63 protein-coding genes and 1 tRNA gene (1 of these 64 running past the window's edge) are annotated in these 53279 nt (G+C 63.6%); 33 read left to right on the top strand and 31 right to left on the bottom strand.

Annotation, left to right across the window (positions count from 1 at the left end):
- The 4 genes from ribH to P9230_RS17230 form a co-directional block, all read left to right on the top strand.
- On the top strand, window positions 1–229 hold the 3' end of the coding sequence (ribH, locus tag P9230_RS17245) for a 6,7-dimethyl-8-ribityllumazine synthase (RefSeq protein WP_278120108.1). 266 nt of this gene lie to the left of the window's left edge; only the last 229 of its 495 coding nucleotides appear in the window; the start codon falls outside the window, past its left edge; the stop codon is at window positions 227–229.
- A complete protein-coding gene (gene nusB, locus P9230_RS17240; protein ID WP_095824739.1) occupies window positions 226–720 on the top strand; it encodes a transcription antitermination factor NusB in 495 nt (164 codons plus the stop codon). The genes ribH and nusB overlap by 4 nt, the downstream gene beginning before the upstream one ends.
- Window positions 717–1937 carry an MFS transporter gene (locus P9230_RS17235; RefSeq protein ID WP_278120106.1) on the top strand — a complete coding sequence of 407 codons (1221 nt, stop codon included), beginning with the start codon at window positions 717–719 and terminating at the stop codon, window positions 1935–1937. The genes nusB and P9230_RS17235 overlap by 4 nt, the downstream gene beginning before the upstream one ends.
- A 235-nt stretch (window positions 1938–2172) precedes the next feature.
- Complete coding sequence (locus tag P9230_RS17230; protein ID WP_067330052.1) at window positions 2173–4314, top strand: sodium-translocating pyrophosphatase; 2142 nt, start codon at window positions 2173–2175, stop codon at window positions 4312–4314.
- A gap of 139 nt (window positions 4315–4453) precedes the next feature.
- Here P9230_RS17230 and P9230_RS17225 read toward each other — a convergent pair whose 3' ends face one another.
- Window positions 4454–4969, bottom strand: a complete 516-nt coding sequence (locus tag P9230_RS17225; RefSeq protein ID WP_067000750.1) for an outer membrane protein assembly factor BamE — start codon at window positions 4967–4969, stop codon at window positions 4454–4456.
- Window positions 4970–5086: 117 nt separating this feature from the next.
- On the opposite strand from P9230_RS17225, the gene P9230_RS17220 reads away from it, so the two are divergent.
- The 7 genes from P9230_RS17220 to P9230_RS17190 all read left to right on the top strand — a co-directional run bounded on the left by P9230_RS17220 (window position 5087) and on the right by P9230_RS17190 (window position 9870).
- Window positions 5087–5629 carry a ubiquinol-cytochrome C chaperone family protein gene (locus P9230_RS17220; RefSeq protein ID WP_278111129.1) on the top strand — a complete coding sequence of 181 codons (543 nt, stop codon included), beginning with the start codon at window positions 5087–5089 and terminating at the stop codon, window positions 5627–5629.
- Window positions 5630–5640: 11 nt separating this feature from the next.
- Window positions 5641–6189 (top strand): DUF177 domain-containing protein, encoded by a 549-nt coding sequence (locus P9230_RS17215; RefSeq protein WP_067000755.1) that lies wholly within the window; start codon window positions 5641–5643, stop codon window positions 6187–6189.
- Between the two features lie 130 nt (window positions 6190–6319).
- Window positions 6320–7390: a phosphate acyltransferase PlsX gene (plsX, locus tag P9230_RS17210; protein WP_278088064.1), complete on the top strand. Its 1071-nt coding sequence runs from the start codon at window positions 6320–6322 to the stop codon at window positions 7388–7390.
- Between the two features lie 9 nt (window positions 7391–7399).
- Window positions 7400–8371: a beta-ketoacyl-ACP synthase III gene (locus tag P9230_RS17205; protein ID WP_278120104.1), complete on the top strand. Its 972-nt coding sequence runs from the start codon at window positions 7400–7402 to the stop codon at window positions 8369–8371.
- Between the two features lie 102 nt (window positions 8372–8473).
- Window positions 8474–8797, top strand: a complete 324-nt coding sequence (locus tag P9230_RS17200; protein ID WP_067000778.1) for an integration host factor subunit alpha — start codon at window positions 8474–8476, stop codon at window positions 8795–8797.
- Between the two features lie 125 nt (window positions 8798–8922).
- Window positions 8923–9462, top strand: a complete 540-nt coding sequence (locus P9230_RS17195) for a MerR family transcriptional regulator (RefSeq protein ID WP_067000781.1) — start codon at window positions 8923–8925, stop codon at window positions 9460–9462.
- Window positions 9463–9567: 105 nt separating this feature from the next.
- Window positions 9568–9870 carry a hypothetical protein gene (locus P9230_RS17190; RefSeq protein ID WP_278120102.1) on the top strand — a complete coding sequence of 101 codons (303 nt, stop codon included), beginning with the start codon at window positions 9568–9570 and terminating at the stop codon, window positions 9868–9870.
- A 105-nt stretch (window positions 9871–9975) separates the two neighbouring features.
- Here the strand turns inward: P9230_RS17190 and P9230_RS17185 are convergent, their stop codons facing one another.
- The 3 genes from P9230_RS17185 to P9230_RS17175 form a co-directional block, all read right to left on the bottom strand.
- Window positions 9976–10236 (bottom strand): hypothetical protein, encoded by a 261-nt coding sequence (locus P9230_RS17185; RefSeq protein ID WP_067000787.1) that lies wholly within the window; start codon window positions 10234–10236, stop codon window positions 9976–9978.
- 403 nt (window positions 10237–10639) lie between these two features.
- Window positions 10640–10831: a hypothetical protein gene (locus P9230_RS17180; RefSeq protein WP_082954114.1), complete on the bottom strand. Its 192-nt coding sequence runs from the start codon at window positions 10829–10831 to the stop codon at window positions 10640–10642.
- Window positions 10832–11059: 228 nt separating this feature from the next.
- Entirely contained in the window at window positions 11060–11659 is a 600-nt protein-coding gene (locus P9230_RS17175) for a hypothetical protein (RefSeq protein ID WP_278120100.1), read from the bottom strand.
- 302 nt (window positions 11660–11961) lie between these two features.
- Between P9230_RS17175 and P9230_RS17170 the strand changes: the two genes are divergently transcribed.
- Both P9230_RS17170 and P9230_RS17165 read left to right on the top strand, forming a co-directional pair.
- Window positions 11962–12228: a helix-turn-helix transcriptional regulator gene (locus tag P9230_RS17170; RefSeq protein ID WP_095778649.1), complete on the top strand. Its 267-nt coding sequence runs from the start codon at window positions 11962–11964 to the stop codon at window positions 12226–12228.
- Window positions 12229–12404: 176 nt separating this feature from the next.
- Window positions 12405–12863: a YbaK/EbsC family protein gene (locus P9230_RS17165; RefSeq protein WP_127403914.1), complete on the top strand. Its 459-nt coding sequence runs from the start codon at window positions 12405–12407 to the stop codon at window positions 12861–12863.
- Window positions 12864–12909: 46 nt separating this feature from the next.
- On the opposite strand, the gene P9230_RS17160 is transcribed toward P9230_RS17165, so the two are convergent.
- The 5 genes from P9230_RS17160 to P9230_RS17140 form a co-directional block, all read right to left on the bottom strand.
- Window positions 12910–12986: transfer RNA gene (locus tag P9230_RS17160), tRNA-Pro, on the bottom strand.
- Between the two features lie 54 nt (window positions 12987–13040).
- A complete protein-coding gene (locus tag P9230_RS17155) occupies window positions 13041–14288 on the bottom strand; it encodes an O-antigen ligase family protein (RefSeq protein WP_278120487.1) in 1248 nt (415 codons plus the stop codon).
- 65 nt (window positions 14289–14353) lie between these two features.
- Window positions 14354–15886: an undecaprenyl-phosphate glucose phosphotransferase gene (locus P9230_RS17150; RefSeq protein ID WP_278120097.1), complete on the bottom strand. Its 1533-nt coding sequence runs from the start codon at window positions 15884–15886 to the stop codon at window positions 14354–14356.
- A gap of 138 nt (window positions 15887–16024) precedes the next feature.
- Window positions 16025–17155 (bottom strand): glycosyltransferase family 4 protein, encoded by a 1131-nt coding sequence (locus P9230_RS17145; RefSeq protein ID WP_127324678.1) that lies wholly within the window; start codon window positions 17153–17155, stop codon window positions 16025–16027.
- An 8-nt stretch (window positions 17156–17163) separates the two neighbouring features.
- Complete coding sequence (locus tag P9230_RS17140) at window positions 17164–17727, bottom strand: polysaccharide biosynthesis/export family protein (RefSeq protein ID WP_278120094.1); 564 nt, start codon at window positions 17725–17727, stop codon at window positions 17164–17166.
- 262 nt (window positions 17728–17989) lie between these two features.
- On the opposite strand from P9230_RS17140, the gene P9230_RS17135 reads away from it, so the two are divergent.
- Window positions 17990–20194, top strand: a complete 2205-nt coding sequence (locus P9230_RS17135) for an exopolysaccharide transport family protein (RefSeq protein WP_278120092.1) — start codon at window positions 17990–17992, stop codon at window positions 20192–20194.
- Window positions 20195–20248: 54 nt separating this feature from the next.
- Here P9230_RS17135 and P9230_RS17130 read toward each other — a convergent pair whose 3' ends face one another.
- Complete coding sequence (locus P9230_RS17130) at window positions 20249–21478, bottom strand: GNAT family N-acetyltransferase (protein ID WP_278120090.1); 1230 nt, start codon at window positions 21476–21478, stop codon at window positions 20249–20251.
- Between the two features lie 81 nt (window positions 21479–21559).
- Here P9230_RS17130 and P9230_RS17125 point away from each other — a divergent pair, with 81 nt between their 5' ends.
- Window positions 21560–22618: a polysaccharide deacetylase family protein gene (locus P9230_RS17125; protein WP_278120088.1), complete on the top strand. Its 1059-nt coding sequence runs from the start codon at window positions 21560–21562 to the stop codon at window positions 22616–22618.
- A 12-nt stretch (window positions 22619–22630) separates the two neighbouring features.
- On the opposite strand, the gene P9230_RS17120 is transcribed toward P9230_RS17125, so the two are convergent.
- Together P9230_RS17120 and P9230_RS17115 are read right to left on the bottom strand one after the other, a co-directional pair.
- The gene (locus P9230_RS17120; protein ID WP_278120086.1) at window positions 22631–23035 is read right to left on the bottom strand and encodes a hypothetical protein; all 405 of its coding nucleotides are present in this window, start codon (window positions 23033–23035) and stop codon (window positions 22631–22633) included.
- A gap of 92 nt (window positions 23036–23127) precedes the next feature.
- Window positions 23128–23343: a DUF2842 domain-containing protein gene (locus P9230_RS17115; RefSeq protein ID WP_067330098.1), complete on the bottom strand. Its 216-nt coding sequence runs from the start codon at window positions 23341–23343 to the stop codon at window positions 23128–23130.
- Window positions 23344–23495: 152 nt separating this feature from the next.
- Here P9230_RS17115 and P9230_RS17110 point away from each other — a divergent pair, with 152 nt between their 5' ends.
- Entirely contained in the window at window positions 23496–24587 is a 1092-nt protein-coding gene (locus P9230_RS17110) for a COX15/CtaA family protein (RefSeq protein ID WP_278054660.1), read from the top strand.
- 22 nt (window positions 24588–24609) lie between these two features.
- On the opposite strand, the gene argC is transcribed toward P9230_RS17110, so the two are convergent.
- The gene (gene argC / locus P9230_RS17105; protein WP_278120084.1) at window positions 24610–25542 is read right to left on the bottom strand and encodes an N-acetyl-gamma-glutamyl-phosphate reductase; all 933 of its coding nucleotides are present in this window, start codon (window positions 25540–25542) and stop codon (window positions 24610–24612) included.
- A gap of 29 nt (window positions 25543–25571) precedes the next feature.
- Window positions 25572–26573 carry an agmatinase gene (speB, locus tag P9230_RS17100; RefSeq protein WP_127215769.1) on the bottom strand — a complete coding sequence of 334 codons (1002 nt, stop codon included), beginning with the start codon at window positions 26571–26573 and terminating at the stop codon, window positions 25572–25574.
- Between the two features lie 139 nt (window positions 26574–26712).
- On the opposite strand from speB, the gene P9230_RS17095 reads away from it, so the two are divergent.
- Together P9230_RS17095 and P9230_RS17090 are read left to right on the top strand one after the other, a co-directional pair.
- Complete coding sequence (locus P9230_RS17095; RefSeq protein WP_164757334.1) at window positions 26713–26883, top strand: hypothetical protein; 171 nt, start codon at window positions 26713–26715, stop codon at window positions 26881–26883.
- Between the two features lie 83 nt (window positions 26884–26966).
- Window positions 26967–28025: a glycerophosphodiester phosphodiesterase family protein gene (locus P9230_RS17090; RefSeq protein ID WP_278120080.1), complete on the top strand. Its 1059-nt coding sequence runs from the start codon at window positions 26967–26969 to the stop codon at window positions 28023–28025.
- 199 nt (window positions 28026–28224) lie between these two features.
- On the opposite strand, the gene P9230_RS17085 is transcribed toward P9230_RS17090, so the two are convergent.
- On the bottom strand, window positions 28225–29097 hold the full coding sequence (locus P9230_RS17085) for an aldo/keto reductase family oxidoreductase (protein WP_278120078.1): 873 nt from the start codon (window positions 29095–29097) through the stop codon (window positions 28225–28227).
- Window positions 29098–29192: 95 nt separating this feature from the next.
- Between P9230_RS17085 and P9230_RS17080 the strand changes: the two genes are divergently transcribed.
- Window positions 29193–30101 carry a LysR family transcriptional regulator gene (locus P9230_RS17080; protein ID WP_127215766.1) on the top strand — a complete coding sequence of 303 codons (909 nt, stop codon included), beginning with the start codon at window positions 29193–29195 and terminating at the stop codon, window positions 30099–30101.
- Window positions 30102–30159: 58 nt separating this feature from the next.
- Here P9230_RS17080 and rpsI read toward each other — a convergent pair whose 3' ends face one another.
- The 3 genes from rpsI to P9230_RS17065 all read right to left on the bottom strand — a co-directional run bounded on the left by rpsI (window position 30160) and on the right by P9230_RS17065 (window position 31787).
- Window positions 30160–30636 carry a 30S ribosomal protein S9 gene (gene rpsI / locus P9230_RS17075; protein ID WP_066989448.1) on the bottom strand — a complete coding sequence of 159 codons (477 nt, stop codon included), beginning with the start codon at window positions 30634–30636 and terminating at the stop codon, window positions 30160–30162.
- Entirely contained in the window at window positions 30636–31100 is a 465-nt protein-coding gene (gene rplM / locus P9230_RS17070) for a 50S ribosomal protein L13 (RefSeq protein ID WP_066989450.1), read from the bottom strand. Before rplM ends, rpsI begins: the two co-directional genes overlap by 1 nt.
- Before the next feature lie 225 nt (window positions 31101–31325).
- A complete protein-coding gene (locus tag P9230_RS17065; protein WP_095778659.1) occupies window positions 31326–31787 on the bottom strand; it encodes a PaaI family thioesterase in 462 nt (153 codons plus the stop codon).
- A gap of 148 nt (window positions 31788–31935) precedes the next feature.
- On the opposite strand from P9230_RS17065, the gene P9230_RS17060 reads away from it, so the two are divergent.
- The 5 genes from P9230_RS17060 to P9230_RS17040 all read left to right on the top strand — a co-directional run bounded on the left by P9230_RS17060 (window position 31936) and on the right by P9230_RS17040 (window position 35886).
- On the top strand, window positions 31936–32757 hold the full coding sequence (locus tag P9230_RS17060; RefSeq protein WP_127243538.1) for an enoyl-CoA hydratase: 822 nt from the start codon (window positions 31936–31938) through the stop codon (window positions 32755–32757).
- A 45-nt stretch (window positions 32758–32802) separates the two neighbouring features.
- Complete coding sequence (locus P9230_RS17055; protein WP_127241923.1) at window positions 32803–33579, top strand: AAA family ATPase; 777 nt, start codon at window positions 32803–32805, stop codon at window positions 33577–33579.
- Complete coding sequence (locus P9230_RS17050) at window positions 33576–34097, top strand: CoA-binding protein (protein WP_066989458.1); 522 nt, start codon at window positions 33576–33578, stop codon at window positions 34095–34097. Before P9230_RS17055 ends, P9230_RS17050 begins: the two co-directional genes overlap by 4 nt.
- 158 nt (window positions 34098–34255) lie before the next feature.
- Complete coding sequence (locus tag P9230_RS17045) at window positions 34256–35536, top strand: O-acetylhomoserine aminocarboxypropyltransferase (protein ID WP_066989881.1); 1281 nt, start codon at window positions 34256–34258, stop codon at window positions 35534–35536.
- 5 nt (window positions 35537–35541) lie between these two features.
- Complete coding sequence (locus P9230_RS17040; protein ID WP_095824721.1) at window positions 35542–35886, top strand: cupin domain-containing protein; 345 nt, start codon at window positions 35542–35544, stop codon at window positions 35884–35886.
- A 109-nt stretch (window positions 35887–35995) separates the two neighbouring features.
- On the opposite strand, the gene P9230_RS17035 is transcribed toward P9230_RS17040, so the two are convergent.
- From P9230_RS17035 to P9230_RS17025, 3 genes are all read right to left on the bottom strand, one after another.
- The gene (locus P9230_RS17035; protein ID WP_278120071.1) at window positions 35996–36664 is read right to left on the bottom strand and encodes a transporter substrate-binding domain-containing protein; all 669 of its coding nucleotides are present in this window, start codon (window positions 36662–36664) and stop codon (window positions 35996–35998) included.
- Complete coding sequence (locus tag P9230_RS17030; RefSeq protein WP_278120069.1) at window positions 36633–37871, bottom strand: cytochrome P450; 1239 nt, start codon at window positions 37869–37871, stop codon at window positions 36633–36635. The genes P9230_RS17035 and P9230_RS17030 overlap by 32 nt, the downstream gene beginning before the upstream one ends.
- A gap of 132 nt (window positions 37872–38003) precedes the next feature.
- Window positions 38004–38726: a hypothetical protein gene (locus tag P9230_RS17025; protein ID WP_278120067.1), complete on the bottom strand. Its 723-nt coding sequence runs from the start codon at window positions 38724–38726 to the stop codon at window positions 38004–38006.
- Window positions 38727–38835: 109 nt separating this feature from the next.
- Here P9230_RS17025 and P9230_RS17020 point away from each other — a divergent pair, with 109 nt between their 5' ends.
- Together P9230_RS17020 and P9230_RS17015 are read left to right on the top strand one after the other, a co-directional pair.
- Window positions 38836–39180 carry a hypothetical protein gene (locus tag P9230_RS17020; protein WP_095778664.1) on the top strand — a complete coding sequence of 115 codons (345 nt, stop codon included), beginning with the start codon at window positions 38836–38838 and terminating at the stop codon, window positions 39178–39180.
- Window positions 39181–39197: 17 nt separating this feature from the next.
- Window positions 39198–39725, top strand: coding sequence for a gamma carbonic anhydrase family protein (locus tag P9230_RS17015; protein WP_095801300.1), 528 nt, complete (start codon window positions 39198–39200; stop codon window positions 39723–39725).
- A 32-nt stretch (window positions 39726–39757) separates the two neighbouring features.
- Here the strand turns inward: P9230_RS17015 and P9230_RS17010 are convergent, their stop codons facing one another.
- The 4 genes from P9230_RS17010 to P9230_RS16995 all read right to left on the bottom strand — a co-directional run bounded on the left by P9230_RS17010 (window position 39758) and on the right by P9230_RS16995 (window position 42856).
- Window positions 39758–40309, bottom strand: a complete 552-nt coding sequence (locus tag P9230_RS17010; RefSeq protein ID WP_095801301.1) for an ankyrin repeat domain-containing protein — start codon at window positions 40307–40309, stop codon at window positions 39758–39760.
- A gap of 249 nt (window positions 40310–40558) precedes the next feature.
- Window positions 40559–41164, bottom strand: coding sequence for a transglutaminase-like cysteine peptidase (locus P9230_RS17005; protein WP_278120063.1), 606 nt, complete (start codon window positions 41162–41164; stop codon window positions 40559–40561).
- A gap of 267 nt (window positions 41165–41431) precedes the next feature.
- Window positions 41432–42046, bottom strand: coding sequence for a PilZ domain-containing protein (locus P9230_RS17000; RefSeq protein WP_067321610.1), 615 nt, complete (start codon window positions 42044–42046; stop codon window positions 41432–41434).
- Window positions 42047–42217: 171 nt separating this feature from the next.
- A complete protein-coding gene (locus P9230_RS16995; RefSeq protein ID WP_066989886.1) occupies window positions 42218–42856 on the bottom strand; it encodes a PAS domain-containing protein in 639 nt (212 codons plus the stop codon).
- Between the two features lie 420 nt (window positions 42857–43276).
- Here P9230_RS16995 and P9230_RS16990 point away from each other — a divergent pair, with 420 nt between their 5' ends.
- The 4 genes from P9230_RS16990 (at window position 43277) to P9230_RS16975 (ending at window position 46718) form a co-directional block, all read left to right on the top strand.
- Window positions 43277–44014 carry a rhomboid family intramembrane serine protease gene (locus P9230_RS16990; protein WP_278111104.1) on the top strand — a complete coding sequence of 246 codons (738 nt, stop codon included), beginning with the start codon at window positions 43277–43279 and terminating at the stop codon, window positions 44012–44014.
- Window positions 44015–44118: 104 nt separating this feature from the next.
- Entirely contained in the window at window positions 44119–44550 is a 432-nt protein-coding gene (locus P9230_RS16985; RefSeq protein WP_066989480.1) for a CBS domain-containing protein, read from the top strand.
- 175 nt (window positions 44551–44725) lie between these two features.
- The gene (gatB, locus tag P9230_RS16980; RefSeq protein WP_278120060.1) at window positions 44726–46225 is read left to right on the top strand and encodes an Asp-tRNA(Asn)/Glu-tRNA(Gln) amidotransferase subunit GatB; all 1500 of its coding nucleotides are present in this window, start codon (window positions 44726–44728) and stop codon (window positions 46223–46225) included.
- 4 nt (window positions 46226–46229) lie between these two features.
- Complete coding sequence (locus P9230_RS16975; protein ID WP_278120058.1) at window positions 46230–46718, top strand: N-acetyltransferase; 489 nt, start codon at window positions 46230–46232, stop codon at window positions 46716–46718.
- Here the strand turns inward: P9230_RS16975 and panC are convergent.
- Together panC and panB are read right to left on the bottom strand one after the other, a co-directional pair.
- Entirely contained in the window at window positions 46715–47578 is an 864-nt protein-coding gene (panC, locus tag P9230_RS16970) for a pantoate--beta-alanine ligase (RefSeq protein WP_278120056.1), read from the bottom strand. The two genes, P9230_RS16975 and panC, sit on opposite strands and share 4 nt — an antisense overlap.
- Window positions 47575–48414, bottom strand: coding sequence for a 3-methyl-2-oxobutanoate hydroxymethyltransferase (panB, locus tag P9230_RS16965; protein ID WP_278055944.1), 840 nt, complete (start codon window positions 48412–48414; stop codon window positions 47575–47577). Before panB ends, panC begins: the two co-directional genes overlap by 4 nt.
- A gap of 225 nt (window positions 48415–48639) precedes the next feature.
- Between panB and P9230_RS16960 the strand changes: the two genes are divergently transcribed.
- The 3 genes from P9230_RS16960 (at window position 48640) to P9230_RS16950 (ending at window position 50189) form a co-directional block, all read left to right on the top strand.
- Complete coding sequence (locus P9230_RS16960; RefSeq protein WP_127217301.1) at window positions 48640–49038, top strand: NADH:ubiquinone oxidoreductase subunit NDUFA12; 399 nt, start codon at window positions 48640–48642, stop codon at window positions 49036–49038.
- A gap of 116 nt (window positions 49039–49154) precedes the next feature.
- On the top strand, window positions 49155–49736 hold the full coding sequence (locus P9230_RS16955) for a DUF2155 domain-containing protein (protein WP_067321586.1): 582 nt from the start codon (window positions 49155–49157) through the stop codon (window positions 49734–49736).
- A gap of 69 nt (window positions 49737–49805) precedes the next feature.
- Entirely contained in the window at window positions 49806–50189 is a 384-nt protein-coding gene (locus tag P9230_RS16950; RefSeq protein WP_066989496.1) for a hypothetical protein, read from the top strand.
- Window positions 50190–50198: 9 nt separating this feature from the next.
- Here the strand turns inward: P9230_RS16950 and aat are convergent, their stop codons facing one another.
- The 4 genes from aat to aroQ are packed head-to-tail and all read right to left on the bottom strand — an operon-like array spanning window position 50199 to window position 53131.
- Window positions 50199–50816 (bottom strand): leucyl/phenylalanyl-tRNA--protein transferase, encoded by a 618-nt coding sequence (gene aat / locus P9230_RS16945; RefSeq protein ID WP_066989498.1) that lies wholly within the window; start codon window positions 50814–50816, stop codon window positions 50199–50201.
- Between the two features lie 23 nt (window positions 50817–50839).
- A complete protein-coding gene (gene accC, locus P9230_RS16940) occupies window positions 50840–52183 on the bottom strand; it encodes an acetyl-CoA carboxylase biotin carboxylase subunit (protein ID WP_066989500.1) in 1344 nt (447 codons plus the stop codon).
- Between the two features lie 19 nt (window positions 52184–52202).
- Complete coding sequence (gene accB, locus P9230_RS16935) at window positions 52203–52670, bottom strand: acetyl-CoA carboxylase biotin carboxyl carrier protein (RefSeq protein ID WP_095824856.1); 468 nt, start codon at window positions 52668–52670, stop codon at window positions 52203–52205.
- 26 nt (window positions 52671–52696) lie between these two features.
- Window positions 52697–53131 carry a type II 3-dehydroquinate dehydratase gene (gene aroQ, locus P9230_RS16930; protein WP_066989889.1) on the bottom strand — a complete coding sequence of 145 codons (435 nt, stop codon included), beginning with the start codon at window positions 53129–53131 and terminating at the stop codon, window positions 52697–52699.
- Window positions 53132–53279: the final 148 nt, after the last annotated feature.

The following is a 53279-nucleotide window of genomic DNA, read 5'->3' as shown; positions in this document are numbered from 1 at the left end:
CCGTGGCGACACCTATCATTTCGACATCGTCGCCAATGAATCGAGCCGTGCGCTGATGGATCTTTCCGTGCAGGAAGCGGTCGCGATCGGCAACGGCATCTTGACCACCGAAAACGATGCGCAGGCCTGGACGCGGGCCAAGCGCACCGAAGGCGACAAGGGCGGCTTTGCCGCCCGCGCGGCGCTGACCATGATCGCGCTCAAAGAGAAATTCGGAGCCCAATCGTGAGCGATCCTGCCCAGACCGGTGCGGCGCGCCACGCCAACAAGCGCGGTGCCGCCCGTCTTGCCGCCGTCCAGGCGCTCTACCAGATGGACGTGGCCGGCAGCGGTGTTTTCGAGATCACCGCCGAATACGAGGCCTTCCGCCTCGGCAAGGAAGTCGACGGCGCACTTTATCGCGAGGCCGACCCGCAGTGGTTCCGCGCCATCCTGACCGGCGTCGTCGAGAACCAGAAGACCATCGATCCGATCATCCGCCAGGCGCTGACTGACGACTGGCCGCTGTCGCGGCTGGACTCGACGCTGCGCGCCATCCTGCGCGCCGGCGTCTATGAGCTGATGAAGCGCGAGGACGTGCCCGTGGCCGTGATCGTGTCGGAATATGTCGACATCGCCAAGGCCTTCTACGAGGAAGACGAGCCGAAGCTGGTCAACGCCCTGCTCGACCGTGTCTCGCGCCGGGTACGGGGCGAGGGTCGCGGCAAGGACGCATCGTGACCGCCACGGCAGTCGTCGCTGACGCCGGCAGGGAAGCGCGCCGCACGGCAGTGCTCCTCGCGGCCGCGCAGGCGATCGTCGGTTCCGCCGCGCCGATCGCCATTTCCATCGGCGCGCTTGCCGGCCAATATCTGCTCGGCCCCGACAAGTCTCTGGCGACGGCGCCGGTCACCGGCTTCAACCTCGGAGTTGCGCTCGGCGCCCTGCCGGCGGCCGCCATCATCCGCCGGCTCGGCCATCGCGGCGGCTTCATGACCGGCACCATCGTCACCGCCCTCGGCGGGCTGATCGCGACGCTCGCGCTCTTTCAGGCGAGCTTCTGGCTGTTCGCCTTTGGCCTGGGCGTGATCGGTGTCGGCGGCGCCTTCGTGCAGCAGTTCCGCTTCGCCGCCGCCGACAACGCGCCGCCGCAATTCAAGGCGCGCGCCATCTCCTTCGTGCTGGCTGGCGGCATCGTCACCGCCATCCTCGGGCCTCAGATCGTCATCTACACCGGCGACCTTCTGGCGCCGGTGATGTTTGCCGGATCCTTCGCCTCCATCCTGGTGCTGGCCGCCATAGGCGCGATTATCCTTTCCTTCCTGCATACGTCCAGGCGGACGAGCAGCGCCGCCGAAGCCGCCGCAAGCGACGCACGTCCGCTGGTCGAGATCGCCACCCAACCGCGTTTCGTCGCGGCGCTGTTCTGTGCCGTAGGCAGCTATGCGCTGATGAGCTTCGTCATGACCGGCGCGCCGCTCGCCATGGTCGGCTGCGGTCTTTCGACCGACGATGCCACGCTTGGCATCTCCTGGCACGTTATGGCGATGTTCGGGCCGAGCTTCTTCACCGGTTCGCTGATCCACCGCTTCGGCGCCGAGCGCATCGTCGCTGTTGGGTTGGTGCTGCTCATCGCCTGCGCAGTGGTGGCGCTCTCAGGCCTTGCGCTATGGCAGTTCTGGACCGCGCTGATCCTGCTCGGCCTCGGCTGGAATTTCGGTTTCATCGGCGCGACCGCCATGGTCGCCGCGAGCTACCATCCATCCGAAAAAGGCAAGGTGCAGGGCTTCCATGACTTCGTCCTGTTCGGCTCCGTCGCCTTCGCCTCGCTGATGTCGGGCGCGGTCTACAATGCCTGGGGCTGGACCATGCTGAACTGGATCGTGTTCCCGGTCGTTGTGCTCTGCTTCCTGGCGCTCGGCACCCTGAAGCTGCCGGGCTTGCGCCGCGCCAACTGACATTGCGCCGTTTGCCGGCGCGCAATCGATCTAAATGCACGGCGGCCCCTGCCGGTGAGTCGCGGCGTTCGTCTTTCCGGCGAAAGCCGGGCAAAAACCGAACAATATCTTGACGTTCCCAGCCCTGTTTCGCATACACCTTAGCCAAGGGGTGGATTCCGCGTGCGGCGTTCATCTCCGTCCCAACGGCCCAGGGAGGGGTTCTTCTGGGCCATCAATCGAGGAAAATTCGGCAATGACCATCATTACCGCCGTCATCGCCTGCGGCTTGCTGTCAGTCCTGTACGCCATCTGGGCGACACGATCGGTCCTGGCGTCCGATCAGGGCAACCAGCGCATGCAGGAAATCTCCGCCGCCATTCGCGAAGGTGCTCAAGCCTATCTGGCGCGCCAGTACACCACCATCGCCGTCGTCGGCATCGTCGTGCTTCTTCTCGCCTGGTGGCTGCTCTCCATCACGTCCGCGATCGGCTTCCTGATCGGCGCGGTGCTTTCGGGCGCTGCCGGCTTCATCGGCATGCATGTCTCGGTGCGCGCCAATGTCCGCACCGCGCAGGCTGCTTCCAACAGCCTCGCCGCCGGCCTCGACATCGCCTTCAAGTCGGGCGCCATCACCGGCCTGCTGGTGGCGGGCCTGGCGCTGCTCGGCGTCTCCATCTACTACCTCATCCTGACCGGCCCGATGGGCCTGCAGCCAAACGACCGCATCGTCATCGACGCGCTGGTCTCGCTCGGCTTCGGCGCCTCGCTGATCTCGATCTTCGCCCGTCTCGGCGGCGGCATCTTCACCAAGGGCGCCGACGTCGGCGGCGACCTCGTCGGCAAGGTGGAAGCCGGCATTCCGGAGGACGATCCGCGCAACCCGGCCACCATCGCCGACAATGTCGGCGACAATGTCGGCGACTGCGCCGGCATGGCCGCCGACCTGTTCGAGACCTATGCGGTGACGGTCGTCGCCACCATGGTTCTGGCCGCCATCTTCTTCGGCGGTACGGCGGTGCTGGGCGCCGCCATGCTCTATCCGCTCGCCATTTGCGGCGCCTGCATCTTGACGTCGATCGTCGGCACCTTCTTCGTCAAGCTCGGTTCCAACGGCTCGATCATGGGCGCGCTCTACAAGGGGCTGATCGTCACCGGGCTGCTGTCGATCGTCGGCCTGGCCGTCGCCACTTCGGCGACGCTCGGTTGGGGAGAGGTCGGCACCGTCGCCGGCATCGTCATCACCGGCAAGAACCTGTTCATCTGCGGCCTGATCGGTCTTCTGGTGACCGGCCTCATCGTGGTGATCACCGAATACTACACTGGCACCAACAAACGCCCGGTGAATTCGATCGCCCAGGCCTCGGTGACTGGCCACGGCACCAACGTCATCCAGGGCCTCGCGGTCTCCTTGGAATCGACGGCGCTGCCGGCCATCGTCATCGTCGGCGGCATCATCGCCACCTACCAGCTTGGCGGCCTCTTCGGAACGGCGATCGCCGTCACCACCATGCTCGGGCTCGCCGGCATGATCGTGGCGCTCGACGCCTTCGGCCCGGTCACCGACAATGCCGGCGGCATCGCCGAAATGTCGGGCCTGCCCAAGGAAGTGCGCCACTCCACCGACGCGCTCGACGCGGTCGGCAACACCACCAAGGCCGTGACCAAGGGCTATGCCATCGGCTCCGCCGGCCTCGGCGCGCTGGTGTTGTTCGCGGCCTATTCGAACGACCTCAGGTTCTTTGCCGCCAATGGCGACAAGTACCCGTACTTCCAGGGCATGGGCGAGATCTCCTTCGACCTTTCCAACCCGTATGTCGTTGCCGGCCTGATCTTTGGCGGCCTCATTCCGTATCTGTTCGGCGGCATCGCCATGACCGCCGTCGGCCGCGCGGCGGGCTCGATCGTCGAGGAAGTGCGCAAGCAGTTCCGCGAGGACAAGGGCATCATGGCCGGGACCTCGAAACCGAACTACGCGCGCGCCGTCGACCTGCTGACCCGGGCAGCGATCCGGGAAATGATCATCCCGTCGCTGCTGCCGGTGCTGGCGCCGCTCGTCGTCTATTTCGGCGTGCTCCTGATCTCGGGCTCGAAGGCCTCGGCCTTCGCGGCCCTTGGCGCCTCGCTGCTCGGCGTCATCGTCAACGGCCTCTTCGTCGCCGTCTCGATGACCTCCGGCGGCGGCGCCTGGGACAACGCCAAGAAGTCGTTCGAGGACGGCTTTACCGACAAGAATGGCGTCAAGCACCTGAAGGGCTCCGAGGCGCATAAGGCCTCGGTCACCGGCGACACCGTCGGCGATCCCTACAAGGACACCGCCGGCCCGGCGGTCAATCCGGCGATCAAGATCACCAATATCGTGGCGCTGCTGCTCCTGGCCGTGCTCGCGCACGGCTGAGCCACATTCTTTCTGCACCAAGTGACCCGCGGGAGCGATCCCGCGGGTTTTGTTTACGGCCAAGCCGTTTCGGCGAAACAAAAAACCCGCCGAAGCGGATTCGGCGGGTCTTGGTCCGTGGACGTCGCTGACAGCGAACTCAGGGCGTGCCGCCGCCCGGGATCCCGGGCGCCAGCTTGCTGGCGCCGTTGATGATCTGGCTGAGGAAGTTCTGGTCCTTGCCGCCCGTCGGCGTCGTCCTCGAGATGAAGTCGAAGACCTTGCCGTCCTTCAGGCCGTAATTGGCGATCTGGGTGACGCGGCCGTCGGCGCCGAAATAGACCGCCAGCACGTGCTGGTCGACGATGCGCGGGTTGTCGAAGGCGACGTAGCGCTTGCGCGTCTGCGAGATATAATAGAACGCCTCGTTGTCGAAGGTCGCCGTCGTCGACGGCGTGCCCAGCGCAAGAAGAACCTGCTCGCGACTCGATCCGACCGGCACCGAGTCGATCGCCGCCTGGTCGATGACGTAGCCTTTCGTCAGCGTCTCGCTCGGACGCAGATCACCGAACATCTTGGACGAATTGCAGGCGGAAAGCGCGGATACCGCCACCAGCAGAGTGGCCACGCCCGCCCGCACAGGCATGAAAAACGACTTGAATTTCAGCGCACCCAACAACAATTCTCCATCACATCCCCGCAGCTTGCGCTGGGCCGCAAAACCGGTAAACCAGCTTGCATGCCGATGCAACAAGGCCAAATCAAACAAAAGGTCCCCGGGAGACCACCCTCAATGTTCCAGCGCCTTTTTGGTCGCGAACGTCACGCCAACCGCGCCATCACCGAGGCGCTCTACGCACAAATCGTGGCGGCGGCGCGGCAAACGGTGTTTTATTCCGACTGGAATGTGCCGGATACGCCGCTCGGCCGCTTCGAGATGCTGTCGCTCCATATGTACCTGATCCAGCACCGGCTGCGCGGCGAGGGCGGAGCCGCGGCCGAGATCGCTCAGGTGCTGATCGACGAGTTCTTCCTCGATGTCGACCATTCGCTGAGGGAACTCGGCATCAGCGATGTCGGCGTGCCGAAGCGCATGAAGAAGCTGGCAAAGATGTTCTATGGCCGCACTGCGGCCTACGACGAAGCCTTGCGGGACACCGACGGCGCGGCGCTTGCCGCGGCGCTCGCCCGCAATGTCAGGCCCGATGCCGGCGAATGGCCTGAGGCGTCGCTGCTGGCGAATTATGTTGGCGCGGCGACCGGGCAGCTTGCCGCTCAGCCGACCGAATCGATCATGGCCGGCGTCGTCGCGTTCCCGGCCGCCGGAGCCGCCTGAAGGAGGCGAGAATGAAGCACGCCGAACCGCAGAGCCCCGTATCCTTTGTCGCCAATGTCGCCCGCCTGCCGCAAAAGGGTTTGCCGGTTGCAATCGAGGCCGACGAAAGGCAGCGCACTGCGCTTGCCGCCGAACATGACCTGCTTTCCGTCGAGAGCTATCGCGCCGAGCTCTTGGTGGCGTCCTGGAAACGCAACGGCGTCAAGGTCAGCGGCCGCGTCGAAGCCGACATCACCCAGGCCTGCATCGTCACACTCGATCCGGTCGCGGCTCACATCGACGAGCCCGTCGAGGCGCTGTTCTTGCCGGAGCAGTCGAAACTCGGACGCGAAGGCTTCGACGGCGGCGGCGAGATCGTCCTCGACGCCGATGGGCCCGACAGCCCGGAAACTTTTTCCGGCGACACCATCGATGTCGGGGCGCTCGCCGAGCAGTTTTTCGGCCTGGCGATCGACCCTTATCCGCGCAAGCCCGGCGCCTCGCTCGAGGGCGCGGGTGACGATCAGCCCGAGGAAAGCGAATTCCAGAAAAAGCTGCGCTCGCTGCTCGGAAAATCCTGAAGGCGGCCTGGATTTTGGAAAAGTTGGTTGTGCGGCAGCCCAAAACCGCTATTTTCGCCGAACCTTCGCGAGCCCCCTTACCTCGGCAGGCGCCCGCCGCTAGCCAGGCAAACCGTGAGAAAAACACCGCGTGATCAGGATTTCCATCGATGCCATGGGCGGGGATCACGGACCAGGCGTCGTCATCCCCGCGCTGATGACGGTCGCCGTCCGCCGCCCTGACATCCGTTTCGTCATCTATGGCCGCGAGGACGCTGTGCGTCCCGAACTGGCCAAGTTTCCCAAGCTCGCCGAGGTGAGCGAGTTCGTCCATTGCGAGATCGCTGTCAGGATGGACGACAAGCCGAGCCAGGCGCTGCGCCACGGCCGCTGGAAATCGTCGATGTGGAAAGCGGTCGAGGCGGTGAAGAACGGCGCCGCGCAGGCCTGCATCTCGGCCGGCAACACCGGCGCGTTGATGGCGATGTCGAAATTCTGCCTGCGCACCATGGCCACCATCGACCGCCCGGCGATCGCGGCGCTTTGGCCGACGACGCGCGGCGAGAGCGTGGTGCTCGATGTCGGCGCCACCATCGGTGCGGATGCGCATCAGCTCGTCGATTTCGCCATCTTGGGGACCGGAATGGCGCGCTCGGTGTTCGGTATCGAGCGGCCGAGCGTCGGCCTGCTCAATGTCGGCGTCGAGGAGATCAAGGGCCAGGAGGAGGTCAAGGAGGCCGGGCGCATGCTGCGCGAGGCCAACATGGCCTCGATGAACTATCGCGGCTTCGTCGAGGGCGACGACATCGGCAAGGGCACAGTCGACGTGGTCGTCACCGAGGGCTTTGCCGGCAACATCGCACTTAAGACCGCCGAGGGCACGGCAAGGCAGATCGCGGGCTATTTGCGGGCCGCCATGAGCCGCACGCTGATGGCCAGGATCGGCTACGTGTTTGCCAAAGGTGCCTTCGACCGGCTGCGCGAAAAGATGGATGTCGGCCGCTCCAATGGCGGCGTCTTTCTGGGCCTGAACGGCATTGTGGTGAAGAGCCATGGCGGTGCCGATTCGGATGGCTTTGCCGCGGCGATCGAGCTCGGCTACGACATGGTGCGCAACAATCTGCTTGACCGGATCGAGGCCGATCTCGATCTGTTCCATGCGCGCAATCCGACTGCCCAGGCAAACAGGAAATCCGGCGTCGCCGTCGAGGCCGAGGAATAGGAACGAACCTTGATCAGATCAGTTGTGCGCGGCAACGGTGCCGCGCTGCCCCGCCGCATCATGAAGAATGCCGATTTCGAAGGCATGGTCGAGACCTCCGACGAGTGGATCGTCCAGCGCACCGGCATTCGCCAGCGCCACGTCGCGGCCGATGACGAGACGACGGCCTCGCTGGGCGAGGCGGCGGCGCGCGCCGCGCTCGACAGCGCCGGCCTGACGCCAGCGGATATCGACCTGATCGTGCTGGCGACCTCGACGCCCAATAACACGTTCCCGGCGACGGCTGTCGAAATCCAGAACCGCCTCGGCATGCAACACGGCTTCGCCTTCGACATGCAGGCCGTGTGTTCCGGCTTCGTCTATGCGGTCGCCACCGCCGATCTCTATATCCGCGGCGGGCTGGCAAAACGCGTCCTGGTGATCGGCTCCGAAACCTTCTCGCGCATCCTCGACTGGAGCGACCGCTCGACCTGCGTGCTGTTTGGCGATGGCGCCGGCGCCGTGGTGCTCGAAGCGGCGAAAGGGGCTGGCAACATCGCCGATCGCGGCGTGCTGGCCGCCAGCCTGCGTTCGGATGGCGTCCACAAGGAAAAACTCTTCGTCGACGGCGGCCCGTCCACCACGGGAACGGTCGGCCATCTCAGGATGGAAGGCCGCGAGGTCTTCAAGCACGCGGTCGGCATGATCACCGACGTTATCGAGGCCACTTTCGCCGAGGCCGGCATCACGGCGGAAGACCTCGACTGGTTCGTGCCGCATCAGGCCAATAAACGGATCATTGACGCTTCCGCCAAGAAGCTCGGGATAGCCGAAGAGAAAGTCGTGGTCACCGTCGATTTGCACGGTAATACCTCGGCTGCCTCCGTGCCGCTCGCTTTGTCGGTGGCCGTCGCCGACGGCCGCATCAAGAAGGGCGACCTTGTTCTGCTCGAGGCGATGGGCGGGGGTTTTACCTGGGGCGCGGTGTTGCTGCGCTGGTAAGTGCCGAGCGCGTGGGTTCGGTCCTTGACCTTGCCGGATCAATTACTTACGCTCTGCCGCTGCCTGTATCGATTTATGTTTTTGAGCTGATGGGACGGTCGCATGGGGGGAAAGACACTGACGCGTGCCGACCTAGCCGAAGCCGTTTACCGCAAGGTTGGTTTGTCGCGAACTGAATCGGCCGAGCTGGTCGAGGCCGTCCTGGATGAGATTTGCGAAGCCATCGTTCGCGGCGAGACGGTGAAGCTGTCTTCCTTCGCGACTTTCCATGTCCGCTCCAAGAATGAGCGCATCGGCCGCAATCCCAAAACCGGCGAAGAAGTGCCGATCCTGCCGCGCCGCGTGATGACCTTCAAATCCTCGAACGTGCTGAAGAACCGCATCTTGCGTTCGCACCAGAACAGCAAGGCCAAGGGCGTCAAGTAACCCTCGAATGCCGGTTGAAAACCGCGGCCCCTTTGACGCCGGGCTTGAATATCGCTTCATAAACCGCTGAAATAAGGTGCGATTCGGATCAACTCCGGATTGCGGTCCAGCGTGAGGATTCGCCCATGGACAAGAGCCCCGATGCTTTCCGTACCATCAGCGAGGTTGCGGAAGATCTCGACCTGCCGCAGCACGTGCTGCGTTTCTGGGAAACCCGTTTCAACCAGATCAAGCCGATGAAGCGTGGTGGCGGCCGCCGTTACTACCGGCCGCAGGATGTCGAACTGATCAAGGGCATCCGGCACATGCTTTATGATCAGGGCTATACGATCAAAGGCGTGCAGAAGCTGTTGCGCGAGAACGGCAACCATTTCCTGGTCGCGATCGGCAATGGCGACATGGCAGCCGTCGAGGCGATCGCGCAGCGCCGCCAGGCCGAGCAGGTGCCGCTGACCGCGGCTGCCCAGCCGCGCGGCGACGAGGATGCGCTGGTCGGTCAGCCCAAGGTGAAGCCCAGCCGCCGTTTCTTCGGCCTTGGCAAGGGAGACGACGAAGGTCCCGTGCAGCCGGACTCCTCGAAATTGTCGCGCGACAACCGGGCCTTGCTGCAGGAGGCGCTCTTCGACCTCCTGGAGTGCAAGCGCCTGCTCGACCAGGTGCGTTGAGCTTCGGGTGCCGCTCCGGCGGCTTGGCCGGCCGACGTCTCTGACAGCCGGAACTGCTGTGGCATCCATGCGTTAGCCCTTCTCTGCAAGAGAAGGACATCAGGCATGGCGTGGTTTTCGACCCTTTCCGATCTTGATCTGGACAGGCAGGTCGCGGCGCTCTCCCGTCAACTTGACGATGTCAGGAAAGCCTTGGCCAAACGCGGCGACACCTATTACGAGGACGGCCGCGAGGCGGCGTCCGATTATTATTCGCAGCTCGCCGACCGCTTTCACGAGGCGCTGCCGGCAATCAGGCGCCGGGGCAGGGTGCTCGAGCACACCGCGCGCGAGCATCCGGCCACCGTGGCCGCCGTCGGACTGGTCGTGGTCGGCCTGCTTGCCGGCCTTCTGATCAGCCGGCGCTGACTCCGGGCTGCGAAACAGAAATGGCGACCGTTCGCGCCGGCCGCCATTCCGTCAGCACGAGAGCCCAACCGGATGAAATCGGGATGGAGTGGGCTCCGGCTTCGATCAGTTCGCGAGCTTGATCCGGCTCTTAGGATCGACCTTCATGACCTGGCTGCATTTGCCGTAGACGGTGCCGTTCTTATCGGTGGCGTCGGTGTAGGTGCCCTTACAGTCGAGCTGCAGCACCAGACAAGAGCCGGAGCCTTTGCAGACCGCGCCGCCGTCGCCGGTCGGATGCGTGCCGGCAAAGGCCGGCGCGGAAACCGAGCCGAAAGCCGAGACGACGAAGGCGGCGGCGAGCGAGATACGCTTGAAGTTGGTCATTTGAGCATTTCCTTCCATTGGTTGCTGGGAGCGCTTTCTGGCGTCCCGGTCGGGTTGAGGAACGCCTTCGTGGCGTCCATGACCGCTTGGTGCGGCCTCCAATGGAAAGGTTCATGGCCCGCGCGATTTTTGTCGCCTGGCGAGCATTGCTGTGAAGGTGTCAGGGTTCAGGGATTACCGTAGGTGCCGGATCTGCCAGCAGCGCTAAGCGCTCGTTGGGCAGTGGCGACTTGATGCGGCAAGAGGTCGGGACCGCTTGACAAGCGATCGAACCCGGCTGCGCTCATCAGGGGACAGCGGGTGCTCAAAGGAGAGGCTTGTCCCACGAAGCGAAAAATTCCGATGGGAAGACTTGCGCGACCATACAATGAAGGCCTGTCTTCCCATCGGCATGTGGGAAGGATCAGGCCTTCTTCTCAACCACCTTCTTATGGTGGTGATGATGGTGGTGGTGGTGATGGTGGTGCCGGCGATGATGCTTGTGGTGGTGGTGCTTTACCACCGGGGCCGCATCGGCGCTGGTCGTGCCGAGGATCGGCATGGTGAATGCCAGGGCCAGAGCCAGCCCGAGCGCGGAGAGGAGGGACTTCTTCATGATTTCGTTTCCTTTTACGCGGGCGTTCCGGAGTTCACCGGACCAAATCGGTGACCCAAGCCCCGCGATCGGCACTATCCTCCTGGATTTTTTCGACACTTTTTCCGGACTGTAGATTTTTGTTTCTGGATTGTTTCTGGCGAACCACCATCGCGCCGCGCGCCCTTGCGGGCGCGCATGGACGGCTCGACATCATGCTTTTCGAGCCTGATGCGTCAGCTGCGCGCCTCACATCGGCGGCGCCACGCCATGATTGCCGACCACCACCCGGCGCGAAACGAGCTTGCCGCCGCTGCCGCGCTCGGCGCTGACGAACACGGTCATGCCTGGCTCGAGATCCGCAGGCGCAGCGGGCGCGAATTTCACGATCGGCGTCGATTGCGGGATGGCGATCTCTTTCTTCTGGCCATTGCTGTAGGTCAGCGTCACGGTCCTGCCGTTGACCTCGGTCACGTCGGCGACAGTGCCGTTGGTCATTCGGCTGTTGGGCTGCAAATCCCAATCGCGGTCGCCTTCTCCGGTTCCCTTTAACGCCGCCGGGAAGATCACGACTTCCAGCGCGCCGCTGCCGCCGTCGGCCTTGGACACCGATGCGATGCCGAGGAAATCGCCCTGTTTGATATCGGCGGCCGACGCCTTGGCGACACCGGAGATCATCCAGTCGGGGGAAAGGGTGATCGTATCGGTCTTGCCGTCGCGGGCTTTCACCTTCAGCGTCGTACCGGCGAGGTCGACCACCGTGCCGCGCAAGCGCACGGTGTCCGCCTGAGCGGCGCCCGCAAAGCCTGAGATCATGCCGAGTACGATAGCGACTAGCTTCAGTTTCATGGAATCCGATCCTCTTCAAAGGGGCTGCGTCGCCCGCCTTCCGGCAAGCGACGAGAGCTAACGAATCGGAGTGGGCAAAATGCCGGCGGGTGCGGCCTTCGGCGCTTCAAAAGATCTTGATTGGGCTTCGCGCCACCTTACATGTCGGTGGCCTGCGGCCTCGGCTCCCAGCCGATGACCACGGTCACGATGGCGTGACGGCCAAAACGGCCTCTTGGCAAATCATCCGTTAACGGCCATTCTCCCGCCCGTCTCAGGCAACGCCACATTTCATCTGTGTTGTTTCATCCCAAGGAGTTGCCATGCCCAACACCGCAAGAAGCGCTGTTTCCAACAACATCATTGCCGCGTCCGGCCTCAATCCGCTGAAAGCCGTCCGCGAAACGAGGGGATATACGATTGAGGAGCTTTCCTTGACCTGCGGCCTGGCCGTGGGCGAGATCGTCGACATCGAGGACGGCAAGGATGCCGACCCCGCCAAGCTCAGGCGTATCGCTTCCGCGCTGCAAGTGCCGGAAGAGGAATTGATCATGATGCCGACCGAAGAGAATCGGCCCACACAGCAATAGAGACGCCGAAGCGTCCGCGAAAAAAGCCCGCCATGGCCCGCCCTGGCGGGCTTTTTGCGCCTTCCACAGATGGTCCCCTGGCCCTTGCCAACTGCCAGCGCGCCATGCGGCAATCCCGGCCGCTGCCACGATTCGGCGGCATCGAGTGGCCAACATGCCTGATTGAGGTTTCGCTCATGAGCTTGGAATCGGTCCGCGCCTTCTTTGCCGAACATGCTCCCGACATCGAGGTGCTGGTCACCGAAGCGAGCTCGGCGACCGTGGCACTGGCGGCCGACGCCCATGGCGTGCTGCCGGCGCAGATCGCCAAGACCATCTGCCTGCGCGTCGGCGAGGAGACCATGCTGGTCGTGACCAGCGGCACTGCCAGGCTCGACAACCGCAAATGCAAGGACACGTTAGGCGGCAAGCCGCGCATGCTCGACGGCGAACAGGTGCTTGCCGCGACCAGCCACCCGCCGGGCGGCGTCTGTCCCTTCGGTCTACCGGCGCCGCTGCCGGTCTTTTGCGATGTGACGCTGCGGGCCTTTGACGAGGTCGTCCCCGCCGCCGGCGCCACCAACGCGGCGGTGCGGATTACGCCGCAGCGGATGGCCGAACTTGTCGACGCCAAATGGGTCGACGTGTGCCAGTAGGAGAATGGAGGGGACTTCTGGGGGGACAAGTCTCAGGCTTCAAAAATGGTCGGAGTGGCCGGATTCGAACCGACGACCCCTTGACCCCCAGTCAAGTGCGCTACCGGGCTGCGCTACACTCCGGACCGGGTGGCGATGTATCGTGATAACCCCGTGCGGGTCAACCGAATTCGGCGGCTAATTCGCCGATGACAGTGCCGCAGCAGGGAGGGCGCGCGCCAACCGCGATTCCTTCTGGTGCCGGTATTCCAGCGCGATCGCGCCCCAGATCAGCCCGAGCAGCAGATAGAGATGGCGCCAGTGGTCGATGTCGATGAAGGTGCCGAGCCCGATATTGCCGAGATAGGCGACATAGGCGCAAAGCAGATAGGGCTGCCAGGGACGAGCGCGCAGGAGGATGCGGAACCCGGCGCAGATCGTCCACAGGGTTAGGGTCAGGAACGAGACGAAGCCCACCCAGCCATAGTCCATCAGCGCCTTCAGCCAGATGTCGTGCGTGTCCTCGCCGTAGATCGTGCCGAAGACCAGCGGGCCGATGCCGAACGGGTGTTCCAGTGCCAGCTGGAAGCCGATCGTATAGCGTGCGAAGCGGCCGAGGCGCGCGGTATCGTAGCTTTGCTCGAGATGCGCGCGCTGGGTGAACATGTCCGACACGCCGGGCAGCTGCAGGATGACGAGGATGGCGATGATCAGCAGCGCGAGCGCGGCGATCGTCATCACCACGACCCGCAGGCGGAACATGCCGCTGGCGCTCTGCAGGAAGAGGCAAGCGGTGAGCAGCACCGCCGAAACCGCGAACATGCCCCAGGCGCCGCGCGAGAAGGAGAAGAAGATGCCGGCGGTGATGATCAATAGCGGCACCGCCAGAAGCGGCATGCGCGATACAGGGCCGGTCAAGAGCAGATAAAGCAGGTAGGTGCCGGGCAGCACCAGGAACGGACCGAACACGTTCGGGTCCTGAAAGGCGCCGGCGGCGCGGTCGTATTTTGTGAACATCTCCGCGCCCGGAAAGGCATGGAAGTAGCCGGCTATTCCCAGCAGCGAGGTCGCCACAGCCGAGACCACATAGGCGATGAAGATCAGCCGGTAGAGGTCAGGCTGGACCGATGTCACCGAGGCGAAGAAGACCGCGCTGAAGGCGAGAAACAGCGAGACCGCCAGATAGAGCGGCGTGTTGGCGAGGTCCGCCATCTGCGTCATCGCGATCATGCCGCCGATGTTCATCGCCACCAACAGCACCAGCAGCGGCAATATCGCTCGCGATATTCTGAGGCCGAACAGCGCCCAGACGGCGATCAGCCCGGCCATGTAGAGCTCGTAGGGTGCCGGCTCGCTGATGACGAAGCCGGAAAGCAGGATGCCGACGACGATAGCGGCCGACGAGATCAGCGCGATCAGCTTTGCGTTGACCGCCTGTGGCGGCAACTGGTTGACCGCCTGGGGCGGCAACTTGCTGACCGCGTCCGCCGGCAACTCCTGCGCGAGCGCGCTCAATAGGCGTTTTCCGTGTTGAGCAGGCGGACGGGCGTCAGGAACAGGATGCGCAGGTCGAACAGCATCGACCAGTTCTCGATGTAGTAGAGATCGTATTCGGTGCGCATGCGGATCTTTTCATTGGTGTCCATCTCGCCGCGCCAGCCGTTGATCTGCGCCCATCCGGTGACGCCGGGCTTGACCTTGTGGCGGGCGAAATAGCCGTCGACCACCTCGTTATAGAGCAGGTTGTGCGACTGGGCGGCGATCGCATGCGGGCGCGGCCCGACCAGCGACAGCGAGCCGAACAGCGAGTTGAAGAACTGCGGCAGCTCGTCGATCGAGGTCTTGCGGATGAAGCGGCCGACGCGGGTGACGCGCGGGTCGTTCTTGGTCACCGTCTGCTTGGCGGTCGGGTCCGACCTGTCGATATACATCGACCGGAACTTGTAGACCTCGATGACCTCGTTGTTGAAGCCGTGGCGCTTCTGCTTGAACAGCACCGGCCCCTTGCTGTCGAGCTTGATGGCGATCGCGGTGGCGAGCATCACTGGCGAGAAGACGATGATGCCGACAAGCGAGAAGATGATGTCGAAGCTGCGCTTGGCGACAGAGTCCCAGTCGTTGATCGGCTTGTCGAAGATGTCGAGCATCGGCACCGAGCCGATGTAGGAATAGGCGCGCGGGCGGAACTGCAGCGCGTTGGAATGCGCCGAGAGCCGGATGTCGACCGGCAGAACCCAGAGCTTCTTCAAAAGCTGCAGCACGCGCGATTCCGCCGTCAGCGGCAGCGAGACGATCAGCATGTCGATGCGGGCGATGCGGGCGAACTCGATCAGCTCGGAAATGGTGCCGAGCTTCGGATAGCCCGCGACGATCGGCGGCGAGCGCTTGTCGCCGCGATCGTCGAAGATGCCGCAGATGCGAATATCGTTATAGGGCTGCTTCTCGACCGAGCGGATCAGCATTTCGGCCGACTTGCCGCCGCCGACGATGAGCGCGCGGCGCTCCATGCGCCCATCGCGCGCCCAGCGCCTGATCAGCCTGGACATCACCAGTCTGAGCCCGAAGATCAGCAAGAAGCCGACCACGAACCAACTGCCGAACAGAAGACGCGAATAGTCCTCCGAAGCCTTCATGGCGAAGGCCGTGAGAGCCATCAGCGCGAAGGTGCCAGCCCAGACGAGGAGCACGCGGCCGAAATTGGCGAGGGGGCGCATCAGCGCCGCGATCTGGTAGCTGTCGCTGACGTCAAGCAGCACCACCGCCAGGAACGAAGCTGCCGCGATCGTCAGCGGATATTGCCAGGCGAGATAGTTGAAGAACCCGACATAGTAGAAATAGAGGCACATGCCTGACAGGAAGAGCACGGCGAATTCGACCATGCGCAGCACGCCGCTGACCATGATCGGCGACATCGTATCGCGCCGGTACTGCGAGGCGACCTGTCGCGCCACGTCATTGATGCCGGGCACTTGAGCTTCGGCCGGGCCGTCGAATTTGCGCACCGCCTCCATCGAAAAGCGGTGCGCGGGGTCGATCTCGTTCATGGGGATTGTCCGCGAGCTTCGCGCGAGTGAGTAGCAAAAGAGAGCTAAGAAAGCCTTGAAACAACAGGTGGCTTTGAATGCGTATTGTTGCTTGCGACGACTGGCGGTTTTTTCACGCCTATTGCAAATTAGTAAATTCTAAAGCTTTAGCGCCGCGAAGTAAGCCTTCTCGATCTCGGCCGCCATCACGTCGGCCCCGAATCGCGCCTTCAACTCGGGGTTTTGCGGCATCAGCTTGCGGTAGGCGCCGCGATCGTCGAGAGCCGTTCTGAGCCTGTCGGCAAGTTGGCGGGCATCGGGTCGGATCAGGGCAGGGGAGTCTTCGCCGAAGATCTCGGGAATGCCGCCCACGGCGGTGGCAATCATCGGCATGCCGGCTGCCAGCGCCTCGAGCACGATATAGGGCATTGCTTCCGCGCGGGACGGGACGACGATCAGCTCGGCCAGGGCGAAGGCTTCTCTGGCCGGCATCGGCGGCAGGAAGCGGACGTGGCCCTTCAGTCCGAGTCGCTCCACCTGAGCGTGGTAGCGTGGCAGGTCGTCGCCGGCACCGACCATCACCGCGCTTAGCCGGCGTCCGAGCTCCCTGCCGGCGCGCGCCAGCGCATCGATGAAGATGTCCGGGCCTTTGAGATCGCGCATCATGCCGATGTATATGAGATCGGCCGCATCAGCCGCCGGCGCCACCGGTTCGAACTCGACGGCCCGCAGGCCGTTATAGACCAGCCTGTTGGGGATGGGCGGCTCGCCGACCTTCCGTCGATAAGTTGTCCGCTCGTAGTCGGAAACGAACAGAAGGCAGTCGCTGAAGCGGGCCATGAAACGCTCCAGCGCGAAGAACAGCTTTCCGGTCGCCGTCGTTTCGTCATAGTGCAGCGAGCCGCCATGCGGCGAATAAAGGCGGGCCACGCGAGACCTTGAAACCCGCAACAGTGAGCCGAACAGACGGGCATAGGCGCCACCCTTGGCGCCATGCCCGTGCAGCACGTCCGGCCGCAATTCCTTGATGATTTGATAGGTGCGCCAGGCCGCGGCGATGTCGCCCGGTCCGATATGGCGCTGCATGGGCGTGCGATGGATGCCGAGCGCCAGGCGCTCCTTCATCGCTCCGAACAGCCGCTCCTCATAGTCCCCGCCCGTGGTCGAATCGCAGACGATGCCCACGGAATGGCCGGCGGCGGCCTGCGCCTCGGTCAGGTCGCGCACATGCCGGAAGATTCCCCCGACAGGTGAGCGGAAGCAGTGGACGATCCGAAGGTGAGCCGCCACGTTGATTTTCAGAACAGGCGTTCGCGGACGTAGACGGTGTCGCCGGGCAGGAGCGGATCGGATGTCTGCACCCTGCCGGTCATCACCTTGCCGTTGATATCGCGGGTGATGTCGACGCTTTCCTGGTTGGCGCGCGGCGTGAAGCCGCCGGCGATCGCGATCGCCTTCTGCACCGTCAATCCGGGCACATAGGAATATTGCCCTGCGGCGCCGACTTCCCCCATCACGAAGATCGGCCGGTAGCGGTCGATCTCGACCGAGACGTCGGGATCGCGCAGATATCCCTGGCGCAATTTATCGGCGATTTCCTTTTCGAGCTGCTGGGCGGTGTGGCCGCGCGCCGGCACGGCGCCGACGAGCGGGAAGGAGATGTAGCCGGATTGGTCGACGCTGTACGTGTTGGTCAGCCCGTCCTGCTCGAACACCGTGACGCGGATGCGGTCGCCGGCGCCGAGTCTGTATGGCTGGTCGAGCACTTCATGAAAGGCGGCGGGCGCCGGCCGGTAGCTGGAACAGCCGGTAAGCAGCGACAAGGCGAGGATGGCGCGAAAGAGATGAGCAGTGCTTTTCATGATCGGACACGAACCTTCGTCGCTCTCGCCACCGGTGAGGCGGCCAACCCCAGGAGTGCGCCCATTATCATCCTGTTAGGGTTAATGGTCGGTAAAGGATGGGCCTTAGACTCATCGGCTGCTGGCAAAAAACCCAATTGTTCTATTGCTTTCGCAGGACGTTCTTTGAGTGGGTTCTAATAAGTACGCATCCTGATCTTAACGGCTGAGTTACCATAGTTGTTTACGGTCCATCCTCGACTCAAAGTTCGGAGCAGGATGCATGTCCGTTCAGTCCGCGGCCGCAGATGTCGATGTCGACCTGAGACAGCTCTTCGCCAGCCTGGCGAGGAATTGGCTGCGCATTGTTCTCGTCACGCTTGTCGTGACCGGGCTGGCGTTTGCCTTCGCCTGGCTGGCGACGCCGCAATATAAGGCAGTGGCCAAGCTGGAGATCGGGTCGCGCGAATCGGTCTTCACTCGGCCGGCCGGCACAACCAGCGACGACAAGCCGGCGACCGATGAGGAGGCTGTAGCCACCGAAGTCCAGATCATGTCCTCGCCCGATATCCTCAAGAAGGTTGCCTCGGACCTCAACCTGGAAAAGTTGCCGGAATTCGACGAAGCGTTGAAGATGTCGGCGCTCAGTCGCGCGCTTGTGCTTGTCGGCCTGAAGAGCGACCCCTTCGACATCCCGCCGGAAGAGCGCGTGCTCAAGGCAATGCACGATAAGCTCAACGTCTACGGCGTTGAAAAATCCCGCGTAATTGCCGTTGAGTTCTCCTCGAACAATCCAAAGCTCGCCGCCCAGGTCGCGGACGCCATTGCGCAGGCCTACCTTGCCTCAAAAGGCAGTGCGAAGATGGAATCGAACACCGCCGCCACAGGCTTCCTCGGCCCGGAAATCACCGATCTGCAGAATCGGGTGAAGGATGCCGAAGCCAAGGTTGCCGCCTATCGCGCGCAATCCGACCTGTTGATGGGCGGCAACAATTCGGTGCTCGCGACGCAGCAGCTCTCGGAACTGTCGAGCGAGCTTTCCCGGGTGCGCGCCAATCGCGCCGCCGCAGAGGCGACCGCTGACAGCGTGCGCAAGGCGCTGCAGAATGGCGGCACGCTGGACAGCGTGCCGGAAGTTCTGTCTTCCGAGCTGATCCAGCGCCTGCTCGAGCGGCAGGTAGAGCTCAGGACCAATATTGCCGATCTGTCGACGACGCTGCTCGACAACCATCCTCGCATCCGGGCGCTGAAGTCGCAGCTTGCCGATCTCAATGGCCAGATCCGCAACGAGGCGCAGAAGATCCTCAAGGGATTGGCGACTCAGGCACAGACCGCCAAAGCTCGTGAGGACCAGCTGGTCCAGGAGGTCAACACGCTGAAAGCCGCTTCGGCCCGTGCCGGCGAGCAGCAGGTGGAGCTCGATGCGCTGCAGCGCGACGCCAATGCCCAGCGCCAGCAGCTCGAATCCTATATGGCAAGCTACCGCGAGGCGGCTTCGCGCGCGGACCGCAACTATCTGCCGGTCGACGCCCGTCTGCTTTCGAAAGCACAGGTGCCGACCGAACCGTATTTCCCGAAGATCGGCCCGATCACTGGTGCCGCCGCCGCCGCGTCGCTGCTGCTGATGGCGATCAGCACGCTTCTGAGGGAATTGTTCTCCGGCCGTGCCATGCGTCCGGCCGCCGGAGCCCGATTCGAGCCGATCGAACAGGTGGCGATGCCGGTGGCGCGCACCGAACCGGCGCTCGCCGATGCCGAAGATGAAGCTAGCGACGATTCGGTCGCTGACGAGCGGATCGGGCAGGGCACCGTCATGGAGGCAGCGCCTGCCGAGCCGGTAGATCCACCAGACCCGGCACAGCCCGAAGCGCGCCGGTCATGGCAGCCGAGACTTGGCGAGATCGATGTCGAGAAGGCGGCGGAAAAGCTGATTGCCTCGGGTGCCGCGCGCGCCATCTTTGTCTCCCCGGAAGGTGACGAGGCCGCCGCCACCGCCGTGCTGGTGGCGCGCGAAGTGTCGGATGCGGGCCTCCGGGTGCTCCTGCTCGATCTCACCGCCTCGGGCGCCGCCTCGCGCCCGATGCTGGACAGCGGACTGCTTCCCGGCATCACCAATCTGCTGGCCTCCGAGGCGCAGTTCAGCGACGTCATCCATCCCGATCTCTATTCGGACGCGCATGTGATTCCGGTCGGTACCGCCGATCCTATCCGCGCCATGCGCGCCGCCGACCGGCTGCCGATCATCATGCAGTCGCTGACCACGGCTTACGACCTCGTCGTCGTCGAATGCGGCCCTGCCGACGCACAAGGCATCGGCCGCCTGGTTGGCGATGGCACGGAAGTCTTCCTGTCGATGCTCGAAGCCGATGACGAGGTCACGCAGGCGGCGGTCAAGCTGATCGAGAACGGCTATCCGGATGTCACGCTGGTCACGCCGGTTGGCCATGAACCGGGAGATCCGTTGCCCGGACGCCGGTCGGCGGCCTGAACAGATATCGCCCGCGAAGCCCTCGGATTTGAGTCTCGGGCTGACGGACGACGGTCAGGCGTCGTCCTCGGCAACAATAGGGGTGGCCTGTCCGGCAGCCTTCCGGCGCAAGCTCTTGGTCAGTTTCCACACCGTCGGACTGTTCTTGATGAGGGCCTTCGCCCGCGCGCCTTGCCGCAACCCTGTGGCTAGCACGCGACCTTTCAGCGTCAGCGGCATCAGCACCTCGAAATGCTGGACCTCGATGTCGCACCAGAGCCGCTTGTAGGGCTCGTCGCCGACCGAGAAATCATAGAGGTCGAAGCCTTGCTCGCAGGCTTCCTGGATGTTGTCGAAGAACAGGAAGTCGCCGGGGCTGGTGAAGGCGAGATCATCCTCGGCGATCGCGCCGAACTCGCAGATCAGGCGCTGGCCTGAGCGGCTGGAGCCGGTAACGGCGCGAAGTTTTCCCGCTACCTCCAGCCCGTGCAGCAGGAAGGATGGCTCCTGCTCGGCAAGCGCATCGGCAAACAGCGCCCGGAAGAAGGCGCGCACGCCTTCATCGCCGAACACGTTGGCGATGCCCATCTTGGCGAAGCGCGCCTGCTTCATGTCGAAGAAAGCGTCGAGCAACCTGTCGACCTCCTTGCGGCTTCGCCCCTCGATACGGCGGAAGCTGCCGACGGCCTCGAACTTGCGCGTCTGCGAGCGGTGCTTCTTGCGCTTCCGCTTGCCGCTCGCGCGGCTGAGCAGCGCCTCGAAGCCGCCATTGAGGTCGACGGCCAGCGCAAGGTTAGGGCTCGCAAAATTGGGCAACGCGGCGAGCGGGTTGGCGGTGCCGTCGAGATCGGGCAGCAGCCGCTCCAGTGTAACGAGGTCGATGTCGGGCCGTGCCGTGGCGATTGACGAGAGCAGGGAGCGGATCGCAGGACCGTTTACAGCAGGCAAAAGCCGCGGGTCGGTTGCGGGGAAATTGCCGTTGGCATGACGTCCGCCGGTGAAACGAGCGACGCGGAACGGGCCGTTTCGGACCACTTCCAGCGCCAGCGAAAGAGCCGGTCGACCCTCGATGCTTAGCGTGGCGACCGCCATATCGGCTTTGGTCTTGGCCGCCCAGTTGCTCACCCAGGACGCGCTCTGCGCCGGAGCAAACAGCGCCGAAGCGCAGAATTCTGCATAGCCCGCAAGACCGGTGCCATCGGTAACCGCCGCCGTCAGTCTGCCTCGGCTCGAGGCAGGCGCACGCGCCGGCGCTTCGTTGGCAGCGACGCGATTGCCGTCAAATGACGCGGCGGCGTCAACCATCCCTCAATCCTTAAGACGTATTGGTTGCAACCTGGGGTTCGCGTAGGTCCTTGGATGAGCCTAGAGGCAAAAGGTGAAGGAATGATCGACGGGGCCGAGGCAATCCGGAAGCTGGCGTTGAACGTTGCCCGCTACACCGGTCTCGCTCCGCTGGCGAGGCCGTTTGTCGGCGGCATCGGTGCCATCTTGATGTTGCATCGCGTGACCGCGATGCCCGAGAAGCCGAACAGCGTCAATCGTCATCTGAACATCGCCCCTGCCTTCCTCGACAAGCTGATCGCCGACATGAAGGGAAGGGGCTATGTCTTTGTTACCCTTGATGAAGCGGTCGAACGCATCGGGGCGGGCGGCAAACACAGCCAGTTCGCCACCATCACCGCCGACGATGCCTATCGCGACAACATGACGGAGGCGCTGCCGGTATTGGAGAAGCACGGTGCGCCGATCACTATCTATGTCGCGCCCGGCCTGATCGAGGGTGCGGTCGACCTGTGGTGGGACGTCATCGAGGATATCGTCGACACCGGCTGGCACCTGACGCTGAAGACGAAGAGAGGATCGACGGTCGTCGATTGCTCGACACCCGGCCGAAAGATCCAGACGATTGCAAGGCTGAACGCATGGTTGACCCAAGAGGTCCCCGAGGAAAAGCAGGGCGCCGCGCTGCGTGAACTGGCGCGCTCCAACGGCATCGAGCTCGGCACCGGCCGCCCCGGCACCCTGATGAGCTGGGATGAGATTCGCAGGGTGGCCGCCCATCCGCTGGTGACGATCGGCGCGCACACCGTCAACCACCGCAACCTCAAGCGGTTGTCCGAGGCGGAAGCGCGTCACGAGATCGGCGACGTCCGCCGTATCCTCATGGAACGGCTGGGCGCAGAGCCGCGCCACTTCGCTTACCCCTACGGTTATGCCAGCGCGGTTGGCTGCCGCGAGGTCGGCTTCGCTCGTGATGCCGGCTATGTCTCGGCGGTGACGACCCGGCATGGCGTCCTGAGAGCCGAGCATGCCGGCTTCCTGCATGCGCTGCCGCGCATCTCCGTCAACGGCCGCTACCAGAGCGTCGCCCATATCCGCACGATGCTGTCGGGTGTGACCACGCCGCTTGCCAATGCCGGCAAGATGGTCGTGACCATTTAGCCCGAAGGGGCGTCAGCATCTGTGGAAATAGCGGTAGGTGTCCGGCGCGCTCATCCATTTGAGCTGTGACGCAAGCCCGCCATGCGCGTTGATCCAGCCTCGGATGTCGGCAGCATAGGCATTCCACAAGACGGCGGTCATGTCGGTGCGGTGCGCCAGATGGAAGCCGAAGCTTGCCGCAGGCATCACGCAGATGCGGCTGCGGGGAATGTAGCCGAGCAGCACCGTGCAGGCCGACTGGCATTTGCCGACGATGCGGACATTGACGCCGCGCGCGGCGAGCCCCTTCCAGCGCTGGCTGTACACGGCGACGCTGCCGCCATGATCGTCCGACACGTTGATGGTTTCGGCGGCTGCCATCGAGGCCGCCATGCAGGCGATGATCAGGATCAATCCCGCGAACGAGGCTTTTGGCATGACGCAAGCCCTCCCTGCCATGCGGTCAAGCCAGGCAAGCTAGTCCCATGCGCAATCACGTATGAGTCACGTTAGCGTTGGCGCGGCCGCGCTCAGCCCTTCTGAGGCGGCTCCAGGATCAGCCATTTGATGATGCCCATCGCCGGCAGCACCCAGAGCAAGCCGCTGAGCAGGAAGAACAGGAAATGCGCCAAGGAGCCGTATTCGGCGAGCCTTGTGACCGCGATGGCCGAGGCGATCAGCGCGTAGATGACGACCAGCGCCACCAGCAGGATGGTTCCGATCAGTTTTTTCAGGCGAATGGGCATGTCGCGGTCCCGTTGACCCGCCTCGCTTAGGCCGATTGGGGAGCGTGCGCAACCGCCGCGGGCCGGCGCGACGGCGTGCCGCGCTGTCCGGTCTTGCCAGCCGGGCGGCCATGGTCCACCAATCCCGCGATTTCAACTGCCGGGAAACTCCCATGGCCGCCATAACCACCACGGCCCCATACGCCGCCCGCGACCGCGATCTGCACAACCGCGCGCTGGTGCGCGGCTGGCTCTATTTCGTGCTGGTCGTGCTGGCCGCGCTGGTGCTGGTCGGCGGCGCCACAAGGCTCACCGGTTCCGGCCTGTCGATCACCGAATGGCAGCCGATCCACGGCGTGATCCCGCCGCTCAACGATGCCGAATGGCAGGAAGAGTTCCAGCGCTACCAGCAGATCCCCCAATATACAGAGCTCAACAAGGGCATGAGCTTAGAAGCTTTCAAGTCGCTCTTCTGGTGGGAATGGGTGCACCGCATCCTCGCCCGCAGCGCCGGCGCGGTCTTCGCATTGCCGCTGCTGTTCTTCTGGGCGACGCGCCGCATCGAACGCGGCCTCGGGCCGAAGCTTCTAGGTATACTTCTGCTCGGCGGCCTGCAGGGGGCCATCGGCTGGTGGATGGTGGCCTCGGGTCTAGTCGACCGTGTCTCGGTCAGCCAGTACCGGCTGGCGACGCATCTGACGCTCGCGGCGCTAATCTTCACCGCCACCATGGTTGTCGCGCGAGGATTGGCGCCGCACTCCGAGCGCGCCGCCGACCGCTCGGCCCAGCGGCTTGCCGGCGCGATCGTGCTCTTGGCACTGATCCAGATCTATCTCGGCGGCCTGGTTGCCGGCCTCCACGCCGGCCTCTCCTACAACACCTGGCCGCTGATGGACGGCAAGGTGATCCCGGCCGATCTCCTGCTCTTGAAACCTGCCTGGCTGAATTTCTTCGAGAACCCGAAGACGGTGCAGTTCGTGCACCGGCTCGGCGCTTACACGCTCTTTGCGGTGGCGCTCTGGCACATGATCGCCACCAGGCGGCGTCAGCCCGGCACCACGCATGCCCGCCGCGCCACGCTGCTGTTCCTGCTGGTGCTGGCGCAGGCCTCGATCGGAATCGGCACGCTTTTGATGCAGGTGCCGCTGCATATGGCGCTCACCCATCAAGGCGTCGCGCTGATCGTGCTCGGCTTCGCCGCCGCGCACTGGCGCGGCACCAAGGGTGCCTATCCGCTGCCGACCGAGATCGCCGTCAGAGGCTGAGGCGCGCCTTGCGCATCGTCGCTCAGCGCTTGATGCCGAGCATCAGGTCCAGATTCTGCACGGCAGCGCCGGAAGCACCCTTGCCGAGATTGTCGTAGACGGCCAAGAGCAGCGCCTGCGCCCGCTCGTCATTGGCGAACACATAGACCTTCATCCGGTTGGTGCCGTTATAGGCCTCCGGATCGATCTCCGGCATGCGCTCCATATGCGTATAGGGCGCAACCTCGACCACGCCGCCGCCGACCGACGCATAGTGATCGGCGATCGCCGCATGAAGCTCGGCGCCGCTCGGCACACGGTCGAGGCCGCCCAACTGCAGCGGCACCACCGTGATCATGCCTTGCGCGAAATTGCCGACGGCGGGCTGCATGATCGGATCGTGCGACAGCTTCGCGTAGGTCCTGAGCTCCGGCACATGCTTGTGCTGCAACGTGAGCCCATAGGGTAGGAATTCAGGCGCGTCCTCGCCCTTGCCGACATAGTCCTCGATCATCGGCCGGCCGCCGCCGGAATAGCCGGAGATGCCGTTGACGGTGACGGGGAAATCGGCAGGCAGCAGGCCGGCCGAGACCAGCGGACGCAGCGTCGCGATAGGGCCCTGCGGCCAGCAGCCGGGATTGGCGATGCGTTTTGCGCTGGCGATCTTGTTGGCCTGATCCTTGTCCATCTCGGCAAAGCCGTATTCCCAGCCTTCGGCCACACGATGCGCGGTCGAAGCGTCGATGACTTTGGTCGTATCGTTCTCGATCAGCGATACGCTTTCCTTGGCCGCGGCATCCGGCAGGCAGAGGATCGCGACATCTGCGGCGTTGAGGAATTCGGCCCTGGCGGCGGCTTCCTTGCGGCGGTCGGCGGGAATGGAGATGATCTCCAGATCGCCGCGATCGGCCAGCAGCGCCCTGATCTGCAGGCCTGTCGTGCCATGTTCGCCGTCAATGAAGATTTTCGGTTTCATCGGTTGCCAAAATCCCTGCGATTCCAGAGCTATATGCCTTGAGCGTTATGTAGCACGGCATGAGTGCCGTTGTTCAGGTCGTCGAGCCGCGCCTTCCTTTCGGCCACCAGGCCGAGATAGTGCATTGCGATGATCGATCCGGCGATCGCTGTAATATCGGCATGATCATAGGCCGGCGCAACCTCGACGACGTCGGCGCCGACGATATCGATCTGGCCGAGTTGGCGCAGCGTCGAAAGCATCTTGGCCGAGGACGGGCCGCCGGCCACGGGCGTGCCGGTGCCCGGCGCGAACGCCGGGTCAAGGCAATCGATGTCGAAGGTAAGATAGGTCTTCCTGCCGCCTGTGCGCTCCACGATCGCGTAGGCGATGTCGGAGGCGCGCATCTCCTCGACCTCATGGCCGTAAAGGATCTTGATGCCGAACGTGTCCGGCGCATGGGTGCGGATGCCGATCTGGATCGAGCGATCTGGATCGATGATGCCTTCTTTGACCGCGCGGGCGACGAAGGAGCCGTGATCGATGCGCCTGCCGTCGTCCGGCCAGGTGTCCTGATGCGCGTCGAACTGCACCAGCGCCAGCGGCCCGTGGATCGCTGCATGCGCCTTCAGCAGCGGCCAGGTGACGAAATGATCGCCGCCGAGCGTCAAAAGGAATGCGCCTGAGCTCAGGATCTTGGCCGCCTCGCGCTCGATCGTACCAGGCGTCTTCTGGTGGTTGCCGCTGTCGAGCAGGCAATCGCCGTAATCGACCACGGCGAGCTGTTCGAACAGGTCGCGCGAGAACGGATATTGCGGATCGTTGTCGAGGATCGCCGAGGCGCGGCGGATCGCCTGCGGCCCGAAGCGCGCGCCGGGACGATTGGTGACCGCCGCATCGAAGGGAATGCCCCACACGACGGCGTCCGCGCCCTTCGCATCCTTGGTATATTTGCGCCGCATGAACGACAGCGCGCCGGCATAGGTCGGCTCCAACGACGCGCCCGTTTTGGAACGGGCGGTGAAGGCGTGGTCGATCTCTTGGTTCGCCATTACGGGTCCTCGGTTGTCATCGGGGAGCCACAACTACAGAACCGGCACGCAACTTGCCAGTCACAGCTTGCCGATATCGAGCGGCGCTCGAGGAGTGCCCCAACACAGGATTTGTCTCGCCACGACGCAGGTCGGCGACATGAGCCTGCGCGGCGATCAGGTGACCGGCTTCGGTGTTGGCTCGCCATGGATTGGTTTGCCGGCGATCATAGCAATGTTGATCGCCGTCATCGTCACGTCCTGGCTCACGTGGCGTGTCGTCGAGATGCCGGCGCTGGCCTGGTTTCGCCGCCTCGCCAAGCGGCTTTGAGCAAACAGCTAGCCGGCTTCGTTCACCTCCCTGTCATGGGCATCGCCTAACCGGGTCCCGACCCGGAACGGAGCGATTCCCCGATGCGAACACTCTGGCTGAGCCTTCTTCTGTCCGCCGCGCTTGCGACTGCCTCGAGTCAAACCTTAGCCGGTGAGACGCGCGCCGCCCAAATCCTCGACCGCTTCGAACACGCCAACCAGTGGCGCGATCATGTGATGATCGCGGCGCATCGGGCCGGCAGCATGCAGGCCGGCAAGACGCTTTATGCCGAGAATTCGCTTGCCGCGGTCGAGGGCTCGATCGCGATCGGCGCCGAGATCGTCGAGGTCGATGTGAGGCGCTCGAAGGACGGCGCGTTCGTCATCATGCATGACAGCTGGCTCGACCGCACTACGAACTGCAAGGGCGAGGTGGTGGAATATACGCTGGCGGAACTGAAGAAGTGCCGGCTGGTGATCGAGGGCACCGGCGCCGTCACCAGCGAGCCGGTGTTGACGCTGCGCGAGATGCTGCTGACGACCAGGGACAGGATCCTGATCAATCTCGACAACAAGCTCGAGGTGACGGACCTGCCAGGCATGATCGCGGTCGCCCGCGATCTCGGCATGGCCGATCAGGTGATCGTCAAGGAGAACCTGTGGAACCAGGCGCGCATTGAAGCCGCGAAGGCCGCGCTCGCCCAGGCGGGCGGCGGCTTCCAGTTCATGCCGATCCTTGCCGATGACGCCGTGCACGATGCTGCCTTTGCCGGCGAGGTCGACAAGGCGTTCGCGCCACGCGCTATCGAGCTGATCAACTGGCGCAACGGCGCCGAGACGTTGACCGCAAACGGTGGCCCGCTGTTCAGCACGCGCATGCGGGCTACAGCCGTCCGCGGTGACTGGCACCTCTGGGCCGATACTTATGCCATCGTCAACAAGCCGGGCGGCTTCCTTGCCGGCGGCCGTGGCGACGAGCTGGCGGTCGCTGCCAGCCTGCCGCGCGAGGCTTGGGGTTTTTGGGTCGATCGCGGCGCCACCATCATCCAGACCGACGAGCCAAAAGCGGCGATCGAATGGCTGGCTGCCAATCGCTATCGCGTACCGTACACGACGGACATCAAGCAAGCCGAGTCGGCGCATACGGCCAGTATTAATTAAGCTGACGTCGGCGCTTCACCCGCCCGGCGCTTCGCGCCGACCTCCCCATCGAGGGAGGTAGAGCGTCGTGCCAGCCTGCCGTCGCTGCATGCCTGCGACATTCATGAAATGCTAAACCCGTTTGAGCGCAAAGCGCGGCGCCTTACCTCCCCTTGATGGGGAGGTCGCGCCGCAGGCGCGGGCGGGGCGCTGCGCCGACCTACGCCGCTTTCGCCACCCCATTCAACTCGCGCAGCACATCCGCCGACAGCTCCAACTCCGCTGCCGCAAGGTTCTCGCGCAGATGCCCGACCGACGACGTGCCCGGGATCAAAAGGACGTTGGGGGAACGCTGCAACAACCATGCCAGCGCAACCTGCATCGGCGTCGCGCCGAGCCGCTCGGCCACGCCGGACAGCGTCGACGATTGCAACGGGCTGAAGCCGCCAAGCGGAAAGAACGGCACATAGGCGATGCCGTGGCGCGCCAGTTCATCCATCAGCGCGTCGTCCTCGCGATGCGCCAGATTGTACTGGTTCTGCACGCAGCCGATGTCGCAAATCTTGCGGCCTTCCTGGATTTGCGCTCGGGTGACGTTGCTCAAGCCGATATTGCGCACCAGGCCCTTGCGCTGAAGCTCGGCGAGCTTGGTGACCTGCGCCTCGATGGAGCCCTCGGCTGGACCATGCATCCCGAACATGATGCGCAGATTGACGACGTCCATCACCTCGAGGCCAAGATTGCGAAGATTGTCGTGTACGGCCTGTTCGAGCTCATCGGCTGTGAAGGCCGGCAGCCAGGAGGCGTCTTCGCCACGACGGGCGCCGATCTTTGTGACGATGGTGAGGTCGTCGGGGTAGGGCAATAGCGCCTCGCGGATCAGCTTGTTGGTGACGTGCGGACCATAGTAATCGCTGGTGTCGATATGGTTCACGCCTTGCGCTATCGCTTCGCGCAGCACGGCGATGGCCGCGGCATGGTCTTTCGGTGGACCGAAGACTCCTTTGCCTGCGAGCTGCATGGCGCCGTAGCCGAGGCGGCGGACCGACCGCTCGCCGAGTTTATAGGTGCCGGATTTGTTTACGCTGGACATCGTGCTTCTCCTTCGTTGCCGGGGAGGGAGATAAGGCATAGCCGCTGTCCCGATAACCAGCTATATTCGGCACAGCTTGTACGAAATTTGGGACAATGGCGGCCGAACTCAACGATCTCCAGGCATTCATGGCCGTGGCGCGCGCCGGCGGCTTTCGCGAAGCAGCTCGCGCCACGGCCGGCAGCGCGTCAGCGCTCAGCGAAGCCATCCGCCGTCTGGAAACCCAACTCGGTGTTAGGCTCTTCAACCGCACCACGCGCAGCGTTGCTTTGACCGAGGCCGGTGCCAGCCTGCTGGCGCGGCTAGGGCCCGCATTGGGCGAGGTAGAAGCTGCGCTCGATGTGGTGAACGGCTTTCGCGACCGGCCCGCCGGAACCTTGCGTCTCAACGTGCCGATAAGCGCCTCGCGGCTGGTGCTGCCCAAAATCGTTCCGCGATTTCTCGCGGCCTATCCCGCCATTCGCCTGGAGGTGATCGCCGAGGAGAACTTTGTCGATGTGCTGGTGGCCGGCTGCGACGCCGGAATCCGCTATGACGAGCGGCTGGAGCAGGACATGATCGCGGTGCCGATCGGACCGCGCGCGCAGCGCTTCACGACCTCCGCCGCGCCGTCCTACCTTGACCGGCACGGTCGGCCGCAGCACCCGCGCGACCTGCTTGGCCATGCCTGCGTGCGCGGCCGCTTTCCGAGCGGGGTCATGACGCCATGGGAGTTCGAGCGGGACGGCGAGGTGGTGCGGGTCGATCCCACGGGGCCATTGGTCGTCAGCATCGGTGGAGGCGTCGATCTCGCTGTCGATGCGGCGATCGCCGGCGTCGGCATCCTTTGGCTCTTCGAGGACTGGGTGCGCCCGTATTTCGACAGTGGCGTCCTGGAACCTGTGCTCCAGCCCTGGTGGCAAAGCTTCTCGGGGCCGTTTCTTTATTACCCTGGCCGGCGCTTGGTGCCGGCACCGCTGCGCGCGTTCATCGACTACATAAAAACGCCGGCCGGGCACTGGTGACGGAAACAAAAAAGCCGCCCGGAGGCGGCCTTTTCGAAATGCTTGGACTTCGCAGCGCTTAGCGCTTCGAGAACTGGAAGCTGCGGCGGGCCTTGGCCTTGCCGTACTTCTTACGCTCGACCACGCGGCTGTCGCGGGTGAGGAAGCCGCCCTTCTTGAGCACCGAACGCAGGCCCGGCTCGTAATAGGTCAGCGCCTTGGAGATGCCGTGACGCACGGCGCCCGCCTGGCCGGAGAGACCGCCGCCGATGACGGTGGCGACGATGTCGTACTGGCCGGCGCGGTTGGCGGCGACGATCGGCTGGTTGAGGATCATCTGCAGCACGGGCCGCGCGAAATAGGTCGCGAATTCCTTGTCGTTGACGATGATCTTGCCGGAGCCCGGCTTCACCCAGACGCGCGCGATGGCGTTCTTGCGCTTGCCGGTGGCATAGGCGCGGCCCGACTTGTCGAGCTTCTGGACGTGGACAGGCGCGGCCGGCTGCGCGGCGGTCGTGACAGTCCCGAGTTCTGCGAGCGAGGAAAGCTCAGCCATTACGAGGCCCTCTTGTTCTTGGAGTTCAGCTTGGCCACGTCGAGCGTGACGGGCTGCTGGGCCGCGTGCGGATGCTCAGTGCCTGCATAGACGCGGAGATTCTTCATCTGGCGGCGGCCAAGCGGGCCGCGCGGGATCATGCGTTCGACAGCCTTCTCGACGACGCGCTCGGGGAAGCGGCCCTCGAGCAGCTGGCGCGCGGTGCGCTCCTTGATGCCGCCGGGATGGCCGGTGTGCCAGTAATAGACCTTGTCGGTGTACTTCTTGCCGGTGAACACCACCTTGTCGGCATTGATGACGATGACATTGTCGCCATCATCGACATGCGGGGTGAAAGTGGGCTTGTGCTTGCCGCGCAGATGGTTGGCGATGACAGTGGCAAGGCGGCCGACGACGAGACCCTCGGCGTCGATCAGCACCCACTTCTTCACCACATCCGCAGGCTTCTGCGAAAAGGTAGCCATGGTTTTGCTCTCAGGTTGACCGTCCTGTCCGCGAACGGCAGGAACAGGCGTTTTTTGTTGCTTGAATTGACGGAGAGGCCAAGCCGTCCGGCAATAACAAAACGGCGGCCCTTGCGGCCGCTGTTTCGTGACGGCTTATAGGCGAGGGTGCCGGATGCGTCAAGCCAAGCGGAAACTCTACTGGCGCTGAAAATAAAGTAAAAACAATCAATTGGCGAAACGGTATTATTTTACCTCATCCATTCGCTTCGGCGGGATCGAATAGGTCCCGGTGGCGTGGGCCACCGTGTGCCGGTCGGCCCCGGCGACGATGTCGATGTCGAACACCATCAGGCTCTTTCCGAGCTTCAGGATACGGCAATGGCCGTCGATCGGCCCGGCCTCGGCCTTGCGCATGAAGTTGATGTTGAGATTGGTCGTCACCGAAAGCGCATCCGGCCCGGCATGGCTAAGCACGCACACATAGCCGCCAATGTCGGCAAGCGTGAACAACGCCGGACCCGAGACGGTGCCGCCGGGACGCAGATGGCGCTGGTCGGCATTGAGCCGCACCGTGCAGCCGCCCGGAAACACTTCCAGCGCCTCATAGAAGGAGAACTGGTCGTTGAGCTGCGGATAGACGTTTGCCATCAGCGCGTTGACTTCGGCCGCGGTCAGCACCGGCTTGAGATTGCTTTGAGCGGGCATGCGCGATTCCTATATACGGGAAGTTCCAGGCGGCGCGCCTGGACCAAACGGTGCCACGGAGAAAACACGTCTCGCGGCTGTTCTTCAATCGGCAGCATGTTAGTTCTGTTGCTCCATAACCCGGGACCGCTGATCGGGAGGTTCAAAAATGGCCGAAGTCCTTGCCATCAAGCCCGCCGTCGCCGACGGCCCGGTTCTTGTCAGCCGAGACAAGGGCGTGCTGCGCCTCACTCTTGCAAGCCCGCCGGCCAACGCGCTGTCGCTGGCGACGATGGCGGCGCTGCAGGCCGAGTTCGACCGCGTGAAGGACGACAAATCCGTACGCGTCATCATCCTGGCAGCGTCAGGCAAAGTGTTTTGCGCCGGCCACGACCTCAAGGAAATGACGGCGCACCGCGCAGAACCGGATCGCGGCCGCGCCTTCTTCGAAAAGACCTTTGTCGCCTGCGCAAAGCTGATGCAGACCATCGTGCGCCATCCGAGGCCGGTGATCGCCGAGGTCGACGGTCTGGCTACCGCGGCCGGACTGCAGCTTGTCGCGAGCTGCGACCTCGCCATCGCCTCGCACGAAGCGACCTTCTGCACGCCCGGCGTCAATATCGGCCTGTTCTGCTCGACGCCGATGGTTGCGCTGTCGCGCAACGTCTCGCGCAAGCAGGCGATGGAAATGCTTCTCACCGGCGAGACGATCGATGCGGCGACGGCCAAGGAGTTCGGTCTCGTCAACCGGATCGTGCCGCGCGAATATCTGAATCAGGTTGTCAACAAATACGCGCAAACCATTGCTTCAAAATCGTCTTTGGTGGTCAAGACCGGCAAGGAGGCGTTCTACGCCCAGGCCGAAATGGGGCTGGCCGACGCCTACGCCTATACCGGCCGTGTGATGGTGGAAAACATGCTGGCGCGCGACGCCGAGGAGGGCATCGGCGCCTTCATCGGCAAGCGCAAGCCGGAATGGGCCGACGAATAATTGACCCGAGAATGCAGCGCGCTTTTTTATGATTGAAGGTCCGACGTGGCTGCCCGCAAGCAACTGACGCGGCTGAAAGCGCCCTATCTCAAGCGCATTCTGCTTGAGTCTTCGCGCGTCGCGGATTGGGACGGATATCCATGGAGCCTGCCGATCTTCCGGGATCGCGAGTTCGAATTCGAATTCACGTCGGCCATCACCATCATCGTTGGCGAGAACGGCACCGGCAAATCGACGCTGCTCGAAGCCATCGGCGCGCTGGCCGGCTATGACGAGGCCGGCGGCGGCAAAGGTTATATGCCCGTCGACCACTCAGGCGCCATCGACAAGAGTGGTGCTGCACTTGCCGCTGCGCTGCGCTGCCATTGGCTGCCGAAGGTCACCGCGGGCTGGTTCTTCCGGGCGGAGTCCTTTTACTCCGTGGCTCGTTATCTTGACCAGGCGGCGCTGGAGTCCGGCGGAGCGCCGCCGGACTTCCTGTCATGGTCGCATGGCGAAGGGTTCATCCGCTTCTTCGAGGAACGCTGCCGACGACAGGGCATCTACATCCTCGACGAGCCCGAAAGCGCGCTCTCGCCGACGCGCCAGATCGAGTTGCTGAAGCTGCTTCAGCGCATGGAGCGGTCCGGCACCGCGCAGGTGATCATGGCGACGCACTCTCCGTTGCTGATGGCCTGCCCGAACGCGCGGCTCTTCCGCATCAGCCGCATCGGCCTCGATCTGATTAATTTTCAGGACACCGATCATTTTCGCATGATGCGTGACTTCTGCAGCGATCCGGCTGCCTTTCTCGCCGATGCGCTGTATGAGGACGAGCCATGAATCACGACGCCTACGACAACAGCTACATTGCCGGCATTCTGAACTCGGTGAAGACCATTGCCATGGTCGGCGCCTCGCCCAACGACGTGCGGCCAAGCTATTTCGTGCTGAAATATCTGCTGGCCAAGGGTTTTTCGGTGTTGCCGATCAATCCCGGTCATGCCGGCAAGCAGATCCTTGGACAGACGGTCTATGCCAGCCTGGCCGACCTGCCGCATCCGGTCGATATGATCGACATTTTTCGCGGCTCGGCCGCTGTCCCTGGCATCGTCGAGCAGGTACTGAAGCTCGATCCGCTGCCGAAGGTCGTTTGGATGCAGCTAGGTGTTCGCCATGACGAGGCCGCCGCGCGCGCCGAGGCAGCCGGCATCAAGGTGGTCATGAACCGCTGTCCCAAGATCGAATATGGCAAGCTGTCGGGCGAGATCGGCTGGACCGGCGTCAACTCCGGCGTGCTGTCGTCGAAGAAGCCATTGATGCGCAAGGGTTTCCAGAGTTTTGGCGTGCGCCAGAAATAGACGGACAACCAGGCGCGCAAAATTATTCCGGGAAGAAATGGATTTTCCCGGGCGTTCGCCGCAGATCGCACGCCGAAAGGTATTTTGTTCTTTGCATTCACGACCGCGCTTGGCCAAGAATGCCCGGCGATTTTCGCAAGTTTGAGAGGGAGGCTTCGATGACCCGTACGCCCGGTTTCAACACGCTCGCCGTCCATGCCGGCGCCAAGCCGGACCCGGCGACCGGCGCGCGCGCCACGCCGATCTATCAGACCACCTCCTATGTCTTCGATGACGCCGACCACGCCGCCTCGCTGTTCGGGCTGAAGGCCTTCGGCAACATCTATACCCGCATCATGAACCCCACGCAGGCGGTTCTCGAGGAGCGTCTCGCCGCGCTCGAAGGTGGCACTGCCGCGCTGGCCGTCGCCTCCGGCCACGCCGCCCAGGTCATCGTCTTCCACAATCTGATGCGGCCGGGTGACAATTTCGTATCTGCCACAAAGCTTTATGGCGGCTCCATCAACCAATTCGGCCACGCCTTCAAGAATTATGGCTGGGAGGTCCGCTGGGCCGATACCAACGATCCATCGACCTTTGAGAGCCAAATCGACGACAACACCAGGGCGATCTTCATCGAAAGTCTCGCCAATCCGGGCGGCATCTTCGTCGACATCGAGAAGATCGGCGACATCGCTCGCAGGCACGGCCTGCCGCTGATCGTCGACAACACGCTGGCCTCGCCCTATCTCGTGCGGCCGATCGAGCATGGCGCCGACATCGTGGTGCATTCGCTCACCAAGTTCATCGGCGGCCACGGCAATTCGATCGGCGGCGCCATCGTCGACGGCGGCACCTTCGATTGGTCGAAGTCGGGCAAATACCCGATGCTGTCGGAGCCTCGCCCTGAATATGGCGGCCTCGTCCTGCACGAGACTTTCGGCAACTTCGCCTTTGCCATTGCCGCGCGCGTGCTCGGCCTGCGCGACCTCGGCCCGGCGATCTCGCCCTTCAACGCCTTCCTGATCCTGACCGGCCTGGAAACCTTGCCGCTCAGGATGCAGCGTCATTGCGACAACGCAGCGAGCGTCGCCGCCTGGCTTTCCAACCATCCGAAAGTCGCCTGGGTGAACTATCCCGGACTGCCGAGCGACAAGAACAATGCGCTGCAGAAGAAATACTCGCCGCAGGGCGCCGGCGCCGTTTTCACCTTTGGCCTCAAGGCCGGCTACGAGGCCGGCGTCAAGTTCGTCGAGGCGCTGGAACTGTTCTCGCACCTCGCCAATGTTGGCGACACCAAGTCGCTGGTCATTCACCCGGCCTCGACCACGCACCGGCAACTGTCGGACGAGCAGAAGGTAAAGGCCGGTGCCGGCCCGGACACGGTCCGTCTGTCCATCGGCATCGAGGATGTCAACGACATCGTCGCCGACCTCGAACAGGCGCTGAGCAAGGTCTGAGCGCGATGTCCGCCTTTCTCGCGGTTGATCCCGAAACTGTCGAGCCGGAGGCCGGCGCGCCGGCCCCGGAACGCTTGATCTCCGGCGATCCGAAATTCCGCACCTGGAATGTCGAGGAGCGGGACGGCAGCCTTTATGCCGGCATCTGGGAAGCGACGCCGGGCAAGTGGCGCATCGTCTATGACGAATGGGAATTCTGCCACATCCTGTCCGGCGTCTCGGTGATCGCCGAAGACGGCGGCGACGCGCGCACGGTCAAGGCCGGCGACAGTTTTGTGCTGCGGCCGGGTTTCAAAGGGACCTGGGAAGTGGTGGAGACGACTCGCAAGGAATATGTGATCAAGCTGTGAAGCGCGCTTGCCGGGCTGTTAGAGCAGCCGGTAGACATCCGCTTCGGAGAAACCGAATCCGGCCATCAGGTCGCGGTGCCACCGGCTTCCAAGCAGGTCGCCCAGACAATCATCCACACGCCGCCTCGTCGTTGCCTTTGGCGACCGCAAACGCGCCGGCGGCGGGCAGCCGTTCGGACGCGGGAACGTCAATGACATCGGCCAGCGCAGCCGGTCGCCGCGCGATGTAGCCGCGATGCGCCATGGCGACGCTGGCATAGGCCTGCACCATGCCGGTAGCCACCGCCTCCGCCGCTTGGGCCTGCGTGGTGAACACACTGATCCGCTCCGGCGGCACGCCATTCTGCAGGGCCGTCCGATGCTGGATCTGGTTCGATATCACGCCAAGCCTCGCGGAGGGGTGGCCTGCAAGAGAGCGATAGCCTTCAAGGTCGAGCGGGTTGCCCTTGGCGACCATCAAGCCGTCCGGCAGCGACCAGATCGGGCGACTGAAGTCCACCAGCTTGCTGCGCTCTTCCGAGATGAACAGGCCGGTGGTCATGTCCCAGCGGCCGTCGGCCAGTCCCGGCAGTAACTCGGCGAATTCAGTCTCGACGGGCGTGAAAGCCGTCGTTTCGGACATCGCGAAGATCTTTTCGGCCAGCATCGCGTCGCAGCCGCCGACTTTCCCGGATGCATCGGTGAAGCAGAAGGGCGGTTCCTGCAGAAAGGCGAATCTCATTTTCAGATCTTCGGATTTTTGCGGCTCAGAAGCGCACCGAGAGCGCTTCCAATCCATGAAAATGATAGGTGTCGCGGAAGCGCGGCTCTTCCGTCAGGCCTAGATCCGGCAGCCGGTCGAACAGCGTCTTCAGCGACACCTGCAACTCCAGCCTGGCCAGCGGCGCGCCGATGCAGAAGTGGATGCCGGCGCCGAACGACACGTTCTTCTGGTCCGTCCGCGCCGGGTTGAATGTGGCCGGTCCGGCGAAAGCCAGCGGGTCGTGATTGGCCATGCCGAGCAGCAGCGCCACCGTCTCTCCGGGCTTGAGCAAAATGCCCGGAGCAGCTTCCATCTCTTCATAGGCATAGCGCAGGAACATGTGCAGCGGCGCATCGTAGCGCAGGCATTCCTCGACCGTGGCGGCATTGGCCTCCGGTGTTGCAAAGAAGCGGCGCCCATCGCCGCCCTGCGCGAGGGTCGTTCTCACGGCATTTCCGGTCTGGTGCACAGTCGCTTCGTGCCCTGCGTTGAGCAGAAGGATAGCTGAGGAAACCAGCTCCTCCTCCGAGAGCTTCTGGCCGTTGTCCTGGGCCTCGATCAGCAGCGAAAGCAGATCGTCGTCGGGTCTCTTGCGCCGCTCGGCGACATAGCCGCGCAGGAAAGCCGCGAAATCGTGCGCGGCGCGGTTGGCCGTCTCCTCGGTCTCGCGCGTGCGGCCGTGCATGTACATGGCGACCATCTGATGCGACCAGTCGAGCAGTTGCGGCCCCATCTCGACCGGAACGCCGAGCATCTCGGCGATGATGGTGATCGGCAAGGGCGAGGCGTAAGCGGGCAGAAGATCGACGGAGCCCGGCTCGAAGCGGTCGATCAGCTCATTGGCCAGAGCCTCGATGCGCGGCCGCAGCCGCTCGACCTGGCGCGAGACGAAGGCCCGATTGACCAGTGTCCGCAACCTCGTGTGCACCGGCGGCTCGAGCTCAAGCATCGAATTGGCTTCGATGGCGTCGAAGGCGGTCAGGTGCGAACGGTCGCCGCCAACCCCGCGGCTGTCGGGAATGCCGGCCGGGTTCTGGCGGCCGAAGCGACGATCGCGAAGCAGGCGGTTGACGTCGTCGAAGCCGCCGAAACACCAAAAACCATAATTCTCCCAGAAGAAGGCGTTCGAAGCGCCGTGCAAGAAGGCGTAGCCCTCATACGGGTTCTGCACAAAGGCCGGTTCATGCGGGTCGAGGCGCAGGCGGCGGCTGACGGGGTCGAACGTGAGATAGGGTGGCATCATGTTCGACCAATAGCGCGCCTTGCCGGCCCGATGCCAGACCGCATCGCCGAGCCGGTCGTGCCGATATATTGAGCCAGGCTGGCCGCTGGAGAGGAAGAGCGGGTGGCGCGCCCATGGCTCCGGCGCAGCGCTTCAGCGTCCCGTTTTCAGGATACCGGCCACCTTGGTGGCGATCGCGGCATCGAGCACCTGCCAGTTCCCGAGCAACTCGCGCGGGAAGCGGTAGGTGAGGCTGAGATCGTCGCCGACCTGGATGTCGCGCTCGCAGGGGGCCAGCGATTCCTCGGCACTTGGGCCGCTCAGGCAGCGGGCGACGAACGGGTCTTTGCCGGGGCGCTCGGCAACCGCCAGGACCTCGTTGAGATAGCCCGATTTCTCGGCGAAGCCGTAGAGCCTTGTCCCGCCCGGGCCGGGTGTGCCCGGCTTGACGATCAGGGCGCTGTAGATCGGCGCGAAACGGCCGCTCATGTCGCGCGACATCATCCGCGGCTCGAATGACAGGAAGATGATCTTCCTGGTCGTGGTGTGGTTGAAGTCGCCGCGCGCGGCGGTGCTGTAGCCGTCCATTTCGGGATAGCGCAGATAAAGGTCGAGGCGCGAGGCGTTTCCGTCGCGCCTGGCCTGGTCGAAGCGGATGAAGTTGGCCGGCACACTGATCACATTGTTGCCCATGACGACCTGGCGCACGGTCGTGTCGTCGGTATAGCCGGCCATGGCGATCGACCGGCCGAGCCATTTGCCGCCGAGACTGATAGCCACCGAAAGCAGGGCGAGCGCCGCGAAGACATAGAAGACCCGCTTCATCAAGGTCGAGTCGACAACCTCGAATTCCTCCGCGGCGGCTGCCTCTCTCATCCCAATTCCCCGATCCGCTCACCTGTCCTCAGGTGGCACAACTGGCGCGGCATGGCTCTTGCAGCGCGTCGGCACGACTGTGCGGTCTCATGGTAAACGGTTGGTAAAGATGGATCTCATGCTGCTCCCTCTCTACGCTTTTGCGGTCGGCCTGACGGCTTGCGGCCTCGCCGGCTCGGCGATGGAAATCGTCTGCGGCCACCGGCTGGCCTTCGCCGAACCCTATGTCACGCCTGCCCATATTGTGCGCTCGCTCGCGGTGACCGCCTGCGCCGGCCCGTTCATGCTCACCAATGATGCTCTGGCTGCGCGGCGCGAGGGACGCATCGGCACGCTGGCGCTGCTTTCCTGCGGCTGCACGGCGATTGCCTGGGCACTGGCGCTCGGCATCGTGCTGATCACCATTGCTTCCTGGGCAACGGGTCTCCTAAGCTCCGCCGAATTCTCGGCTTGAAACGAATCGGAGAAAAGATGCCGATCTATGCGATCGACGGGAAGGCGCCCCGGTTCGAGGACGCCGAAACCAATTGGGTGGCGCCCGACGCCACGCTGATCGGCGATATCGCGATAGGCCGCAATGCCGGCTTCTGGTTCGGCGTCGTCATCCGCGGCGACGGTGAAACGATCACCATCGGCGCCGACACCAATGTGCAGGAACATACGGTCATGCACACCGATCCGGGCTATCCGCTCACCATCGGGCAGGGCTGCACGATCGGTCATCGCGCCCTGCTGCATGGCTGCACGGTCGGCGACAGCAGCCTGATCGGCATGGGCGCCATCGTGCTCAACGGCGCGAGGATCGGCAAGAATTCGCTGGTCGGCGCCGGCGCTTTGGTGACGGAAAACAAGGTTTTCCCGGACAATTCGCTGATCGTCGGCTCGCCCGCCAAGGCGATAAGGGTGCTGGATGACGCGGCAATCGAGAGGCTGCGGGTCTCGGCCGCGCACTATGTCGCCAACGGCAGGCGCTTCAAGACCGGATTGAAGGAGCTGTGACAGCGGTTCAGTCCGCCGCTTCGCCCGCGACCTTATTCACTGCGTCGGGACATTGCCTGACGCAGCAGCGACGCCCCCGCTTCGAAACCGGCGCGGTCTGCACCTTCCAGGGCGGTTTCACAATCATCGATGCGCGTCCTGAGCGACGGATCCGCGCCCGACGCCAGCAGCAGGCGGATTGCCTCGGCGTCGCGCTGCGCCACGGCGTAATGCAGAGGCGTCCAGTCGTTGACCCCGCGCATGTTCGGGTCGGCGCCCTGCTCGAGCAGGATCTGGATAAGCTGCAGCCTGTCCGGCCGCTCGGTGGATAGCGCGGCGATGATCGACGGGAAGCCGGCGGGATCCTCGTAATTCGGATTCGAGCCTGCATCAAGCAGCGTGACGATGAAGCCGGCCGGGCTCCAATAGATCGCGTATTCCAAGGGATGGCCGAGGCCGAGCTCGAACGGCATCCTCTCGTCGTACCATTGCGCGGAGCCGCCGAGCGCCTTGCCAAGCCCATCGAAATCGCCCGCCTTGAAGGCGTCGTCTATCGCCTTGAACAGCTTGGCGCGCTCGCAGCGGTCGTCAGGGATTTCCAGCATCGCCGTCCATCCAAAAATAAACGGCCATAGTGCTCCGGTCTGCCGTTACGAGAAAGGCCCGCAGGCGGCGGCAAAAAAAGCGGAGCCGGCCCGGGGACAGGGCCGGCTCCTAAAACCCGGTCGTTGGGGACGGGGAGGGTGGGGACTCGACCGGGCTTTTTCCAGGCACGCCGTATGAATGCGGCGTGCTTAATCTCTTCGTGTTGCCCCAAAAGCCCTGCGCATCTTGGGGCAGCATGCATTGGGATCCTAGCGGACGCTGGCGACCGCGTCCTCGCGGCCGTCGTTGATCGAAACCCAAACGCCTGAATTCTCTGTCGATTGACGTTTGAGGTAGGTGTAGACCGTGTCGTTCCAGGCGAGCACTTTCGGCTCGAGATTGTCGAGGATGAACTCGCCGAGGCTGGTGCGCACCGTCAGCACCGCGTGGCCGTCGCCGTTCGGCTGGCGCACGACCGTCATCAAAAGGTCGCCGGCGGGGACACCGGCGGCCATTAATTCGCGGCGCTTCTCCAACGCGAAGTCCTCGCAGTCGCCGAAACCGTTGTCGGGATAGGCCCAGTATTCCTCGACCCCGTAGATCTCCATATCGGTACGTGGCTTGACGCGGGTGTTGACCGAATTGTTGACCTTGATCATCGTCGCCCACAGCTTGCGGGTCAGCTCGACAGGAGACCCATTCGGCGTCCTCTCATTGCATTCGATGGGGATACGCTGGCAGAGTTCAAAATGGCCGACGGGCTGGGCGGTGCGGCCACCCGTATGCATGAACAGCGGTCCCGCGCTTGCCGTGCCCCAGGCGGAAAGCTGCATCGCCATTGCCAAGAGCAACAGCTTGCCCCTCGTCATTTTCATTATGGTAGTCTCCCCGTTTGAGAGAGACTGTGCCACGTTGGGATTTATTTGACGCAAAAACCGGAAGTAGAGATTGAGTAAAACGCCCGTAGATTAAATATAAAATTTGAACTATCTCGACTGCGGATTGTTGAGAATCTAAACCGGCCGCCGCACCCGGATCACGTGGCTTCTCGACATGCCGCCCGGCTGCTAGAAGGCCCTGATCCGGCCAACAAAAAACCGGCCGCTGGAGGCCGGTTGGATGCATGTCCGCATTCTAAGCGGTCAGGACCGCGGCGCGTTGAATTCCGAATCCAAGGTTTCCGGCCGCTGGATGACGGCAAACTCAATGGCGACGCCGTCCTCGAAGTGACGCACGACCTGGCCGCGCATCGTTCCCAGCATGACCTGCACGCCGATTGCTGGTTTGACGTCGATCTCGATCGCCGCGCCCGAGAGCGACAGGTCGATGATACGGCACTGATACTGTCGCCCGTCGGTGAGCTGCAGCACGCTCATCGGATTGCGCGGCGCGACGCGCTCGTGGCGGCGGTCTTCCGGCAGGTCGAGCTCATGCTTGTTCGCAAGCCAGGTGAGCTGCGCGGCGAGCTTGTCCTTCTTGCGGTCCGAAGCGATGACGGTCATCGCGAAACCGTCCTGCGAGGTGCGCGTCACGATGCCTTCGATGCGACCGATGTGATCGATATAGGCAATGACCTTTTCCCCCGGCATGCCGACGCGATCGGTGCGCAAGGCGACATTGCCTGGCGACATGTCTATCACCTGGCACGCGTGTTCCGTGCGGTCCTCCAGCATGAAGCGTCCGTAGATTTTCACCCGGACACGCTGAAAATTGCGCCGCTCCACACGGGACGGCGCAAATTCCGCCGCTGACCTCATGACTGCCTACACCCCGTTGGCATTCCGCGCGACGTGCGAGGAATTTCACCGGAAAAAGCTACAGCAAAGCAGGTTAACAAACGGGAAAAAGCCGGCCCAAATGGGTTGGGGGCGGACGCCCACGCAAGGCAAAGGCCTGGACCAGATCGGGGCAAAATCTCGCGCTCCGCTCTACTCGTTGCGCCCGCCGTCGAAGACGACGAGATGCCGTATCCGGCGTACGCGGCCGAGCGCCGAAATGGTCTCGGGCGCGTCGAACTCCGTCGGCACGAGCGACGGAACATCGATCGCCGGCCGGTTCTTCAGGAACATCGGGTCCTTGTCGGGATCGATGACCCGGATCGCGTCGATCAGGGCGTCGGCGAGCGGGTCGGCACCAAGCCAGAACGGCCGATCCGCGGCGCTGACGATGCCGAGGCAGCGAGGGCTCTCGACGCCGCCATCGAGCGGCAGCGCCAGCAGCTCGAACTTGCTGGAACGACCGTTTCGGCTGAATCCTTCATAGGTCAGAAGCAGCACCGACTTCTGATCGAAGACGCCGTGGATAAGACGCGACATAAGCCGCTGGTCCTTCTCGCGCCAGAGCGAGGGGAAGGAAAACCCTTTGAGCTCGCGGCCGTAATAGGCGCAGAGCCTGGTGCCGGCCAGCCGGAACACGGCCTCTCCGCGTGTGTCGCGCTCCAGGATGAACGTATCGGCCAGGAGCGTCTTGATGTCCGCCGGCTCCACTTCCGAGCGTTTCGGAGCCGGGCGGCCATCACGCAGCCGGTTCCAATATTGGAACAGCGCGATTGATCCGTTCTGATTCATTTCCATTCCGCTCCGGCAATCTGTCTTTCTTGTTGTCCCATCGGCGAACAGACAGGGCGCCCTCCGATGACCTTCATGCGGTGCGGAGCAGGATGCGTGCCAGCATCGTTAACGTTTGTTCACGTCTCGGGGTCGTTAAGGTTAACAAGTGGTTTACGTTGCGCGCCGACCGGGCCTGTGGCACTTCAAAAACCACTCCAAAACGGTCGTTTCAGCAGCGATCGGCAGCGCTTCAGTCAGTTTTCGGGGAGCAGGGGACTCGACCGGCCGTTCAGGGAAACCTGGACGGCTTTCTTTTGATTCGCGTCGCCGATCCAGGCCCTATCCGATTCAGCTTGGGCGATTCGCGATTTGTGATTCGATCAGGCGTGAACTACATGCTCGGCCGAAATCGAGTCTCCAGCCATCTGCGAAGAGGCCATGAGCGAGCCGGTAACACCGACCGAAACCGAAATGCAACCAGACGACGAAGCGCCGGAGCCGCGCCGCGAGCCGGTGTTCAACTTGCCGCCGGTTGTGCTGGCGGTGATGGGGATCTGCGCGATCGTCTTCCTGCTGGAGCGATATGTGCTGAACGACGACCAGCAAATGACGCTGCTCTACGACGGAGCCTTCATTCCGGTGCTCTACACCGGTCAATACGGCTTCGACTGGTTCCTGTTCACGCGCCCCTTCACCTATGCCTTCATGCATGGGGGCCTCGCTCACATTGCCGTCAACATGGTGTGGCTTGCCGCTTTCGGCTCACCGCTCGCCAATCGTTTCGGCGCGGCCCGGTTTGCGGTGTTCTACGCCGTGACCGGGCTGGCTTCGGTAGCGCTGTTCTGGGCCATGCATCCTTATGGCGAGATGCCGCTGGTCGGCGCGTCGGGCGCGATCTCGGGCATGATGGGAGCTGCGGCGCGCTACGGCTTCCGGATCGATCGCTCGTCAGGCCAGGCGGCCTTCGCCGGCGAGCCGTTGCCGATCGCAATCGTGCTGCGTTCGCGCGGCGTCATGACCTTCCTCGGCGTCTGGATGGTGATCAACCTCGCCACCGGCCTTCTCGGCTTTGCGCCGGGGATCGAGGGACAGATCGCCTGGGAAGCCCATATCGGCGGCTTTGTCGCCGGCTTTTTCGGCGTGCGCTTTTTCGATCGGCCCCAGCCGCCCGAGTAGCACTGCGGCGCACTTGAAATGCAACCAATCACGGCGCACCATGTTCACCGGAACGTGAATGCCGGTCAGGGCAGGAGCCGGCGGGCAAGGCACAGGAGGACGCCATGACTGTGAAGGCAATTCTTGAGCAAAAAGGCCATGACGTGTTCACACTCGGGCCTAATGAAAAGCTGAGCGAAGCTATTCGCATCCTGACCGAGCATAGGATCGGCGCGCTGGTCATCACCAATGGCGACCGCAAGATCGTCGGCATCCTTTCCGAACGTGACATCGTGCGAGTGCTGGCCAGGGAGGGCGCGGCCGCGCTCGATATTCCGGTCCGATCGGCCATGACGCCGAAGGTCAAGATCTGCAACGAGAACCACACGGTCAACGAGGTCATGGAGATCATGACGAAGGGTCGCTTCCGCCACCTGCCGGTGGAGAAGGACGGGATGCTCGACGGCATCGTGTCGATCGGCGATGTGGTCAAGCGCCGGATCGAGGATGTCGAGCGCGAGGCCGAGGAGATCCGGGCCTACATCGCCACCGCCTGATACAGGCGGGAAGGTGCCGCCAGCACAGCCCGTGGGCTTACAAGCGCAAGCTGCCTGGAGGCCTGCGCGCGGCTTTGGACTTGTCTCAAGGAACGGTTTGCACTAGCGAGTGATGCGATTTTCGCAACGCGATAAGCAAAATCGCGCCAGCCACAAATGCGACCCATAGGCCTCCATGAGCATCATCGATACCCGCACGCCCGACCCGAAACGCCTGATCTCCGGCGCCACCGGCGACTGGGAAATCATCATCGGGCTCGAAGTGCATGCGCAAGTGACGTCCGAGGCAAAGCTGTTCTCCGGCGCCTCGACCTCTTTCGGCGCGGCGCCCAACGCCAATGTCAGCCTGGTCGACGCGGCGATGCCCGGCATGCTGCCGGTGATCAACGAGGAATGCGTCAAGCAGGCGATCCGCACTGGGCTGGGCTTGAAGGCCGCGATCAACCACAAGTCGGTCTTCGATCGGAAGAACTATTTCTACCCGGACCTGCCGCAGGGCTATCAGATCTCGCAGTACAAGCAGCCGATCGTCGGCGAAGGCAAGGTGATCGTCTCGGTCGGACCGGACCGGCAGGGCGAGTTCGAGGACATCGAGGTCGGCATCGAGCGCCTGCATCTGGAGCAGGATGCCGGCAAGTCTATGCACGACCAGCATCCGACAATGTCCTATGTCGACCTCAACCGGTCCGGCGTTGCGCTGATGGAGATCGTCTCCAAGCCGGACATGCGCTCTGCCGACGAGGCCAAGGCCTATGTCAGCAAGCTGCGCACCATAATGCGCTATCTCGGTACCTGCGACGGCAACATGGACGAGGGTTCGCTGCGCGCCGACGTCAATGTCTCGGTGCGCCGCCCGGGTGGCGCGTTCGGCACGCGCTGCGAGATCAAGAACGTCAACTCGATCCGCTTCATCGGCCAGGCCATCGAGTCCGAAGCGCGCCGTCAGATCGCCATTCTCGAAGACGGCGGCGCGATCGAGCAGGAGACGCGCCTGTTCGACCCCAACAAGGGCGAGACGCGCTCGATGCGCTCCAAGGAAGAGGCGCATGACTACCGCTATTTCCCCGACCCCGACCTTCTGCCGCTGGAATTCGACCAGGACTATGTCGATGATCTGGCACAGCATCTGCCGGAACTCCCGGACGAGAAGAAGGCGCGGCTGATCGGCTCGCTCGGCCTATCGCCCTACGACGCCTCGGTGCTGGTGTCGGAAAAGCCGGTCGCCGACTATTTCGAGAAGGTGGCCTCGGGGCGCGACGGCAAGCTTGCCGCCAACTGGGTCATCAACGACCTGCTGGGCGCTCTCAACAAGGCTGGCAAAGATATTGAAAACGCTCCGGTTTCGCCTGAGCAGCTCGGTACCGTCGTCGACCTGATCAAGGAGGGCACGATCTCCGGCAAGATCGCCAAGGACCTGTTCGAGATCGTCTGGAACGAGGGCGGTGATCCGCGCCAACTGGTCGAAAGCCGCGGCATGAAGCAGGTGACAGACACCGGCGCCATCGAGAAGGCGGTCGACGAGGTCATCGCCGCCAATCCGGACAAGGCCGAGCAGGCGCGCGCCAAGCCGACCATGGCCGGCTGGTTCGTCGGCCAGGTGATGAAGGCGACCGGCGGCAAAGCGAACCCGCAGGCGGTCAACGAACTGGTCAAGGCCAAGCTCGGCATCGAATAGCGCGATGTTCGTCCGCACCGCCAGCGAGCGCGATCTTGGTGCGATCCGCGCGCTGCTGGTCGAGACGTGGCATGCGACCTATGACGCCATTTACGGCGCCGAGCATGTAACGGCGATCACCGACGACTGGCATTCTCTTGCTTCGCTCAAGGCGCAGCTGGCCCGGCCGAATTCCGAATTCCTGGTCGCTGACGATGGCAAGCGGCTTGGCGGCATGGCTTTCGCGACCGCCACCACCGACCCGAAAATCGTCCTTCTGAACCAGCTCCACGTATCTCCGGATTGTCAGCGGCAAGGGATCGGCCAGGCGCTGCTCGACGAAGTCGAGGCCAGTTTTCCGGAGATGCGGACGCTGCGTCTGGAGGTCGAGCAGGCGAATGCGGCGGCGATCGCCTTCTACGAGGCGAACGGATTTCGGACGGCAGGCAGGACAGCGGATTGCGGCGGCAGTTCGGGATGGACCGCGCTCATCCTGGAGAAGCGGCTCGGCTAAAGCGCCGGCGGAGCGGCAGGGATTTCCACATTGTCGATCAGCCTGGTGGTGCCGAGCCAGGCCGCCGCGAGCAGGCGGCCGTCGCGGTCTCGTCGCCAGGGCGCGAGCGTTGCGGCCTCCCGCGCGGCGACGTAGTCGACCTTCCGAAAGCCCGCCCTGACGAGCGCTTCGGCAGCCTCACTCACCCCACGTGCCTCATCCGCGCCGGACGCGAGTTCGGCCGCGGTCTGACGCAGAACCACGTTGAATTTGCGCGCGATCTCGAGCTCGGCCGCGCCCAGATAGGCGTTGCGCGACGACATGGCGAGGCCGTGGGAATCACGCACGGTCGGCGCGCCGACGATCTCGACCGGCAGATCGAGATCACGGCACAGCTGCCTGACAACGCAAAGCTGCTGGTAGTCCTTCTCACCGAACACGGCACAGTCGGGCGCTGCCTGCAGGAAAAGCTTGGCCACGACAGTGGCGACGCCGTCGAAGAAGGCGGGCCGAAAATCCGTCTCCAGGCCGGAGGAGGGGCCTCCGACCGAGATTTTGGTGGCGAAGCCGGCCGGGTACATTTCCGCCACGCCTGGCGTGAAGGCCAGATGCACGCCTGCTTCCCGCAGTTGGTCGAGATCGCGGGCCAATTGGCGCGGATATTTGTCCAGGTCCTCGGTCGGCGCGAACTGGGTCGGATTGACGAAGACGGAGACGACGCAGCGCTCCGCCTTTTCGAGCGCGATCCTGACCAGCGAGATGTGGCCGTCATGCAGCGCGCCCATGGTCGGCACCATGGCGATCTTGAGGCCAGCCCGGCGCCAATCCCGGATCTGCGCGCGAAGGGCCGCAACGCTCTCGACGACGATTGGCCCGCTCATGCCTGGTCCTTGCCCGATGCCGCCGAAAAAACGTGGTCAGGTCCGGGAAATGCGCGGCTGCGCACCTCGTCGGCGTAACGCGCCGCCGCATCCGCAATGGTGTCGCGCAGCACTGCGTATTCCTTGACGAATTTCGGCACGCGGTCGACGGTCATGCCGATCATGTCGTCTACCACCAGGATCTGGCCGTCGCAGTCGCCGCTGGCGCCGATGCCGATGGTCGGGATCGCGATATGACGGGTGAGGTCCGAAGCCACCGCCTCGACCGTGCCCTCGATGACGACCGAGAAGGCGCCGGCCTTTTCAACCGCTTCGGCGTCGCGAAAAAGGGCGGCGATGTTTTCCCTGCTCCTGCCCTTGATCTTGTAGCCGCCGTCCTTGTCCACCGACTGCGGCTGCAGGCCGATATGGCCCATGACCGGGATGCCTTCCGCGACGATTGCCGCGATCTGCGCGGCCATGTCGACCCCACCCTCGAGCTTGACCGCCTGGCTGCCCGTCTCGCCGATGATGCGCCTTGCCGAGGCAACGGCTTGCGCCACTGAGGCCTCGTAGCTGCCTGCCGGCATGTCGACCACCACACAGGCCTTTGCGGAGCCACGCATCACCGCTTGTCCGTGCGCGATCATCATCTCCAGCGAAGCGCCGAGCGTTGTGGCATGGCCATGCAGCACCATGGCGACGCTGTCGCCGACCAGAAGCAGGTCGACATGCGGATCGAGCATGCGGGCTATCGGATAGGTATAGGCGGTGAGACAGACGATCGGCACGCCGCCCTTGCGGCGGCGAATGTCTTCGGCGCCGATCCGATTGCCGGTGGACCGTTCTGGGGCCAATCGTCACCTCCCTCAACCGGCGCGGGCCGGCCGCCAGCTTTGCCGGGCGTGCGAGCTTTAGAAACTGCGCAAACGCTTGGCAAGCCGAGGTGGCGATATCTCCACGCGTGTATCGATTTAGCGCACGAAGCATTTACATCGCAGGCTGGGCAAAACCCTTGCCTTCGCGTTGACCTGACGCCATAAGCAGGAAACGGCGCGGCCGCTGCCGCAACGAGGATCTGGATGAAGACTTTCCTGCTGCAGTTTTTCACCTGGTGGAACAGCCAGACGCTTGGCACGCGCTTCCACACCTGGCGCTTCGGCAACAAGGTCGGCGAGGACGAGGTCGGCAACGTCTATTACGAGGGCGGCATCGATTCGGAAGGTCGCACCCGCCGCTGGGTCATCTATCGTGACTATTCCGAAGCCTCGAAGATCCCTCCGGGATGGCATGGCTGGATGCATCATCGCGTCGACACGCCTCCGTCGAGCGAAAGCTATAAGGCTCGTGATTGGCAGAAGCCGCACCGTCCCAACCTCACAGGAACGCCGCGCGCCTATCGCCCGCAAGGTTCCATTCTGACCAACCAGCATCGCCCGCAAGTCACCGGCGACTACGACGCTTGGACGCCCGGTTCGTAAACGCGTTTCGGTCTTTTGTCGCCACAATTGGCGTTTAGCTGCTTGCTGATAGCGCAGCCCTGACTAGCCTTGGGCGATTTAGAGAATCACCCGGGCGCAACCACCGGTATCCCTGCATGAACTCTTTCGGCCGACTCTCGACGGGACTGTTCGCGGCAGCGTCCGTTCTGGCTGCCTCGACGGCAGGGTTCGCCGCCGCGCAGACACCGGCGGCGCCGGCGGTTTCCGACCGCATCACCAATCCGGTCGCCGAATTCGCCGGCATCGACAAGATCACCGGCCGCATCATCACCTTCGACGTCTATATCGACGAGACGGTGCAGTTCGGCGCCCTGCAGGTGACGCCGCGCGTCTGCTACTCTCGGCCTGAGACCGAACAGCCGAAGACCGATTCCTTCGTCGAGGTCGACGAGATCACGCTCGATCGCAAGATCCGCCGTATCTTTACCGGCTGGATGTTCGCCGAAAGCCCCGGTCTCAACGCGGTCGAGCACGCCGTCTATGACGTCTGGCTGAAGGGCTGCAAGCAAAAATCGGACGTGCCGCCGCCGACCGCCGCCAAAGCCGATACGGGCAAGCCGAAGACGAATGCCGCCAAGCCGAAGCCGCCCGTGCAGGAGCCGCCTGCCGAGGCAGCGCCTGAGCCGTCGGACGCGGCGCCCGCGCCGGATGGCGCCGACACCACAGACACGAACTGATCTCGGAACTCTCGGAACCCTCTTTTTCGCAATCCGTTGGATAAACGGTGATGGCGACGGGAGATTTCCATGGCAACGATCAGGCCGATCACTGCCAGCAAGAAAGAGCTTCTCGATATCGAGAAAGGCTTCTGGACCGGCGATTCCGCGTATTTCGCGGCCCACGCCGATGTGGATTGCCTCGTCGCCTTTCCGGAGATGGCGCAGGCGATGACCAATGCCGATCTGGCCAAGACCGCCACCAAGCCCAATCGCTGGCGCGATCTCGACATTCGGCTGAAAGGCATGGTCGAACCCGGCAGCGATATCGTCATGCTAACCTACGAGGCGCGCGCGACGCGGGAAAACGGCGAGCCCTATGCCGCTCTCGTCAGCACCGGCTATGTTCATCGCGCCGATGGCTGGAAGATGATGTTTCATTCCCAGACGCCAATTGAAACTGCGAGCGGGTGACCGCTTACCTCAGGGATAAAAGACCGCGTCGCCCTTCAGGGCCTCGGCCAGCATTTTTTCGTAGCGGCTGCGCGGCACGTCGATGGCGCCGAAGCGCTTCAGGTGCTCGGTGGTGAACTGCGTGTCGAGGAGCGCGAAGCGGCGTTCGTTCAGCCGCTCGACGAGATAATAGAGGCAGGTCTTCGAGGCGTCGGTTTCTCGGGCGAACATGCTTTCGCCGAAGAAGACGCGCCCGAGTGACACCCCATAGAGACCGCCGGCCAGCCGGCCCTCGCGCCACGCCTCGACGGAATGGCAGTGGCCCAGCCGATAGAGCTCGACATAGGCTTCGCGGATCGGCGCGTTGATCCAGGTCGAGCGGCGCTCGTCGCGCCTTTCCGCGCAGCCGTCGATCGTCGCCTCGAAGTCGAAATCGTAGCGGATGTCGAAAGGGTGCCTGCGGATCGTCTTCTTCAGACTGCGCGGCGTGTGGAATCCGTCGAGCGGGATAATGCCGCGCGTCTCCGGCCGCACCCAGAACACTTCCGGGTCGGTGGCGCTCTCTGCCATCGGGAACACGCCCGAGGCATAGGCTTTCAGCAGCAGGTCGGTCGGGATGCGGTAGCCGGGCGCGTAGGGACGAGTCATTGCGCCATTATAACCGCAAGATCCTATTCCTCCTTGGCCAAATATTTCTCAAGCCAGTGGATGTCGTAATCGCCGTTGGCGATATCCGGATTTCCGACGAGGTCGCGGAACAGCGGCAGCGTCGTCTTGATGCCGTCGACGACGAATTCGTCGAGCGCCCGGCGCAGCCGCATCATGCATTCGACGCGGTTGCGCCCATGCACGATCAGCTTACCGATCAGGCTGTCGTAATAGGGCGGGATCCGGTAGCCGGAATAGACGCCGGAATCGACGCGGATGCCGAGGCCGCCCGGCGTGTGGAAATGCGTGATCGTACCGGGCGACGGCGTGAACGTGCGCGGATCCTCGGCGTTGATGCGGCACTCGATGGCGTGGCCGTTGAACTTGATGTCTTCCTGCTTGACCGACAGTCCGCCGCCGGAGGCGACACGGATCTGTTCATGCACGAGGTCGATGCCGGTGATCGCTTCGGTCACCGGATGCTCGACCTGCAGGCGTGTGTTCATCTCGATGAAATAGAATTCACCGTTCTCGTAGAGGAATTCGATCGTGCCGGCGCCGGAATAGCCAAGATCGGCGATCGCCTTGGCGCAGATGCCGCCGATGCGCGCACGTTCCTCGGCGTTGAGGGCCGGTGAGTTCGCTTCCTCCCACACCTTCTGGTGGCGGCGTTGCAGCGAGCAGTCGCGCTCGCCGAAATGCACGCCGCGTCCGGCGCCGTCGCCGAACACCTGCAATTCGATATGGCGCGGCTTTTCCAGATATTTCTCGATGTAAACGGCGTCGTCGCCGAAGGCAGCGCCGGCTTCTGATCTGGCGGTCTGCAGCGCCACTTCGAGGTCGGCTTCGGTGCGGGCGACCTTCATGCCGCGGCCGCCGCCGCCGGCCGAAGCCTTGATGATCACCGGATAGCCGATCGCGGCGGCGATGCGCTTTGCTTCCTTCTCGTCGCTGATCGCGCCGTCCGAACCAGGCACCACCGGGATGCCGAGGCGCTTTGCCGTGCGCTTGGCTTCGATCTTGTCGCCCATGATGCGGATATGGTCGCCCGAAGGGCCGATGAAGGTGATGTTATGGGCGGCGAGGATATCGGCGAACTTGGCGTTTTCTGACAGGAAGCCGTAGCCCGGGTGCACGGCATCGGCGCCGGTGATCTCGCAAGCGGCGACGATCTGGTGAATGTTGAGATAGCTTTCGCGTGACGGCGGCGGGCCGATGCAGACGCTTTCGTCGGCAAGCCGCACATGCATGGCGTCGGAATCGGCCGTCGAATGGACCACCACCGTCTGGATGCCGAGCTCCTTGCAGGCGCGCAGCACCCGAAGCGCGATTTCGCCGCGATTGGCGATGAGGATTTTTTGGAACATGTGCCCGCTGTTCCCGGCTCTACTCGATGACCACGAGCGGCATGCCGTATTCGACCGGCTGGGCGTCCTCGATCAGGATCGCCGTCACCGTGCCGGCGCGCGGCGAGGGAATCTGGTTCATCGTCTTCATCGCTTCGATGATGAGCAGCGTCTGGCCTTCCTTCACCTTCTGGCCGATCTCGATGAACGCCTTGGCGTCGGGCGAGGGCGCGAGATAGGCGGTGCCGACCATCGGCGAGGGCACGGCGTTCTTGGAAGGATCGGCTGCCGTCGCGGGCGCGGGCGCTACCGCCTGAGCCGGCCCGGCAACCGCCGCGGACGGCATAGGAAGCGGAGCAGCGACCGCGTGGACGGCCTGAGACTGACGCGACACGCGCACTTTCAGATCGCCGAGCTCGACCTCGATCTCGGTCAGGTTGGTGTCGTTCAGTATGCCCGCCAAGTCGCGGATCAGCTGCTGGTCAACACCGTTCTTCTTTATCGACATTTTCGAGCCTTCTGTTTGGGAGCCGGTCACAGGCGCGCCGCCAGTGCCTGCAGCGCAAGCGTATAGCCGAGTGGCCCGAACCCGCAGATCATGCCGACAGCGACCGGCGCGACCATGGAGACGTGGCGGAAAGGCTCCCGCGCGTGGATATTGGAAAGATGGACTTCAGCGACGGGCAGCGGCGCGATGGCGCGGATGGCGTCGTGAATGGCAATCGAGGTATGGCTGTAGGCCCCGGGATTGATGACGATGCCTGCGGCCTTTTCACCGGCTTCCTGGATCCAGTCGACGAGATCACCTTCGTGATTGGACTGACGAAAATCGATCTCGAGCCCGAGCGCCGTGCCGGCGGCCTTGCAATCCTCGGCGATGGCGGCAAGCGTCTTGCCGCCATAGATCCCCGGCTCGCGCTTGCCGAGTGCATTGAGATTGGGACCGTTCAGGACGAAAATCGTTTTCAAATATGCCGACCTCTTCGGCGCCGGCCGCAAGCCGGCGCGCCGGGCCGCGATAATTGGGATATACGCCCCCCAAAAAAGCGCAAGTTAGTTGTTTAGCTGTGCACAAAAAGCGGAAAAACCCCGGGTATAGCGCCTCGCAATAGCTTAT

The organism is Mesorhizobium sp. WSM4887 (genome assembly GCF_029625865.1).
Taxonomy (GTDB): Bacteria; Pseudomonadota; Alphaproteobacteria; order Rhizobiales; family Rhizobiaceae; genus Mesorhizobium.
Note: the sequence above shows the minus strand (reverse complement) of the source record. Positions and strands in the feature narration are given on the sequence as shown.

Excerpts from the sequence above, each read along its gene's own strand:
- speB (WP_127215769.1), bottom strand. The coding sequence starts at position 26,573 with ATGGCGAACCAAGAGATCGACCACGCCTTCACCGCCCGTTCCAAAACG.
- rplM (WP_066989450.1), bottom strand. The coding sequence starts at position 31,100 with ATGGCTACCTTTTCGCAGAAGCCTGCGGATGTGGTGAAGAAGTGGGTG.
- accB (WP_095824856.1), bottom strand. The coding sequence starts at position 52,670 with ATGTCGATAAAGAAGAACGGTGTTGACCAGCAGCTGATCCGCGACTTG.
- P9230_RS16985 (WP_066989480.1), top strand. The coding sequence starts at position 44,119 with ATGACTGTGAAGGCAATTCTTGAGCAAAAAGGCCATGACGTGTTCACA.
- rpsI (WP_066989448.1), bottom strand. The coding sequence starts at position 30,636 with ATGGCTGAGCTTTCCTCGCTCGCAGAACTCGGGACTGTCACGACCGCC.
- P9230_RS17115 (WP_067330098.1), bottom strand. The coding sequence starts at position 23,343 with ATGCCCATTCGCCTGAAAAAACTGATCGGAACCATCCTGCTGGTGGCG.
- P9230_RS17195 (WP_067000781.1), top strand. The coding sequence starts at position 8,923 with ATGGACAAGAGCCCCGATGCTTTCCGTACCATCAGCGAGGTTGCGGAA.
- P9230_RS17230 (WP_067330052.1), top strand. The coding sequence starts at position 2,173 with ATGACCATCATTACCGCCGTCATCGCCTGCGGCTTGCTGTCAGTCCTG.
- P9230_RS17200 (WP_067000778.1), top strand. The coding sequence starts at position 8,474 with ATGGGGGGAAAGACACTGACGCGTGCCGACCTAGCCGAAGCCGTTTAC.
- P9230_RS17035 (WP_278120071.1), bottom strand. The coding sequence starts at position 36,664 with ATGGATTGGAAGCGCTCTCGGTGCGCTTCTGAGCCGCAAAAATCCGAA.
- P9230_RS17045 (WP_066989881.1), top strand. The coding sequence starts at position 34,256 with ATGACCCGTACGCCCGGTTTCAACACGCTCGCCGTCCATGCCGGCGCC.
- P9230_RS17175 (WP_278120100.1), bottom strand. The coding sequence starts at position 11,659 with ATGAAACTGAAGCTAGTCGCTATCGTACTCGGCATGATCTCAGGCTTT.
- P9230_RS17185 (WP_067000787.1), bottom strand. The coding sequence starts at position 10,236 with ATGACCAACTTCAAGCGTATCTCGCTCGCCGCCGCCTTCGTCGTCTCG.
- P9230_RS17170 (WP_095778649.1), top strand. The coding sequence starts at position 11,962 with ATGCCCAACACCGCAAGAAGCGCTGTTTCCAACAACATCATTGCCGCG.
- panC (WP_278120056.1), bottom strand. The coding sequence starts at position 47,578 with ATGAGCGGGCCAATCGTCGTCGAGAGCGTTGCGGCCCTTCGCGCGCAG.
- P9230_RS17015 (WP_095801300.1), top strand. The coding sequence starts at position 39,198 with ATGCCGATCTATGCGATCGACGGGAAGGCGCCCCGGTTCGAGGACGCC.
- P9230_RS17005 (WP_278120063.1), bottom strand. The coding sequence starts at position 41,164 with ATGAAAATGACGAGGGGCAAGCTGTTGCTCTTGGCAATGGCGATGCAG.
- P9230_RS17125 (WP_278120088.1), top strand. The coding sequence starts at position 21,560 with ATGATCGACGGGGCCGAGGCAATCCGGAAGCTGGCGTTGAACGTTGCC.
- P9230_RS17190 (WP_278120102.1), top strand. The coding sequence starts at position 9,568 with ATGGCGTGGTTTTCGACCCTTTCCGATCTTGATCTGGACAGGCAGGTC.
- P9230_RS16955 (WP_067321586.1), top strand. The coding sequence starts at position 49,155 with ATGAACTCTTTCGGCCGACTCTCGACGGGACTGTTCGCGGCAGCGTCC.
- aat (WP_066989498.1), bottom strand. The coding sequence starts at position 50,816 with ATGACTCGTCCCTACGCGCCCGGCTACCGCATCCCGACCGACCTGCTG.
- argC (WP_278120084.1), bottom strand. The coding sequence starts at position 25,542 with ATGAAACCGAAAATCTTCATTGACGGCGAACATGGCACGACAGGCCTG.
- P9230_RS17010 (WP_095801301.1), bottom strand. The coding sequence starts at position 40,309 with ATGCTGGAAATCCCTGACGACCGCTGCGAGCGCGCCAAGCTGTTCAAG.
- P9230_RS16960 (WP_127217301.1), top strand. The coding sequence starts at position 48,640 with ATGAAGACTTTCCTGCTGCAGTTTTTCACCTGGTGGAACAGCCAGACG.
- accC (WP_066989500.1), bottom strand. The coding sequence starts at position 52,183 with ATGTTCCAAAAAATCCTCATCGCCAATCGCGGCGAAATCGCGCTTCGG.
- P9230_RS17065 (WP_095778659.1), bottom strand. The coding sequence starts at position 31,787 with ATGCCCGCTCAAAGCAATCTCAAGCCGGTGCTGACCGCGGCCGAAGTC.
- P9230_RS17130 (WP_278120090.1), bottom strand. The coding sequence starts at position 21,478 with ATGGTTGACGCCGCCGCGTCATTTGACGGCAATCGCGTCGCTGCCAAC.
- P9230_RS16995 (WP_066989886.1), bottom strand. The coding sequence starts at position 42,856 with ATGAATCAGAACGGATCAATCGCGCTGTTCCAATATTGGAACCGGCTG.
- P9230_RS17140 (WP_278120094.1), bottom strand. The coding sequence starts at position 17,727 with ATGAAAAGCACTGCTCATCTCTTTCGCGCCATCCTCGCCTTGTCGCTG.
- gatB (WP_278120060.1), top strand. The coding sequence starts at position 44,726 with ATGAGCATCATCGATACCCGCACGCCCGACCCGAAACGCCTGATCTCC.
- P9230_RS17220 (WP_278111129.1), top strand. The coding sequence starts at position 5,087 with ATGTTCCAGCGCCTTTTTGGTCGCGAACGTCACGCCAACCGCGCCATC.
- P9230_RS17090 (WP_278120080.1), top strand. The coding sequence starts at position 26,967 with ATGCGAACACTCTGGCTGAGCCTTCTTCTGTCCGCCGCGCTTGCGACT.
- P9230_RS16950 (WP_066989496.1), top strand. The coding sequence starts at position 49,806 with ATGGCAACGATCAGGCCGATCACTGCCAGCAAGAAAGAGCTTCTCGAT.
- P9230_RS17060 (WP_127243538.1), top strand. The coding sequence starts at position 31,936 with ATGGCCGAAGTCCTTGCCATCAAGCCCGCCGTCGCCGACGGCCCGGTT.
- P9230_RS17215 (WP_067000755.1), top strand. The coding sequence starts at position 5,641 with ATGAAGCACGCCGAACCGCAGAGCCCCGTATCCTTTGTCGCCAATGTC.
- P9230_RS17150 (WP_278120097.1), bottom strand. The coding sequence starts at position 15,886 with ATGAACGAGATCGACCCCGCGCACCGCTTTTCGATGGAGGCGGTGCGC.
- P9230_RS17165 (WP_127403914.1), top strand. The coding sequence starts at position 12,405 with ATGAGCTTGGAATCGGTCCGCGCCTTCTTTGCCGAACATGCTCCCGAC.
- P9230_RS17025 (WP_278120067.1), bottom strand. The coding sequence starts at position 38,726 with ATGAGAGAGGCAGCCGCCGCGGAGGAATTCGAGGTTGTCGACTCGACC.
- P9230_RS17110 (WP_278054660.1), top strand. The coding sequence starts at position 23,496 with ATGGCCGCCATAACCACCACGGCCCCATACGCCGCCCGCGACCGCGAT.
- P9230_RS17040 (WP_095824721.1), top strand. The coding sequence starts at position 35,542 with ATGTCCGCCTTTCTCGCGGTTGATCCCGAAACTGTCGAGCCGGAGGCC.
- P9230_RS17085 (WP_278120078.1), bottom strand. The coding sequence starts at position 29,097 with ATGTCCAGCGTAAACAAATCCGGCACCTATAAACTCGGCGAGCGGTCG.
- P9230_RS17080 (WP_127215766.1), top strand. The coding sequence starts at position 29,193 with ATGGCGGCCGAACTCAACGATCTCCAGGCATTCATGGCCGTGGCGCGC.
- P9230_RS16990 (WP_278111104.1), top strand. The coding sequence starts at position 43,277 with ATGAGCGAGCCGGTAACACCGACCGAAACCGAAATGCAACCAGACGAC.
- P9230_RS17095 (WP_164757334.1), top strand. The coding sequence starts at position 26,713 with ATGAGCCTGCGCGGCGATCAGGTGACCGGCTTCGGTGTTGGCTCGCCA.
- P9230_RS17030 (WP_278120069.1), bottom strand. The coding sequence starts at position 37,871 with ATGATGCCACCCTATCTCACGTTCGACCCCGTCAGCCGCCGCCTGCGC.
- P9230_RS16975 (WP_278120058.1), top strand. The coding sequence starts at position 46,230 with ATGTTCGTCCGCACCGCCAGCGAGCGCGATCTTGGTGCGATCCGCGCG.
- P9230_RS17135 (WP_278120092.1), top strand. The coding sequence starts at position 17,990 with ATGTCCGTTCAGTCCGCGGCCGCAGATGTCGATGTCGACCTGAGACAG.
- P9230_RS17020 (WP_095778664.1), top strand. The coding sequence starts at position 38,836 with ATGGATCTCATGCTGCTCCCTCTCTACGCTTTTGCGGTCGGCCTGACG.
- P9230_RS17000 (WP_067321610.1), bottom strand. The coding sequence starts at position 42,046 with ATGAGGTCAGCGGCGGAATTTGCGCCGTCCCGTGTGGAGCGGCGCAAT.
- P9230_RS17120 (WP_278120086.1), bottom strand. The coding sequence starts at position 23,035 with ATGCCAAAAGCCTCGTTCGCGGGATTGATCCTGATCATCGCCTGCATG.
- P9230_RS17180 (WP_082954114.1), bottom strand. The coding sequence starts at position 10,831 with ATGAAGAAGTCCCTCCTCTCCGCGCTCGGGCTGGCTCTGGCCCTGGCA.
- P9230_RS17050 (WP_066989458.1), top strand. The coding sequence starts at position 33,576 with ATGAATCACGACGCCTACGACAACAGCTACATTGCCGGCATTCTGAAC.